This window comes from Paenibacillus sp. 7541 (assembly GCF_002276395.1).
Lineage (GTDB): Bacteria > Bacillota > Bacilli > Paenibacillales > Paenibacillaceae > Paenibacillus_AQ > Paenibacillus_AQ campinasensis.
The window spans coordinates 288357-333980 of the sequence record NZ_NQLZ01000011.1; the positions used below are offsets into that span (position 1 = coordinate 288357).

Sequence of the window (45624 nt, forward strand, 5' to 3'; positions counted from 1 at the left end):
CGCCGGTTGCCGGGGTAGCGATGGGTCTCATCAAAGACGGAGATCATGTATCCATTCTGACAGACATTCAAGGCATGGAAGATCATCTGGGCGACATGGACTTCAAGGTGGCAGGTACGCCGGATGGGGTTACGGCGATTCAGATGGATATCAAAATCGACGGCATCGACCGCGCGATTCTTGAGGAAGCGCTGGAGCAGGCGAAGGAAGGCCGCATGTTCATCCTTGGCAAAATGATGGAAGTGATCCAGAAGCCGAGAGAGACGCTTTCCCAATATGCGCCTAAAATCATCACCATGCAGATTAACCCGGATAAAATCCGTGACGTTATCGGTGCTGGCGGTAAAATCATCAACAAAATTATTGAAGAAACCGGCGTAAAAATCGACATTGAGCAGGATGGCCGCGTATTCATCGCCTCTTCCAACGAAGAGATGAACCGGAAGGCGCTGTCGATTATCGAAGGTATCGTCCGCGAAGTTGCCGTAGGTGAAATCTATACCGGAACGGTAAAACGGATCGAGAAATTCGGCGCGTTCGTAGAAATTCTTCCGAATAAAGATGGGCTGATTCACATTTCCCAGCTGTCCACTGAACGGGTGGCGAAAGTGGAGGATGTGGTGTCTATCGGCGATGTCGTGACGGTAAAAGTAACCGAGATCGATCAGCAAGGCCGCATCAACCTGTCGCGCAAAGCCGTGCTGACAGCCGAAGCGAGCAAAAGCTGAGGCCTGCTGAATTCGGATCAACCGCATCAAGCTTGTACCAGCGTAGAAAAGAGACAGAACTGATTTCTGGCTCTTTTTTTGCGTTTAAGGACGTATTTAATGACCGATTTTTTCATAAAATGGGACAAAGCTTCTCAAAGAGAGGGGATCAAGCCCATGAATCGGAAAAAAATAACGGTGCTCCTGTCTGGTGCCGCAATGGTATCGGCTCTTGCTGTGTTCAGCGGAGCCTGGGATTATGTACAGGGAATAAGCGCCTATCCAGCCAGTGGGATCACCGCCAAACCAGAGCGGAAGAGCGAAGTCCATCTGGAGCTGTTAAATACGATTGAAGCGGAGGCTGCCAAGGTGAGGGTAGAGCCGCAGGATGCTAGAGTGGACAGCGTATGGAAGGCGATCCCCGGCTATAACGGCCTTGAAGTTGATGTGGAGGCGACCTATGAGCAGGCTGTGCAGCAGTATAAGCCCGGAAGTCCGATTACCTACATATATCGCCAGATCCCTGCCAAAGTGAAGCTAGACGATCTGGGCGTCCATCCGATCTACCGCGGCAATCCGAACAAGCCGATGGTTTCCTTGATGATCAATGTGGCCTGGGGCAATGAGTATTTGGTCCCGATGCTCAATACGCTGGATGAGGAGAACGTAAAGACGACCTTTTTCCTGGACGGCAGCTGGCTCAAAAAGAACCCGGAGCTGGCAGCGGAAATCGTCAAACGCGGTCATGAGGTCGAGAATCATGCTTACTCGCATCCGAATATGAGCTCCTTGAGCCGCGCTCGCGCCGAGCTCGAGATCGCCAAAACGCAGCAGCTGCTAAAGGACAGCCTTGGTGTAGAGAACAAGTGGTTCGCTCCGCCTTCCGGCGATTTCAACCAGCAGACGGTCGAAATTGCCCACGCCCGTGGACTGAAAACGGTGCTGTGGACGCTGGATACGGTCGATTGGAAAAAGCCGTCTCCGGAATCGGTCGTTCATAAAATCACAACCAAGGCCGAGCCGGGATTTCTCATTCTGATGCATCCGACAGAGTCGTCCTCTAAAGCACTTAAAGCCATGATTCAAGGCATCCGCGCCAAAGGGCTTCACATCGGCACGGTCAGCCAGACGCTGTCCCCGGAGCGGATCATGCCCTAGCGGTTGAGCGGCAGAGGCAAGTTTGATAAAATGTATGGATGGCATTAGGTAAATCGAGCCATTGGAAGTGAACCTTGGCGGAACAATTAGGGGGGCCTATCATGAAAAAAATACAGCTGTCTAACGGCCTGAGAGTTGTTATGGAGCAAATCCCGACAAGCCGCTCGGTCTCATTCGGCATCTGGGTCAAGACCGGATCGAGGAATGAAACCCCCGAGATCAACGGGATTACGCATTTTATAGAGCATATGATGTTCAAAGGCACCGAACGCTTCGACGCGCGTGCCATTGCGGAGCAGTTTGACGCCATTGGCGGGAATGTGAACGCATTTACGGCCAAGGAATATACTTGCTATTACGCCAAAGTGCTGGATGAGCATCTGCCGATTGCGGTGGATGTATTGTCCGATATGTTCTTTCATTCGAAGCTGGATTCGGAAGAGCTTGCCAAAGAGAAGAACGTCATCCTGGAAGAGATTGCGATGTATGAGGATACACCGGATGATCTGGTACATGATCTGATGTCGCTGTCCGTCTACGGCGGCCATCCGCTGGCCTATCCAATTCTCGGCACGAAGGATCGGCTGGAGGCGATGGACTCCGAGGCGCTTAAAGCCTACATGACAAGCCATTATACAATTGACAACACCGTCATCTCCCTGGCAGGCAATATTGATGAGAGCGTAGTAGAGCTGCTGGAGCGGCATTTTGGCCAGTTCTCCAACCGCGGGACGAGCGGGCCGCTGGAAGTTCCGGTATTTCAGGACGGAATCGAGTTCCGGAAGAAAAAAACCGAGCAAAATCATATTTGCATGTCATTTCCGGGCCTGGCCATCGGAGATGATCTTCAGTATGCCATGGTGCTGCTCAACAATGCCATCGGCGGTGGCATGAGCTCGCGCCTGTTCCAGGAAATTCGGGAGAAGCGCGGACTGGCCTATTCGGTCTACTCTTACCACAGTTCCCATGCGGACAGCGGCATGTTTACCATTTACGCCGGAACGGCGCCGAAGCAGACGAAGGACGTCCTCGAACTGACCAAGGAAATGCTGTTTGATCTGGCAACGAACGGGATGCAGGAGGAGGAGCTGCGCAAAGGCAAGGAACAGCTGAAGGGCAGCCTGATTCTGAGCCTGGAGAGCACCGGGAGCCGCATGAACCGTCTGGGCAAAAATGAGCTGATGCTCGGCCGCCACTACAGCCTTGATCAAGTGATCGAGCGGATCGAAAAGGTTAGCATGGACGACATTGATGCGGTGCTTGACCGGATGTTCGGAACGCCATATGCGCTGGCCATGGTCGGAACGACAGACAAGGCATTAAACACACTTAGGAGGAATGAATTTGTTGCACTACGTTCAAATTAACCGATTGCCCGGAAACGAGGATATCAAGCTGCCTGTCAAAATGTCAGAGCTTGCGGCAGGCTTTGATCTGCACGCCGCCGTCGAGGAACCGGTAGTGCTCGCGCCAGGAGAGCGCAAGCTGATCCCGACCGGGTTCGCCATCGCGATGCCGGGGGAGCTGGAGGCGCAGATCCGTCCGCGAAGCGGGCTTGCATACAAGCATGGCATTACATGCTTGAACGCGCCGGGAACGATTGATGCGGACTATCGCGGGGAAGTCAAGGTGCTGCTCATCAATCTGGGGCAGGAGCCATTCACCATCGAGCGCAACGAACGGATTGCCCAGATGGTGTTCAAGACGGTGCCTGCCGTCGAGTTTGTGGAGGTGGATGAACTGTCCGATACCGTGCGCGGAGCGGGCGGATTTGGCCATACCGGCAAATAAGGCGGATCGTTATAAGGTCATAAAACGTATGCCTGCGTGTCGAATGCACTCATGGGTTAGAGTTTATATAATGAATTTACGGCGCTCACGGTTGTCGCTTCAACCGTGAGCGCCGTTTTTATATTGGCGCAGCTGGTATCCAACACTTCCAAATTCAACCAATATCACACTCATCTTTCCTCACCACCTTTTAGGCTTCGGCATAAGATGGTTTATACGATGGTTGAAGAAAGGAGCGACGCCTTCCATGCTGACTGGAATCCGGACCGTCTTTGTAGGAGGAGACGCCAGGCAGATCGAGGTTATACGTAAATGTGCGGATATGGATGCCTCCGTCAAGATAGCCGGTTTTGAGAAACTGCAGGAGCCATTTCAGGGAGTCACGAGGGAGCCGCTGACGCCGGAGTTGCTGGCAGAAGCGGATGCCCTGGTGCTGCCTGTCGTGGGATGTGATGATGAAGGACGTGTCAGCGCGTTATTTTCGGAAGGTCCTTTAAAACTGCAGGAAGAACATATTGCAGCTATGCCTAAAAACGGTGTGGTATACACGGGCATGGCCAAACATTATTTGCGCACATTGTGCAACAAATACCGAATTAAGCTGGTGGAAATTTTGGAACGTGATGATGTTGCCATCTACAACTCGATTCCGACGGCGGAAGGAGCCCTCATGATGGCCATCCAGAATACGGATTTTACGATTCATGGTTCAACCAGCATGGTTCTCGGTATGGGCCGGACGGGATTTACGATGGCGCGCAGCCTTCAGGGACTGGGTGCCACAGTCAAGATGGGAGTACGGAAATCAGAGCACTTTGCCAGAGCCGAGGAGATGGGCTGGAAGCCTTTTATGATCAAGGATTTGGGGAGCGAAGTGGTCGATGTTGACTTGCTTTTTAACACGATTCCAACTATGATAGTCACAGCACAAATCATCTCGAAAATGCCTCGGGAGGCTGTCATTATTGACCTTGCCTCCGCACCCGGCGGCTGCGATTTTCGCTATGCCGAGAAACGGGGAATCAAAGCAATGCTGGCACCCGGATTACCCGGAATCGTGGCTCCCAAGACGGCTGGAATCATTCTGGCAAACGCGCTGGTGGAGCTGATTTCTGAAGAAATCAAGATTCGGGGGGAAGCGTAATGGATTGGAACGGCAAGACGGTAGGTTATGCGCTGACAGGTTCGCACTGTACGCTGGAAGAGGTTATGCCGCAGATTCAGCGGTTCAAGGACGGCGGGGCGAATGTGGTTCCGATCGTATCCAGCACAATCATGACAACAGACACGAGGTTCGGCACTTCGCTCAGCTGGCAGAAACAGTTGAAAGATATAACCGGGAATGATATTATTTCTACAATTGTCGACGCCGAGCCGCTTGGCCCATCCAAGCTGCTGGATGTGATGGTAATCGCGCCATGCACGGGCAACACGACCAGCAAGCTGGCCAATGCGATGACCGACAGCCCGGTGCTGATGGCGGCCAAGGCCCAGATGCGGAACGGCAGACCGCTGGTGCTGGCCATTTCGACCAACGACGGGCTCGGATTGAATGCGGCGAACATCGCGAAGCTGCTCGTTACGAAGAACATTTATTTTGTTCCGTTCGGCCAGGATGATCCTGTGAAAAAGCCGAATTCGCTCGTAGCGAAAATGGAGCTTGTACCGGAAACATGCTACGCAGCGCTTGAAGGAAAACAGCTTCAGCCGCTTTTGATTGAGAAATTTCAGTCGGCATAATTCCCTATCGTTCGACAATGGGGTAAAATGATAACTGCGTGTTCCGTTCATGAGGGTGAGGTTTCGTCATTGAGCGGCAAACTATAGATTATAGATACATGAAACGGTCAGGCTCAAGCAGCCGGCCGTTTCAATTCGGTCGGCCCGCCTTTTTTCGTCTTTTGGGCACCTATAAACGGAGGAATATTTATGCGTATCTTAGTTCAAAAATTCGGCGGCACTTCCTTGTCCACACCGCAAGCGAGATCACGCGTCATCGGTCATATCCAGCGCGAACTTGCCAATGCGTACAGGCTGGTCGTGGTTGTATCAGCCATGGGACGCCGCGGTGAGCCTTACGCGACAGATACGCTGCTTAACTGGATCGAGCAGAACGGCAACGCGCTTCCTTCGCGTGAGAAGGATATGCTGCTATGCTGCGGGGAGATCATATCGGCATCTACCCTGTGCAGCCTGCTATACAGTGAAGGCATTACGGCGACGGTGCTTACCGGAGCGCAGGCCGGATTTACAACAGACAGTCAGCATGGCAATGCGCGTATTGTGGACGTGCGGCCCGAGAGAGTCATCAAGGAACTGGAGCGGTATCAGGTTGTGATTGTGACCGGGTTTCAGGGGCAGACCGAAACGGGGGATTTCACCACCCTCGGCCGCGGAGGAAGCGATACGTCCGCTACGGCACTCGGAGCCGCCCTGCGGGCCGAGATGGTTGACATTTATACCGATGTCAATGGCATTCTCACAGCGGATCCTCGAATCGTGGAGGATGCCAAACCATTAAGCTATGTCAGTTATACGGAAATATGCAATATGGCCCATCAGGGGGCCAAGGTCATCCATCCCCGGGCAGTGGAAATTGCGATGCAGTCCCAAATTCCGGTCCGGGTTCGCTCAACATTCACAGATAGTGAAGGGACGCTGGTGACCCAGCCCGAAGGCTTCAGGGACGTGCAGACCGGCATCGTGGACCGGTATGTGACTGGGATCGCTTATGTAAGCAATATTACGCAAATTTCGGTGGAAGGTGATCCTTCGGAAGGACTCCAGCTGAAGGTGTTCAAAGCGATGGCTGAACATTCCATCAGCGTTGATTTTATTAATGTTACCCCTACCGGGGTACTTTATACCGTGTTTGACAGCGATTCTGAAAAAGCGATCGAGGTGCTCCAAAAGCAAAATCTGAAGCCAAAAAGTCTGTCCGGATGCGCCAAGGTGTCCGTCATCGGCGGCGGCATCAACGGGGTTCCCGGCATCATGGCCAAAATCGTGGAGTCGCTTAGCGAGCACGACATTCCGATACTCCAATCGGCAGATTCCAATACAACGATTTGGGTACTCGTAAAGAAAGAGGACATGGCTCAGGCCCTCCGTGCACTGCATAGTAAATTTGAACTTCACCGGTAGGGAATCGATTTACCGGCAACAACCGTTTTCAAGGGGGAATCAAGGTGGATTTCGGAAGATTAATTACGGCCATGGTCACGCCTTTTCGCGGGGATGGCTCCATTCATTGGGACGAGACGGCAAGGCTTATCGATCATCTGATTGAGGACCAGAAGTCGGATGCGCTGGTCATTGCAGGTACGACAGGCGAATCGCCGACGCTGACCGAAGAGGAGAAGCTGGAGCTGTTCCGCTTTGCGGTCAAACACGCTGCCGGAAGAAGCAAAATCATCGCCGGCACGGGCAGCAACAACACGGCCCATTCCATTGAACTAACCAAAAAAGCGGAGCAGTGCGGCGTGGATGGCATTCTGCTCGTAACGCCTTATTACAACAAGCCGAATCAGGAAGGGCTGTACAGACATTTTGAAGCGGTCGCCGCTGCGACCACGCTGCCTGTGATGCTGTACAATGTGCCTGGACGCACAGGCATCAGCTTGAGCGCAGCAACGACGCTGCGTCTGGCCCAGATTCCGAATGTGGTAGCCACGAAGGAATGTGCCGCGATCGATCAGGTAACGGCGATTGTTGCCGGGGCTCCGGAAGGCTTTATCGTCTATTCCGGCGATGATTCAGCAGCGCTGCCGGCGCTTGCGGTCGGTGCTTATGGCATCGTCAGTGTCGCCAGCCACGTGGCCGGCGCACAGATGAAAGCGATGATTCAAGCTTATGTCGATGGCCAGGTAAAGGAAGCCGCTCGGCTTCACCAGCAGCTATTCCCGCTCTTTAAAGGGCTGTTCGAATGCCCGGAGCCGCTCCCGAACCCGGCGGCCGTTAAGTACGCGCTTGTGCAAAGAGGGTACCAGGTCGGAGACGTTCGCCTGCCGCTTGTAGCGCCAACTGAACGCGAGGCAGCCTTTATTAACCACTTGTTGTCCAATCTGTAATTGCATATGGAGATAGGAAGCCGCTCGTCTGTTTGGACGGGTGGCTTTTTCGTTTAAAAGAGCTATACAAGGGCATCCTAAAGCACACGGGATCGGCTGACTTGTGTTTTCACTTTTTCTTCATGTATAATGAGTTCAAGTGACTGGGTGCGGTATTTTTTTGAAATTTAATATAACGATTAGAACGACGTCCAAAAACTTTAGGAGGGTTAGAACTTTTGTCAAAGAAAATTAGCAGCGATAAACTATCGATTTTTGCCTTGGGCGGCGTCGGTGAGATCGGGAAGAACATGTATGTTGTCCAATATGCCAACGACATCGTTGTCGTGGACGCGGGATTGAAATTTCCTGAGGAGGATATGCTGGGCATTGATATTGTTATTCCTGATATCAGCTATTTAACGGAGAATCGTGACAAAGTGAGAGGCATTTTGCTTACCCACGGTCATGAAGACCATATCGGCGGACTGCCTTACGTATTGAAACATTTGAATGTACCTGTGTACGGGACGAAGCTGACGCTTGGCTTGGTTGAGAACAAGCTAAGAGAAGCCAATTTGCTGGGAGAGACGAAGCGGATTCTGATTCATGCCGATTCCGAAGTTGAGCTTGGCAGCACGATGAAGGCTACGTTCTTCAGAACGAACCACAGCATCCCGGATTCCGTCGGAATCTGCATCGAAACACCGGAAGGCAATGTCGTTCATACGGGGGACTTCAAGTTTGACCATACCCCGGTGAATGATCAATATGCCGACCTTCAGCGTATGGCTGAAATCGGAAGCAAGGGCGTGCTAGCACTCCTGTCCGACAGCACGAACGCGGAAAAACCCGGGTTCACACCTTCGGAGCGAAGTGTGGGCATCGTTCTGGAAGACATTTTCCGCAAAGCCGAGCAGCGTGTCGTTATCGCGACCTTCGCTTCGAACGTTCATCGGATTCAGCAGGTCATTAATGCAGCGGAGTCGTCGGGCCGCAAAGTAACCGTCATTGGACGAAGCATGGTGAATGTCGTCTCGATCGCAGCAGAGCTGGGGTATCTGCACATCCCTGACGGCATGCTTATCGAGCCGGAAGAAGTGAACAAGATGGCTGCTGACCGGGTGGTCGTGCTTTGCACAGGCAGTCAGGGCGAGCCGATGTCGGCGCTGACCCGCATGGCCCGCTCGACGCATCGCAAGGTGGATATACTGCCAGGCGACACCGTCATCATAGCGGCAACTCCGGTTCCGGGCAATGAGAAATATGTGGGCCGGACGATTGACGAATTGTTCCGTCTTGGTGCTGATGTCATCTACAGCGGCTCCAATTCCGGCGTTCACGTATCCGGACACGGCAGCCAGGAAGAGCTGAAGCTGATGCTCAACCTGATGAAACCGCAGTTCTTTATTCCGATTCACGGTGAATACAGAATGCAGCGGCGTCACGCACTGCTGGCAGAATCCGTTGGAGTGGATCCGGACAATATCTTCATTACCGACATCGGTGAAATTGTCGAGATTCAGAACGGATCAGCCAGAAAAGCAGGCAAGGTTACCGCCGGTAACGTTCTTATTGACGGACTGGGTGTAGGTGACGTGGGCAATATCGTGCTTCGCGATCGCAAGCTGTTGTCCCAGGACGGCATTCTGGTTGTCGTGGTAACGTTAAGTAAGCAGAGCGGAGCGATCGTATCCGGCCCTGACATCATTTCCCGCGGTTTTGTATACGTACGGGAATCCGAAGGGCTTCTGGACGAGGCGAACCGCATCGTATCCAGCACGCTTCAGAAGCTGATGAGCGAGAATGTGAACGAGTGGGCGTCTCTGAAGACAAGCGTGAAAGACGCTTTGGGCCGCTTCCTGTATGAACAAACTCGCCGCAGACCGATGATCCTGCCGATCATCATGGAAGTTTAATTGACATTAAGCTTTATTCGTCTGCAGCTAATGAGCACAATTGTATAACTAGGCACACAGTCGCCTCTTCTCGCAGGTAATATGGACGGTTCCTGCGAGAGGAGGCTTATTTGTTGTGTGATGGAATTTTGCGGAGGAATTCATGTTCCAGTGTTGTCCCAGGCATAAAACGGTATGGCCGTTTGCCATACTAAGACGTAGCCGTGATGAACGGCCCTGACTATATAAAGACAAGGTAGGGATCAGCACATGGACAAAGAGCGGACGCAAACAGATCGCAACATCAGGATGAATGGAGCGCCAAGCAATCCGCCTGTGGGAACAGAGGAAGGGAAGAAGGCAACCGTGGCTGAAGCTATTCAGCAGCTGGGACAGACGGCAGTGCCTGGCAGCGCGGATTCGAACATATTTTGCATGACGATTATCGGTCAAATCGAAGGGCATATTGTGCTTCCCCCTCAGAACAAATCGACCAAGTATGAGCATATGATCCCTCAGCTGGTGGCCGCCGAGCAAAATTCGCGGATTGAAGGATTGCTGATCATTCTTAATACGGTAGGCGGGGATGTAGAGGCTGGCCTGGCCATTGCGGAGATGATCGCTTCTCTTAATAAGCCGACGGTGACGGTAGTCATTGGCGGCGGCCATAGCATCGGCGTGCCGATTGCGGTAGCGGCTGACTATTCGTATATCGCGGAAAGCGCAACGATGACGATTCACCCAATCCGGATGAGCGGCTTAGTGATCGGTGTTCCGCAGACGTTCGAATATATGGAGAAGATGCAGGAGCGCGTCGTCCGTTTTGTCACAAGTCATTCGAAAATAACGGAGGATCAGTTCAAGGATTTGATGTTCAAAACCGGCGAATTAAACCGGGATATCGGGACGGCTGTATCGGGAGCGGATGCGGTCAAGTTTGGATTGATGGATGAAGTAGGCGGCATCGGGCAGGCGCTGAACCGGCTGAACAGCATGATTACGGAACGCAAATCGGCGCAGGCGGGAGGCATTACCCAATGATCTGGTATAGCATTGTACCTGAGGAGATGCTGTGGCAATTTGCGCCTCCAGCCGAGCCGATGCCACTGAAGGAAATCCGGCTGGGAGGCGTGCTGATGGAGGTCGAGCTGCTGGGTGAGGAGCAGGCGCGAATCGTGCGGCTGCTGGATTGCGAGCTTCACCATTACTTGAATCCGGATTATGCGCCGGGGCGCATGATTCGGTATATTCCGACATTGGAAAATGATTCGAAAGGCTGAAAACAGAACATAGGTACGCCACCGAATATATGATATAATATGGATTCGGGGGTGACTCTTTTGGCAAAACGTAGGAGAAAAAAGAAGCCGATATTTGCAGCTGTACTGAAATATGAAATATATGGCATCGTTCTGATGACCTTGGCGGTGATCGCGCTGTCGGGAGAAGCTCCTGTCGGGCGTTCGCTCTCGAAGATGTCGGCTTACTTGCTCGGCAAGTATTATTTCATCATCCCCCTGATTGCCATTTACTACGGATTGATGGTGATGATTCATCGAAAATGGCCGCGCCGCTGGAACAGCAGGAAGACGGGTGTTCTTATTCTTGTTCTGTCGCTGACGTTGATGAGCAGCATATCGGGACTTGAATCCAAGCTGGCTCCGATTGGTCAGCTGACCGGTTCCAATGTGCTGAGCCAGATACATAGTGATTTGCAGGGTGAGCTTATTGGCGGCAAACCGGCAGACGGATCTCATCCTGTTATGGGTAAAGACATCAGCGGCGGATATGTCGGCGCTTTGCAATTTGCGTTACTGCTGACGCTGTTTGGCAGCATAGGGGCAAGACTGATTATGATTGTGATGCTGTTTATCAGCTTTATGCTAATTACAAATCTGTCCTACGTCGATCTGATGCGGATGTTCCGCGTCCGGGTGGCGAAGGCGGGACAGCGAATCCAGAAGCAGCTGAACGCGCATCAAACGCGGAGCAAGGCAGCAGCGAAAACATCTGCGAAACAGAATATCAAGCTGCCGGAGGATTATGACGATGACGAAGCGGATGATCTCGAAGATCTGGAGCAGCTGAAGCTTCCGAAGCGAAAGGGGACATTCCCGATCTTCCACATCTTCAGCAAAGAGAAGCGGCCTGCTTCTGCTTATGCTCCCGAGGAGGACGAGCTGGAGGGCGGGCCGCCGGTTTACACGACCGGAGGCGGGGTCGGCGCGCCTGGAGCCGCGGAAGCGGTTGTGTTCAGCCAGACTGAGCCGGAAACGGCCACTCCTGATATGGGCACGGCTTCGCCTTCTTCACCGATCATTCGCGACTTCTTCGAGCATGTGAAGCAGGAAGGGAAAGGCGAGGAAGAGGAAGTCGATGACATGGAGCTGCCACCCCTCTCCTCCGAGAGCCCGGCTGCGGAAATACCGGGAGACATCGGAGTGGATGAGGTGGCTTATGAAGAGCTGCCAGCAGATGATGAGGCCGGTCATCATGAGGCCGGGCAGCAGGCGGAGGCAGCCGCTGCCGGCGGCAGTGGGGAAGAGAGCGGCCAGGCAGCCGCAGCTGCGCCGGTGCCGCCGCCGAAGCCATACAAGCTGCCGCCGTTCCGCCTGTTATCCAAGCCTAAAAATGGCGGCAAGGCGGGCGACCAGAGCGACTATATGCAGACAGCCCGCAAGCTGGAGGCGACGCTGGAAAGCTTCGGCGTAAGGGCCAAGGTGCTGGAGGTTGTCCGCGGGCCGTCCGTTACCCGTTATGAAATTCAGCCGGATATCGGGGTGAAGGTGAGCCGCATCGTCAATCTGACCGATGATATTGCGCTCGCGCTCGCGGCTAAGGATATCCGGATGGAAGCGCCGATCCCGGGCAAATCGGCGATCGGAATTGAGGTGCCGAACCATGAGGTGTCCATTGTAACCATGCGAGAGGTGATGGAGACGCCGGTGTTCCAGGAAGCGGAATCGAAGCTGTCGATTGCCTTCGGGCGGGACATCTCGGGGCAGACGATTGTCGGCAACCTAGCCCGAATGCCACACTTGCTTGTCGCCGGGGCAACCGGCTCGGGCAAATCGGTGTGCATCAACGGCATTATTACCAGCATTCTGTACAAGGCCAAGCCGGACGAAGTGAAATTTCTGATGGTTGACCCGAAGATGGTCGAGCTCAACGTATATAACGGGATTCCACATCTGATGGCTCCGGTGGTGACCGATCCGAAGCGGGCTTCATTGGCACTAAAGAAGATCGTCGTTGAAATGGAGAAGCGTTATGAACTGTTCTCCAAATCCGGGACGCGTAACATTGAAGGCTATAATGCATTGATGAAGGATAATCCGGCAGCTGTTCTGCCTTACATCGTAGTGATCGTGGACGAGCTTGCTGATTTGATGATGGTGGCGGCCAACGATGTGGAGGACGCGATTACCCGCCTGGCCCAAATGGCCCGGGCAGCGGGCATCCACCTGATCATTGCAACCCAGCGGCCGTCGGTTGACGTCATTACTGGCGTGATCAAAGCCAACATACCTTCCCGGATTGCCTTCGGCGTATCTTCCCAGGTCGATTCCCGGACCATTCTGGATATGGCCGGGGCCGAGAAACTGCTTGGCCGGGGGGACATGCTGTTCATGCCGATGGGCTCATCCAAGCCGATCCGCGTGCAAGGGGCATTCATGAGCGATTATGAGGTGGAGAACATTGTCAACTTCGTCCGTGATCAAGGACAGGCGGAGTACGATGAATCGATCGTGCCGGAGATTGATGACAGCGCATCGGCCGAAGATGAAGAGCTGGATGAGCTGTATGATCAGGCGGTGACGATTGTGCTTGAGGCCAAGCAGGCTTCGGTATCGCTGCTTCAGCGGCGGATGCGGGTGGGTTACACCCGTGCCGCCAGACTGATCGATTCCATGGAGGCGCGAGGAATCATCGGTCCGTATGAAGGCAGCAAGCCGCGCGAGGTGCTGATGTCACTGGAGCAATACCAGCAAAACCGAATCAGTTGATCTGAATCTTGAAAGTAACCGCTCTTTGCGGGAGTGGACACCGACGTGTCCCTCCCCAAGGGGCGGTTTTTTCATATGTATGACCCGATGCATGTTTCCCTTGGCAGAGCTGCCATGGATGGATCGATGGGATGCGGCAGCCGGGGGCTTTTCAGTTTAGCCGGCGCCGCTTCCTTTGCGATACTTGCTGGCGGTCATGCCCATCATTTTCTTGAAGGTGCGGTCAAAGTGCGTGAGGCTTTCAAAACCTACCGCTTCCGCAATATCCACAATTTTCATGTCCGTATCATTCAGCAGCTGCTGGGCTACCCGGATGCGGGTCAGATTGACGTAGTTGATGATCGTGAACCCGGTAATTTCTTTAAAGATGCGGCTTAAATAGTACGGGCTTATATAGAATGTCGATGACAAGGCGTCGAGCGTAATTTTGGACGAATAAAACGTATGGATGTGCTTGACGATGTCGGTTATTTTCTGGTGCAGCGGATTGTTGGAAACCGGTGCCGGGGCTGGCGCCGAATCCAGCATGCGGCCTGCTCGGATCAGCAGTTCTGTCAGCAGAATGCGAAGCATGTGCTCATACGCCGGTGCCTGTTCTGCAATTTCCTGCTCCATCTTGTGAAATAGCGACCGCATCATCTGCTGCTCGTCGGGACTGAGGCGAAGCAGCGGGCGGTCAAGCTTGAACAGGCTGAGCAGGCCCGGCGGCTGAAGCGGCTGGCTGGCGCTGACGAAGTTGTCGGAAAAGTTGATGACGATCCGCTCATGCTCCGGGTCCCCGAGCCCCGATGTTTTATGCACATCAAACTTGTTGATGAATACCAGATCCCCGGCTTGAATGGCATACAATTTCTCCTTGATAAAATAATGCCGCTCTCCCGACACCAAATAAAACACTTCATACGTTCCGTGATAATGGTTGTTTCGTTCGAAAGGTTCGATTCGGTGTACGCGATCGTAATAAAACTCGCCTTCTTCTTCGCCAAATGTCATTGCGTTTGCTTCCATATGAGGCATCTTTCCCATCATTCCTGATTTCATCGGCGCTGCTCCTTTCCTTACGTGAAGACGTGCCTGAACAACTCTAGTGTACCAAATTATAGGAAAGCAGGATATGTTGAATTACAGCTGATATGAGCAAAAAAAGTGAAGTTTTACAACTGATGATGCTATATGATGGAGGTAACTTTATAGGGGTGGTGAACCGATGAAACCATTTATGGATGAGGATTTTATGTTACACAGCAGCACGGCCCAGACGCTATACCATGATTATGCTAAGAAGATGCCGATTATAGACTATCACTGTCATTTAAGCCCGCAGTTGATATACGAGAACCACAGGTTCCGCAGCCTGACCGAAGCGTGGATCGACGGTGATCATTATAAGTGGCGCGCGATGCGGGCCAATGGGGTAAGGGAAGAGCTGATTACGGGCGGCGGTGGAGCAAGCGATTATGACCGCTTTCTCGCCTGGGCCAAGACGGTGCCGATGACGCTGGGCAATCCGCTGTTCCATTGGTCGCATCTGGAGCTTCGCCGCATTTTTGGCATTGACGATATCATCAGTGAAAAGACAGCGCCGCACATCTGGGAGCAGGCCAACGCGCGATTGGCCGAAGACGATATGACGACCCGAGGGCTGATCAAGTCCAGCAATGTGCAGGTGGTGTGTACAACAGACGATCCAACCGACACGTTGGAGTACCATATCAAGTTGTCCAAAGAGGATGCGCCGGGCTTTCGGATGCTGCCGTCATTCCGTCCGGATAAGGGGCTCGAAATCAACCGGGATACGTTTGTGCCTTGGGTGGCTAAATTGGCGGAATCTAGCGGCATCACGATTTCGGACTATGATTCGTTTCTGAAGGCCCTTGAGAGCCGGGCACAATTTTTCCACTCCGTTGGCGGACGGGTATCCGACCATGCGCTGGATTATGTGCCTTATGCCGAGACGACGCAGGAAGAAGCGGGCGCTATTTTTCTGAAAGCGCTTCAAGGTTCCGGGGTTAGCCGGGAGGAAGAAGTGAAGTACAAGACATTCACGCTGCTCCATCTAGGCAAAATCTATGCCCGGCTTGGCTGGGCGATGCAGTACCATATCAATGCACAGCGGAATAACAATACCCGCATGTTCCAGACGCTCGGCCCGGATACAGGATATGATTCCATCGGTGACGCGCCGCTCGCAACGCCGCTTGTTCGGCTGCTGGACCGTCTGGATCAGGAGCAGGCGCTGCCCCGGACGATTCTGTATTCCCTCAATCCAAGAGACAACGACATTCTCGCCGCGCTCATTGGCAGCTTCCAGGGTGACGGCATTCCGGGCAAAATCCAGTTCGGTTCGGCCTGGTGGTTCAATGACACAAAGGACGGCATGATCGACCAGATGAGCAAGCTGGGGAATATGGGGCTGCTCAGCCGTTTTGTCGGCATGCTGACCGATTCCCGCAGCTTCTTGTCCTACACCCGCCATGAATATTTCCGCAGAATCGTGTGCAATCTGCTCGGCGACTGGGTGGAGCGCGGCGAGGCACCGCATGATCCGGCGTGGCTGGGTGAGATGGTCCAGGCGATCTGCTACAACAATGCAGAAGCCTACTTCCGGTTCGGAGCGTCCGATGAGGCTGGTGAGTCCTGATGAAGACAGACGCAGGAAGAAGTCAGCTTGGCCGTCATGCGCTTGAAGGAACGGACGCTGCCCGCCAATATGATGAGCTGAAGACATACCCGGTGAAGGTGCTTCAGATCGGAGAAGGCAATTTTTTGCGGGGATTTGTGGACTGGATGGTGGATGAGTGCAATCGGAAAGGGCTGTTTCGGGGAGGGATTGCCGTTACGCAGCCAAGGCCTTCCGGAAAGGCCAAGCTTGAACAGCTGTCATCCCAGGATGGGATCTATACGCTGCTGACCCGAGGCCTGCTTGGCGGGAAGCGCATCGAGGAAGAGCGTCTAATCACCGTCTTCTCACGGATGATCGATCCTTATTCAGCATGGGCGGAGTTTCTCGGACTTGCCGAAAGTCCCGACCTGGAGATCGTTGTATCCAATACAACGGAGGCGGGGATCCGCTATGAACAGGTTGCCTGGAAGCCGGAGGAACCGATCGCTTCGTTTCCGGGCAAGCTGGCGCTGCTGCTGTACCGGCGATATGAGCATTATAAGGGAGATCCCGCCAAGGGCTTGCTGATCCTGCCGTGCGAACTGCTGGAGCGCAATGGCGATGAGCTGCTGCGCATCGTTCTTCAGCATGCCGAGGATTGGAAGCTCCCCGCGTCGTTTTCGAGCTGGGTGAGGAATCACAACCGGTTCTTGAACAGCTTGGTGGATCGGATCGTGACCGGATTTCCGGAGCAGGCCGAAACTTATTATGACAGGTGGGGATATGAGGACCGGATGCTGAATGCGACGGAGCCTTATCATTTCTGGGCGATTGAAGGGGAGCCGGCGCTGGGGGAAAGACTGCCTTTTCATATGGCTGGCCTGAATGTGCAATGGGTGGAGGATCTGACACCGTTTCAGACGCGTAAAGTCCGTCTGCTCAATGGTACCCACACACTCATGGCCGCGATTGGACGGATTCACGGCGTGGACGAGGTGAAGCAGGTGACGGAGCATCCGGTATGGGGCCCGAAGCTGAAGGCCGCCATGGAGCAGGAGCTAGTCCCTTCCGTGCCGATTTCAAGAGAGGAAGCGCTCGGCTACGCCGAGTCCGTATGGGAACGGTTCCGGAATCCATTCATTCGCCATAAGCTGGCCGACATTTCCATGAACAGCATATCCAAGTTCAAAGTCCGTCTGCTTCCCAGCCTGAAGGGTTATGTTCAGCTGCATGGCGTGATCCCGCCGACCATCGCGGAAGGGCTGGCCGCATTGATCCGCTTGTACGACGTCATCCGGAGGGATGGTGAGTGGTTCGGTCAGCGGCTGGACGGCCAGCGCGTGCCTGTGAAGGATGATGAGGAAGCACTGGCCCTGTTCGAGGGCACCTGGGCGCGTTATCGCAGCGGAGAGCTGGAGCTGTCCGGCCTGGCCAGCGATCTGCTCGGGTCGGAGAAGCTGTGGGATGAGAATCTGAACGCCATAACCGGACTGCATGAAGCGGTGTGCGGCTATCTTCAGGAAATGGAGCTGGTGGAACGATGAACGATATGATCGTGCTTCATCCGAAAGATGATGTTGGTATTGCGCTTAAGCCTCTGGCTGCGGGCGAGCATGCGCGCTGCGTCATCGATGGCAAGGAGCATGCCTTTGAGGCGCGGGAAGACATCCCGAAAGGGCACAAGCTGGCGCTGCGTCCGATCGAGAAGGGCAGCCATGTCATCAAATTCGGCTATTCGATCGGTGTGGCAACGGCGGCGATTGAACCCGGCAGCTGGATTCATACCCACAACTTGAAATCGGGCCTGTCCGGCAAGCTGGACTATGAATACCGTCCCTCTTCTTCGCAGACCGTGCAACCGGCCCCTGGGGAGCGGCGGACCTTTCAAGGCTATATTCGGGAAGATGGCGAGGCGGGCATCCGCAACGAAATCTGGATTATAAATACGGTGGGCTGCATCAACAAAACCTGTGAACTGCTGGCGCGAATGGCCAATCAGCAGTTTAAAGACCGCGGCATTGACGGGGTGTATCACTTCCCGCATCCGTATGGCTGCTCCCAGCTTGGGGATGATCTGCAGCATACGCAGCAGCTGCTGGCTTCCTTGGCGAAGCATGGCAATGCGGCTGGCGTGCTGATCATCGGTCTCGGATGTGAGAACAACCAGATTGACGAGATGAAGGCGCTGATCGGCCCGGTTCCTCCGGGACGGGTGAAGTATCTCAGAACGCAGGAGATCGAGGATGAGCTGGAAGCGGGTCTGGAGCTTATTGAAGAACTGGTCGACTATGCTGAGCAGTTCAAACGGACTGAGGTGCCGCTGTCGAAGCTGAGGGTCGGGCTTAAATGCGGCGGCTCGGATGGGCTGTCAGGCATTACAGCGAACCCGCTCGCGGGGCGAATTGCTGACGCCGTCACCGCGCAAGGCGGGACCGCCCTGTTAACCGAGGTGCCGGAAATGTTCGGCGCGGAGACAATTCTGATGGAGCGGGCGGCTGACCGTCAGGTATTCGAGGATATTACGCAGCTTATTAACGGGTTCAAGGAGTATTTTATCCGTCATGGGCAGGAAGTGTATGAGAATCCGTCACCGGGGAACAAGGATGGCGGCATTACAACATTGGAGGAAAAATCGCTCGGCTGCACACAAAAAGGCGGTCGTGCCATCGTCACCGACGTGCTCAAATATGGGGAAAGATCCGTGAAAACCGGTCTCAATCTGATCGAAGCGCCGGGGAACGACCTCGTATCGGTAACCGCGCTGTCTGCCGCTGGCGCGCATCTGGTGCTGTTTACGACAGGCAGAGGCACCCCATTCGGCGGTCCGGTGCCGACCGTGAAAATCTCCACCAATTCGCAGCTTGCCGCGCGGAAATCGCATTGGATCGACTTTAATGCCGGCGTGCTGCTGGAGGGGAGCTCGATGGACCAGGTGCAGGAGGAACTGCTCGATTATATCATTGACCTGGCCTCGGGAAGCCGCAGAACGAATAACGAGAAGCATGAGTTCCGGGAAATATCGATCTTCAAGGATGGTGTCATTCTGTAGCGTTCATGTAGGAAGGTAAATACTGGTTTGTGGTTATGTGTACCCTCGTTATGTGTACTATCACTGAATCATCAGCAGCGGGCACCATGCATCAATGAAGGTCCTGCATCATACGAAGAAGCGAAGAAGCGAAAATCCTGAACCAATGGAAAAGGGGAGATAAGGGATGTCCAATCAAGCGCAGAAAGAGGTCCAATTATCGCCGTTAACGGCGGCCGCCGAAGCTTGCCGCGCCATTATGGAAACGTACACTCCGGAGGAGCTGCCGCCCGCTGGACGCTGGCATTATCATCAGGGGGTATTTCTCGTCGGCATGTTCCAGCTGTGGAAGGTTGCGGGTGATAACCAATATCTGGATTATATCAAAGGCTATGTGAATCATCTCGTGGACGAGCACGGCAATTTGCTGCTCGATCGGGGCGAGCTGGACTCGGTGCAGGCCGGTCTCCTGCTGCTCGAGCTGGATGAGGCGTTCGGGGACAGCAGATACCGAAAGGCTGCCGATAAGCTGCTGCATCTGTTGTCCACGATGAACCGGACGACCGAGGGAGGCTATTGGCACAAGGACAAATATCCGTACCAAATGTGGCTGGATGGGCTCTACATGGGCGGAGTGTACACGATGCAGTATGGCCTGCGTTATGACCGACCGGAGCTGTTTGAGCAGGTGCTGTATCAGGAGAAGCTGATGCGGACCCATACCCGGGATGAGAAGACGGGGCTGTACCATCATGCCTGGGATGAGAGCAAGAAGATGCCGTGGGCCGATCCGGATACCGGCCGCTCGCCGGAATTCTGGGGCAGGGCGCTTGGATGGTATGCGCTGTCGCTTGTGGAGTTTCTAGATATGCTTCCAGCTGGCCATGAAGGCCGCGGTGTGCTGGAGGAGGCGCTGCGCGATCTTGCCGGTTCGCTGGTGCGTTACCAGGACCCTGAGAGCGGGCTGTGGTATCAGGTGCTGGACAAAGGCGACCGGCCCGACAACTGGCTCGAAACGTCCTGCACCAGCCTGTTTGTGTATGCCCTGGCTAAGGGAGCGCGGCTGTCCTGCCTCGATGCTTCCTTCAAGGAAGCGGCCAATCGAGGCTTTGAAGGTCTGCTTCGGACTGTCTATAACAATGACAAAGGCCTCCTGGTCCTGCCGGAGATTTGTATAGGAACAGGCGTAGGAGATTATAAGCACTATGTAGAACGGCCGCGCAGCGAGAATGATTTGCACGGTGTCGGCGCCTTTGTCATGGCCTGTGTCGAGATCGGACGCAGCGAGAGCTAGGCCAGGTAGTTCGAATAGAAGTGGCCTGGTTATAGGTGTATCTGTTTATACGGTGGATGCGACGTTGCGGTCCATGTGGCTGACAGTCATGGCTGCATGGAGCCTGTGAAGAGGCGGACGGACTTTTTCTCGGCCGCGGGCGAAAGGTTGTTGTAAGCGCTGCCGCTCCCTTGTGGAGCGGCTTTTTTTATTCTATAAAATCGGAGGTCAATTGTTGGCATTCATGAATGCGACGGGGTGAAGGCATGGAGTGCATAGGAAACTGGCAGTGTTGTCATAATAACCTTAGCAATCCTGTTAAACCACAAGAGAAAGGTAGAGCGCAGCATGAAAAACTCGAAAATTTGGCTTCTGATGGCCATCGCGATTTTAGTGTCGGCGACTTTGGTGATTCCGGGCAGGTTCAAGATGGCAGACAGCGAGTATCCCGCCCAGGAAGCGTTGCCGAGCTTCAGCGATGCCATTTTGCAATTCGGTTCTTACGGTGAGGATGTTTACGAGCTGCAGGGGCGTCTGAAATATTTGGGCTTCTATCATGGGAAGATCGACAGCGTGTTCGGCTCCAAAACACAAGGAGCTGTGAAATGGTTTCAGTCCGAGTTCGGAATGAAAGTTGACGGGATTGTCGGTCCGAAGGTGAAGCTGCGGCTGTACAATGCCACGAAGGATTGGAAGCCGACCGAGCCTAAGCAACATGAAGGCGGCGGAGGTGGCGGAGGAGGCGGCGGCGAGCAGGCCGCTGACAACATCAACAGCAATCTGGGCTCCGCCAATACGATGGGGCTATCGGAGAATGACCTGAAGATCATGGCTAACGCCGTATACGGTGAAGCCCGCGGAGAGCCGTTTGAAGGACAGGTTGCCGTCGCTGCGGTCATTCTGAACCGGGTTAGATCCCCGGAATTCCCGAACACGATTCACGGCGTGATCTTCCAGCCGCTAGCGTTTACGGCCGTGGCGGACGGACAGATCTGGCTGGAGCCGAACGAACAGGCGCGCAAAGCGGTTATGCAGGCGATCGACGGCTGGGACCCATCGGGTGGCTGCCTCTATTACTTCAACCCAAGAACAGCCACGTCCAAGTGGATCTGGTCACGGCCTCAGGTTAAAACGATAGGCCAGCACATCTTCTGTATGTAGCCGTATCAGGAGCAACCGAGGCTTGTCTTCGGTTGCTTCTTCACTTTGGCTTAGGTTAGAATGAAAGTTAACGAATGAGGGAATTGATGGCAAAACCAATCCTTGAGCTAAGGGAGTTATGAACCTTGACAAAAGCGGAATTTGAACACGGCGTCGCCGGAGGCATCCGTATTCATGTGCTGCCAACGCGCCGTTTTAAAACATTTGCGATTTCATTGTATGCCGGAACGCCGCTGGCTGAAGATACCGTCACCTCCACGGCGCTCACACCGTTTGTATTGCGGAGAGGGACCGTCTCCTATCCGGAGACGCGGGCTTTCCGTGAACGGCTGGAGCAGCTGTATGGCGCGGGCTTCGGATTTGATGTGTACAAACGCGGTGATTACCAGATCGTCCATTTCCGGATGGATACGATCAATGATTCTTTTGTACAAAGTCCGGAAAGTTTATTGGCTTCGTCCTTTTCCTTCCTGGGAGAAGCGTTCACGCAGCCGGTGCTGGAGAACGGCGCATTTCGGAAATCCTATGTGATGACGGAACGGGATACGGTGCGCAAGAAGCTGGAATCCATCGTCAATGACAAAATCCGGTATGCGGCAGAGCGCTGTATTGAAGTCATGTGCAAAAACGAGCCGTACCGCCTGCACCCGCTCGGGGAGCGCAAAGACCTGGACGGAATTACGCCGGAGGGACTGTATGAGGCGTATCAGGCCTGGCTGCAGCAATCTTCTCTGGATCTGTACGTAGTGGGCGATACATCGCTTGAGGAGGTCAAGGCGCTTGTTGAGCAGCATTTCAAGCTGAATCGGACCGCTGAGGTCGAGTACGCGCCTTCTGTCATTCGGCAGGCAGCCGGCGAGGCCGAGACCGTGATCGAGCAGCTCGACATTAACCAGGGCAAGCTGAACATGGGTCTTCGCGGGTCGATTACGTATGGCGATGATGACTACGTTTCTGCCCTGATGTATAACGGCATCCTTGGCGGTTATCCGCATTCCAAGCTGTTCGTGAACGTGCGCGAGAAGGCGAGCCTCGCTTATTACGCTTCCTCCCGTTACGACGGACACAAGGGGATTGCCACGATCCAATCGGGGATCGAGGTGCAAAACTTTGATCAGGCGGTCGATATTATCCGCAAGCAGCTGGATGATATGGCAGCGGGTGCGATCACCGATCTGGAGCTGTCGCAGACGAAGGCGATGATCCGGAATGTGATCAAGGAGATGCAGGATTCGGCATTTGAGATTATCGCTTACGATTTCAACCGTCAGCTGTCGGGACGCGAGCGCTCGCCGGATGATATGCTGGCCCAGGTCGCGGAGGTATCCGTGGATGATGTGAAGAAGGCGGCCGAAGCGTTTACGCTGGATACGATCTACTTCTTGAAAGGCCAAAAGGAGGAATAGCCGGTGCAAAGCATTCATTATGACAATCTGCAGGAAACGCTGTATTATGAAGCGATGGATAACGGACTGCATGTATATGTGCTGCCGAAGCCTGGCTTCCAGAAAACCTATGCCACCTTTGCCACGAAGTACGGATCGGTTGACAACCATTTCCGCGTAGAAGGCCAGAATGAGGTGCGGGTGCCTGACGGTATTGCCCATTTTCTGGAGCATAAAATGTTTGAGGAGCCGGAGGGCGACATTTTTGCCAAGTTTGCCTCGAGCGGCGCATCGGCCAATGCGTTTACGAGCTTTGACCAGACGGTGTATCTCTTCTCGGCAACGGAGAACATTAAAGACAACCTGGAGACGCTGATTGATTTTGTCCAGAACCCGTATTTTACCGATCAAAATGTGGAGAAGGAAAAGGGCATCATCGGCCAGGAAATCAACATGTATCAGGACAATCCGGACTGGCGGGCCTACTTCGGCCTGATTGAGGCCTTGTATAAGGAACATCCGGTTCGCATCGATATCGCCGGCACCGTGGAGTCGATCGGCACGATCACAAAGGAGGATCTGTACACCTGCTACAACGCTTTCTACCATCCGAGCAACATGCTGCTGTTTGTTGTCGGCGGGGTGGATCCGGAGGAAACGATGGAATGGGTTCGCAGCAACCAGGCACGTAAATCCTATGAGAAGCAGGGAAGCATTGAACGGCTGTTCGAACCGGAGCCGCAGGAGGTTGCCCAGAAACGCAAGGAGAGCCGCCTTGCCGTATCCTTGCCGAAATGCTTGTTCGGCTTCAAGGAGAAGCAGGTCGGGTTGACGGGCGAGGAGCAGTTGAAGCGGGATTTGACGACCAAGATCATGCTTGATCTGCTGTTTGGCTCCAGCACCGAGCTGTATCAGAAGCTCTACGATGAGGATCTGATCTCCGACAGCTTCGGCCATGAATATAACAGCTCGCCGCAGTATGCTTTTTCTGCGGTAGGCGGAGATACGAAGGACCCGGATCTGCTGCTTTCGCGCATTCGTGAGGAAGTGGACAGATTGAAGTCTGCCGGCTTCCAGGCGGCGGATTTCGAGCGGGCCCGCAAGAAAAAGATGGGCGGATATTTGCGCATGCTCAATTCCCCGGAAAATATCGCCCATGAATTTACCCGCTATCAATTCAGAGGCGCTGACTTGTTCAAGGTGCTGCCGGTCTATGAATCCATTACGCTTGAGGATGTCAACCAGCGGCTGGCCGAACATGTGGACTGGGAGCAGATGGCCGTCTCTGTCGTATTGAGCCCCGCATGAGTGAAATGATGGGAGAGGATCTGAAACCGATCGGGGAAATGACCGTCCTGGTGACGGGAGCGAGCAGAGGGATCGGCGCAGCTATTGCCGAGCGCTTTGCCTCGGTTCGCATGAATGTTGTCCTGCATTACCGCAATTCCCATGAGGCGGCCAACGAAGTCGCTCGGCGCTGCATGGCACATGGGGCGAAGGTGATGACGGTCTCCGCGGACCTGAGTGACAAGGAGCAGATTGTGCGCATGAGGGAGAAGCTGGAGGCCCACGGCATGGAACCGGATATTCTGGTGAATAACGCCGGGGTATCGCATTACGGATTGTTATCGGACGTGACGGAGGAAGAATGGGATTCACTGATGTCCATCAACCTGAAAGGGCTGTTTATGTGTACCCAGACTTTTATGGGCCGAATGGTTTCCCAGCGCTTTGGCCGAATTATCAACGTCTCGTCCGTATGGGGCATGTCCGGCGCTTCCTGTGAAGTGCTGTATTCAACGAGCAAGGGCGGGGTGAACGCCTTCACGAAGGCGCTCGCCAAGGAGCTGGCTCCGTCGGGCGTGACCGTCAACGCGGTGGCGCCCGGCGCGGTGGATACATCGATGCTGGACCATCTGGAGCCGGAGGATATCCGGCTGCTGCAGGAGGAGATTCCGGCAGGGAGACTGGCGCAGCCGGATGAAATTTCGTCGCTGGTGTATTTTCTGGCGCTGCCTGAATCCGGATATATTACGGGACAAATCATCAGCCCGAACGGCGGCTGGGTAACCTGAAGGGAATGAGCGGGTGGTGCATTTCACCACTCATAACGGCTCTGGCATGGGGACATATTAGTATTGTGACTTTATCGCCACAATGCAAAAGGAGGATTTAAACCATGTCATCCGTAATCAAGAACTTTGATTCCTGGAAGAAGTTTCTTGGCGAGCGTGTCGTTCAGGCTGAAAAATCAGGGATGAGCGAGGATATGATCGCTCAGCTTGCTTATGAGATCGGCGACTTCCTTGACGAGAAGGTCGACCCGCAAAACGCTTCCAACCGTGCGCTGAAGGAATTGTGGGATGTCGGCAACGATGAAGAGCGTCACGTGATCGCCCGCCTGATGGTGAAACTCGCCAAAAACAATGCGTAACGAGTCATTGAAAAGCCCCCGATTCGGGGGTTTTTTGTCAAGTAACAAGATCGTTAAGTTCATGTTATCCCTTTGTACTTGCCTTTCAATTTTATTTTATATATCATTAACGTGACCCATTTTATATTTCGACTTTCTGAGCGGTTGTTTAGGAGCTGATTATGTCGAAAGATGATGGAATAGAAGTCCGAAGAAGGTGTCTGTCGTTGAAATCGAACCAATGGTACATGGAATATAAAATACATAAGAATCGCCCGGGTCTGCTCGGTGACATCGCTTCGGTGCTGGGGATGCTGGAGGTCAACATATTGACCATTAACGGTGTCGAAGGGCAAACGAGAGGCATGCTGATTGAGACCGATGATGAAGAAAAAATTGTGCTCATGGGCAGAATGTTAAATAAAGTGGAGAATATAACCGTCACGGCTTTGAGACCGCCGAAACTGGTGGACATTCTTGCTGTGCGGCATGGACGATATATCGACCGGGACTCGGATGATCGTAAAACGTTTCGTTTTACGCGTGATGAGCTCGGTTTACTTGTTGACTTTTTGGGTGAATTGTTCAAGAGGGAAGGCAATCAGGTGATCGGACTGCGCGGAATGCCGCGTGTCGGCAAAACGGAGTCGATCATTGCGGGCAGCGTGTGCGCGATGAAGCGCTGGACGTTTGTTTCCTCGACGCTGCTGCGCCAGACGATTCGCAGCCAGCTGTCCGAAGAGGAGATGAGCCCGAACAACATTTTTATCGTGGACGGCATTGTCAGCACGATCCGCTCGAACGAAAAGCATTATCAATTGCTGCAGGATCTGATGCAGATGGAAAGCACAAAAGTTATTGAGCATCCTGATATTTTTGTGCGTGAGTCTGAATATTCTTATGATGACTTTGATATTTTAATTGAATTGCGAAACAATCCGGATGAAGAAATCGTTTATGATACGTTCACCGGTTCTTATAATGATGATTTGTAATTAAGGGATATTCATGATTTTTCATAGGAGGTGATGGCATGTCCGAACTGGGACAGCAACTAAGAGAGGCGCGTCTGCAGAAGGGAATGAGCCTGGATGACGTGCAGGAAATAACAAAGATACGAAAGCGATATTTGGAAGCCATCGAGGCGGGAGATTACAAAGTGCTGCCCGGCAGTTTTTACGTGCGTGCCTTTATTAAAACCTATGCCGAGGCGGTTGGGATAAATCCGGATGAACTGCTGGAGGGGCACAAGCAGGATGTGCCGCGGAATGAACCGGAATCGACGATGGAGCCGGTCATTCAGAAGCGGGCCAGCAGATCCGAATCGTCCCGGAGCATGAGTTGGCTGCCGACGCTGCTCATGTGGACCTTTCCGATTCTGATTATTGCGGTTATTTACTGGTATGCATCAGGGGCGAACAATCCGAAGACGGACCCGCCGCCGGCCACGAATCCGCCGGTGACGCAGGAAGAACCGGCAGACCAAGGCGAGAACAATCCGGATGGCGAAACACCTGGCGATCAGGAAGGCGGCGGCGCAGGCGGGGAAGAACCGGGAACGGATGCGGCTGGCGGCGAGACTGAATCGGTGGATGAGCCGGAGGAGCCTGTCGGTCAAGCTACGGTAACGCAGGATCGGACCGAGGGCAACCGCACCTTCTTCAAGGTAGCGGGAGCCGGCGTGAAGGTCGAGATCTCTGCTTCGAGCGATGGCAAGAGCTGGGTTGAAGTATATCGCGGCACCAACTCCCAAGGGGAGCGGCTTTATTTTGACAATCTCGAAAATGGCGCTTCGGTAAGCTATGATCTGGACGGCCAAGGCATGTACATTAAATCGGGTTATTCTGCAGCCACCACCATCACGGTAGGCGGGCATGAGGTTACGGACGGAAAAACAACCTCACGGATCGTGCTGGAGGCAGCAGATGCTTCGACGGAAACGGACACGAACGGCGAATAATTTGCTTCCGCTTGGGAAATATTAAATAGCATCGTGTGTGCTGTTATCCATTTCCGTAAAGTGGGGCGAATGTAAATGTCAGTGAACTGGATTGTGGTTAGTTTAGGGATTATCGTCAGTCTTCTTGGCTATTATCTGATCCCGAACGCATGGGGATATGGTATTTTTGGTTTCGGGCTGGCTCATGTGGTGCTTGGCATTCTGAGCATGTTCCGCGGCAAAATACTGCGGCAGGAGCCGAAGGAGCAGACGTAATTGTGACAGGACCTCGTTTTCGGCGTGCCAGCTGGAAACGGGGTCTTTTTAGGCTGTGGTCAAGCTTGCGAAGATTATGTGTCAGGTGACAGGTTAATTAGACTTGACCCTTGGTTTTACCTATAATAGAAGAACACAATGATAGGAAAGGAAGGGTTATGGTATGGCTTCGGAACATTCATTTGATATTGTATCCAAGATGGATATGCAGGAATTGAACAACGCGGTTACCCAGACGGAACGGGAGATCAGCAACCGGTTCGATTTTAAAGGCAGCAAGAGCAGCCTGAGCCTGGAGAAAGATGTGCTGGTCATTACGTCGGACGATGAATATAAGCTGAATGCGGTGATCGATATTTTGCAGACGAAGATGGTGAAGCGTGGTCTATCGCTTAAAAACGTAGATTACGGCAAGGTGGAGCCTGCGGCCATGGGGACGGTTCGTCAGCGCCTGTCGCTCAAGCAGGGCGTTGATCAGGAGAATGCCAAGAAAATCAACATTCTGATCCGCGACTCGAAGCTGAAGGTGAAAAGCCAGATTCAAGGCGATCAGATTCGTGTTACAGGCAAAAGCCGGGATGATCTTCAGGCTGTCATGCAGTTGCTGCTCAAAGCGGACCTGCCGCTGGATCTGCAATTCACCAATTTGAAATAAGCAGCGCCCGATAATCCCCCTCCTGCGGGCGCGGTGTCAAGGGTAACGGCGCTTTTTGACATCGCAACAGGCAAAGCATTATACTAAAAAACGATATATCAGTAATTACTTATACATAGCTTATTGGGGGATGAATATGACGGAAAGCGACGAACGCTTATTACAGCCTCTTCGATACATGAACATGATGGTTATGCTTGCCCGAGTGGTCGGCAGATTGGCTGAGTTCTCGAGACAACCCCAGGTGAGGGAGGTTGCTTCATGAATTTACCCAACCGAATAACGATTGCGAGAATATGTCTCATTCCGCTGATGATGGTTTTTTTGCTCGTTGACTTTGGTTTCTACCCGGCTCCGCTGGTGTGGTATAACTACGAGCTGCCTTTCAATCAGCTCATCGCAGCGTTTATCTTCATTGTGGCTGCCAGCACGGATGGCATTGACGGCTATTTGGCACGCAAGAACAACATGGTCACGAACCTCGGCAAACTGCTGGATCCGCTTGCGGATAAGCTGCTGGTGGCGGCCGTTCTGATCTCCCTTGTCGCGATGGGCAAATGCGATGCCTGGATTGCGATCGTTATTATCAGCCGCGAATTTGCGGTGACGGGACTGCGCCAGATTGCACTGCTCGACGGTGCCGTCATGGCGGCCGGACAGTCGGGCAAAATTAAAACGACGATTCAGATTGTAGCCATTGTGGCGCTGCTGATCAATGACTTTCCGTTTGTCTTTTTGCATATTCCGTTCGGGGATATCGCGATCTGGGCCGCGGCCTTGATTACGATCTACTCAGGCGTGGAATACTTTGTCAAAAACCGGCATTTGCTCAAGGAAGCATAATGAAAGGCTGCGCTCATATCGTGCCTAGGATGACGGGGACACATCCGGCTTGCTAAGGAAAGGACCTCATTTCACTGTCCAGTGAAGCTGAGGTCCTTTTCCAACCAGGTGCGATGGTCGAGGTGTATTAGCACCAACGTGCCGGGAGCCATGTTGGTGAAGAGGCAGAGGCTCCCCCCGAGGAAGATGGCAGAAGAGACACCAAGGCTGTTAGGGTTGCCGGTTTTCCTATGGCTGCAGGTTGGCATTTGGCTTTGCATATTGGCCCAGACTAAGGGAATTGAGGGAAGGATAACCGGTTTTCATCCGGGCATCTTTGGGGTGAATAACATGCATATAGGTGATTGCACAGGAGGATGGTCGTTATGAAAGCGGAAATTATTGCGGTGGGAACAGAGCTCCTGCTGGGGCAAATTGTGAATACGAATGCGCAGTATCTCTCCCGAGAGCTGGCCGCTCTGGGGATTGACGTATATTATCAGACGGTGGTTGGGGATAACCTGGAGCGTATTCAGGATGCGCTGCGCCTGTCGAGCAGCCGGGCGGATATCGTTCTGCTGTCCGGGGGGCTTGGCCCGACCCAGGATGATCTGACGAAGGATGCGCTGGCGGCATTCCTCGGACGCACACTGCACATCGACCGGATGGCGATGGACGCCATCGAGCGCTTCTTCAGGGAGCGGGGCACTCCGATGACGGAAAACAACCGGCGGCAGGCGCTCGCTATTGAAGGAGGCACACCGCTGCCCAACGAGACCGGACTTGCCGTTGGCAACGCCGTAAGCTCTGACGATGTGCATTATATAGTGCTCCCGGGCCCGCCGAAAGAGCTGATGCCGATGTTCGAACAGCAGGCGAAGCCGTGGCTGATGCAGCATGTGCTTACCCATGAGCAGCCGATCTACTCGAAAATGCTGAAGTTCGCCGGCATCGGCGAGTCTTCCCTGGACGAGCGTCTTCAGGATCTGATCACGGCCCAGACGGACCCGACCATCGCATTATACGCCAAGGAAGGCGAGGTCACGGTACGGACCTCAACCAAAGCGCCAAGCGAATCAGAGGCGATGGACAAGCTTGACGGGCTGGAAGCGAAGATTCGGGAGCGCGCCTCGGCGTTTATGTATGCGAGCGAAGATGTGCCGATCGAGAAGGTGATCGTGGATCTGATGGCGGATCGGGGCTGGACGCTGAGCGCGGCGGAGAGCTGTACGGGCGGGCTGGTGATGGAAAGCCTCACCTCCGTACCCGGCAGTGCAACGATGTTTCGCGGCGGGGTCGTATGTTATACGAACGAGATGAAAGAGAAGCTCGTCCATGTCCCGCACGGGCTGCTGGAAGGCGAGGGAGCGCCCGGAGCGGTCAGCCGGGAGGTGGCCGAGGTGCTGGCCGAGCATGTGCGCATGATTACGGACAGCGATTTCGGCTTGTCGGTTACCGGAGTGGCCGGTCCCGGTTATGCCGAGCGCAAGCCGGTGGGCCTCGTCTACATCGGGCTGGCCGAGCGTGGCAAAGAGACAGAGGTGCATGAGCTTCATCTGCAGGGCAACCGGGAGACGATTCGAATCCGGGCGACCAAAGCGCTGCTCTACCGGCTGTGGCGGCGACTGATGGCTGCTCGCGGCGAGAGCTGATCCGGCTGCCGCTTTTGCAGATATCCTCAAGCGTTGGATGTAAATGTATGGATCAGGGCCTGGCGCGGCGGCTTGCGGATTCGCAATCCTCGCGCTTCGCGCTGGCAAGGCTGCTTGAATTCCCAAGCGGAACCAAGTATAGTAGAAGTACGGAAGAACCGTGGCATATCAAACGATGTTGCCGCGGTTTTTTGTCATTGCGGACGAGAGCGGCAGCAGCGCATCAGGAGGCGATCGCGCGAAAAAAAGACGAATGTATGTTCGAAAAAAGCTTGGCAAACGTGTCAAAACAAGGTATGATAATAATATCAAGAGTGAAGGGTTGTGGAAGAATTGTCAGATCGTCGTGCTGCGCTGGAGATGGCGCTTCGTCAGATAGAGAAACAGTTCGGAAAAGGTTCGATCATGAAGCTGGGTGAATCCACCCACATGCAAGTGGAGATTGTGCCAAGCGGCTCGCTGGCATTGGATATAGCATTAGGAACCGGCGGTTTGCCTAGAGGCCGGATTATTGAAGTATATGGACCGGAATCTTCCGGTAAAACGACGGTAGCGCTGCATGCGATTGCCGAGGTACAGAAGACCGGTGGACAAGCTGCGTTTATTGACGCCGAGCATGCCCTTGATCCGTCGTATGCCAGCAAGCTGGGCGTCAACATTGACGAGCTCTTGCTGTCCCAGCCTGACACAGGGGAGCAGGCGCTCGAAATCGCTGAGGCGCTCGTGCGCAGCGGCGCGGTGGATATCATCGTGATCGACTCGGTTGCCGCTCTCGTGCCGAAGGCGGAAATTGAAGGGGACATGGGGGATTCTCATGTCGGCTTGCAGGCGCGTCTGATGTCGCAAGCGTTGCGTAAATTGTCCGGTGCGATTAACAAATCGAAAACGATCGCGATCTTCATCAACCAGCTTCGCGAGAAGGTCGGCGTGATGTTCGGCAACCCGGAAACGACTCCTGGCGGCCGTGCGTTGAAGTTCTATTCCACCGTTCGTCTCGACGTGCGCCGTGTGGAAAGCATTAAGATGGGCAACGACGTTGTGGGTAACCGCACGCGCATCAAGGTTGTGAAGAATAAGGTAGCTCCGCCTTTCAAGCAGGCTGAGCTGGACATTATGTACGGTGAAGGAATTTCCAGAGAAGGCAGCCTTATCGATATCGGCACAGAGTTGGATATCGTGGATAAGAGCGGTGCCTGGTACTCCTATGCAGGCGATCGTCTGGGACAAGGCCGCGAAAATGCGAAGCAGTTCCTGAAAGAGAACCCGCAAATTGCCGAAGTGATTGAGCAGAAGATTCGGGAAGCAAGCAATCTGACAACCATTGTTCCAGAGGTTTCCGAGAGCGAGAAGAAGCAAGAGGAGCAAGAGGAGCAAGCGTTATTTGAAGTGGACAATGCCTAAAGTCTAACGTCTTCACCACATAAGCGGGACCGCCCAGTGTGCACGCACCGGGCGGTCTTCTTTATTCAGGACGAGGAAGGAGAGCTTGATGAAGAACGACAGCTATAGAGAGCAGGAGCAGACGGAGGCCGAGGCTGAGGGACTGGCCGCTTTTCCGGAAGATGAAGATCTGGTTATCACTGCGGTCGAGCTGATGAAGAAGCAGCGCTATCGCTACCTCATCTCATTTGGCCCCTATACGTTATCCGTTCATGAGGATGTCATGATTAAATACCGGATGATCAAGGGGGCTGTCTTCCGGAAGGATGCGCTGGAGGAAATTGTGGCCGCGGATGAAAGGCATCGCGCCTATGTAGAGGCGCTGCGGTATCTGGAGCGGAAGCCGAGAACGTCGAAGGAAATTGCGCAGCGGCTGCAGCAGAAAGGCTGGGAGCAGGGAAGCATCGACCACACGCTGGAGCGATTGGAGCGGGAAAAGCTGGTCGATGATGGCCTATACGCCAGGATGTGGGCTCAGCAGCGCATGACCAGCCACAAGAAAGGCCGGCTGTGGGTGAAGCAGGAGCTGAGACAGAAAGGGATTGAGTCCGGCATGATTGCGGAGGCGCTCGGCGAGGTCAGCCCGGAGGAAGAGCTGGAGAGCGCGCTGGTCATAGGCCGCAAGAAGTGGCAGCAGACGAAGGGGGAGTCGCTCGACAGAAAGCGCAAGACAGGGGCGTTCCTCATGCGCAGAGGATTCGGCGGAGAACAGGTGCGCCAGGTGCTGAAACGGCTGATTGACGAAGAGTTTGAGGAAGTGGATGAGGATGCCTTGGAAGACGATTTCGTGTAATTGAACTCGTCTTCCGCTGCCAGAATTGGAAGCGTTGGTGGATGGCTGCTGTTTCCCCCAGCGCTTTCCCTTGACAATATCTTTTCATCAATACTAAAATAAACATGAATCTGTAACATGAAATAGTAGCCTTTTTCCTTCCAAAAAAGCGACTGTTTTGTGAAAGATTCTTGATTCGCCAATTCATCATAACGAAATGTGAGCCGCTGTAGAGGCGGGCTTTACGTGTGGACAAACACGTGTGGGGAGGCAGTTTCATCTGCCGGAATTTTATGTATGAATGAATGAGTAACCTGACAATTGCACATTCCCAAGGAATGCCTTGGAGGAACCAACGAGGAGGTGATCAGATGATTGAGACATGGATCTGGATCATAGTCGTTCTCGTTGTAGCCGCTATATTCTTTGGGTTCGGTTATTTTATTCGCAAATCCCTTGCAGAAGCTAAAATTTCCAGTGCGGAGGAAGCCGCTTTGCAGATCGTTGAGAATGCAAAGAAGGAAGCTGAAGCGCTGAAGAAAGAAACGGTCCTCGAAGCGAAAGACGAAGTCTTTAGAATTCGGGCCGAGGCTGAAAAAGACACTCGCGAGCGCCGGAATGAAATTCAACGGCAGGAACGCAGATTGTTGCAAAAGGAAGAATCGCTGGATAAAAAAATAGAATCTTTGGAACGTAAAGAAGAACAAGTGGCGAACAAAGAGAAACGAATTGAAGAAACCCAGCAGCAGATTGATTTGATCTACAAAAAACAGGTGACCGAGCTGGAGCGTATTTCCAACCTCACCATGGAAGATGCACGCAGCATTATTTTAAGCAATGTTGAGCAGGAAGTTCGCCACGAGACGGCTCAGATGATCAAAGAGATCGAGCAGCAAGCGAAGGAAGAAGCCGACAAGAAATCGCGCGAGATCATTACGCTTGCCATTCAGCGTTGCGCTGCCGATCACGTAGCAGAGACTACGGTGTCGGTAGTTACACTGCCGAATGAAGAAATGAAAGGGCGTATTATCGGTCGTGAAGGCCGCAATATCCGTGCTCTGGAAACCTTGACCGGGATTGATCTTATCATCGATGATACACCGGAAGCGGTGATTCTGTCCGGTTTCGATCCAATCCGCCGCGAAATTGCCCGTACAGCCTTGGAGAAATTGGTGGCTGATGGTCGGATTCACCCGGCGCGTATTGAAGAAATGGTGGAGAAATCCCGCAAGGAAGTGGACGAACGCATTCGCGAGTATGGAGAACAGGCCACCTTCGAGGTTGGCGTGCACGGACTGCATCCGGATCTTATCAAGATCCTGGGCCGTTTGAAATTCCGTACAAGCTATGGTCAAAATGTGCTGAAGCACTCGATGGAAGTCGCTTATCTTGCCGGTCTGATGGCAGGAGAGCTCGGGGAAGACATTGTATTGGCGAAACGTGCCGGGCTGTTGCATGACATCGGTAAAGCGCTGGATCATGAAGTGGAAGGTTCGCACGTTGAAATCGGCGTGGAGCTGGCGAAGAAGTACAAGGAACATCCGGTGGTTATCAACAGTATTGCTTCTCACCACGGTGATTGTGAAGCAACTTCGGTTATTGCCATGCTCGTTGGAGCGGCTGATGCACTGTCGGCAGCAAGACCGGGTGCCAGAAGAGAGACGCTTGAGACGTATATCAAACGTCTGGAGAAACTGGAGGCGATCTCGGAATCGTTCGAAGGCGTGGAGAAATCCTATGCCATTCAAGCCGGACGTGAGGTTCGCGTAATGGTACAGCCTGATAAAATCGATGATGCGGAAGCTTTCCGATTGGCTCGTGATATTACGAAGACCATTGAGAATGAGCTTGACTACCCAGGTCATATCAAAGTCACTGTCATTCGGGAAACCCGGGCAGTCGATTATGCGAAATAAGCTTAAAGTCCGAAAGTGGCCGCAACCCGGCCACTTTTTTCATTAAGACGCAGAAGGAACACACAGCGTATTCTAAGGAGCGTGATTGACATCAACGTTTTATTCATCGGAGATATCGTCGGCAGCACGGGGCGCAAGGCATTGAAGGCCTGTCTGCCGGAACTGAAAAGCAAATATAATCCGCATATCATCATTGCCAACGGGGAGAATGCGGCATCTGGACGGGGCATTACGTCTGCCATTGCCAATGAGTTTTTTAATCTGGGCGTTCACGGAATTACGATGGGCAACCATACATGGGACAACCGGGACATATTCGAATTCATCGACGATGAGCCGAGAATGGTTCGGCCGGCCAATTTCCCGCCGGGAACACCGGGAAGAGGATATACAATCGTTAAGGGCAACGGCAAGCAGCTGGCGATTGTGAATCTGCAAGGAAGAACGTTTCTGCCGGCGATCGATTGTCCATTCCGTGCGGCAGATGACATCGTGGATGAGCTGCGAGCGGAAACGAAGTCCATTCTGGTTGATTTCCATGCTGAGGCGACATCGGAGAAAATCGCCATGGGCTGGCATCTCGACGGACGGGTGTCGATGGTGGTCGGCACGCATACCCATGTTCAGAGCAATGACGACACGATTCTGCCGGGCGGAACGGCCTATCTGACCGACACGGGCATGGTAGGCTCGAAGGAAGGTGTGCTTGGCATGCAGCGCGAAGCGGTGCTGTACAAGTTCAAAACCCAGCTTCCGGCCCGGTTCCAGGTGGATGAGGGGAAATGGCATTTTCATGCCGTCTATGCAGATATTGATGAAGCGACAGGCAAAGCTCGCAAAATTGAAAAAATTCGCCTTTACGAGGACGAATGGAGGATGGATTGAAGGGCGCTATAAACGGTTAATAATGTAGGACACCAACAAAAAGAAGGAATTTTTTCTCCTCTCACGAATAACATCTACTAAGCAGAAGCAAACGATCACTCAACATTCCCAGGGGAGGTACTTACCATGGAAGTATTAAAAGTTTCAGCCAAATCCAATCCGAATTCAGTGGCAGGAGCGCTGGCTGGGGTTCTACGTGAACGCGGCGGAGCGGAGCTGCAAGCGATTGGGGCGGGAGCACTGAACCAGGCTATTAAAGCGGTAGCGATTGCCCGGGGATTTGTAGCACCGAGCGGGGTGGACTTGATCTGTATTCCTGCTTTTACGGATATTGTGATTGATGGCGAGGACCGGACGGCGATTAAATTGATCGTAGAACCTAGATAATGTTGGAAGTGACGTTTGGCCTGTTTACCTGCGGGGGCTGCACCTGGATGTAAACAGGCTTTTTGCTGTGAATCGATATATTCCTTGATGAAGGGGGACCTTTGGGATGCGGGTGGTCGATTTTCATTGTGATGCACTCAGCAAAATGTGGCAAAATCCGCAGGCTTCGTTTGTTGATGCTCCGGATATGGACGTCACGTTAAAGCGAATGGAGGAAGGCTCCCTCGACCTTCAGGTGTTTGCCGTGTTCTTGTCCGAGCAGTACGGAAAGCCTTCGATGGAGCGAATCCTTGCCCAGATTGAGGTGTTCCGCGATCGGATCCATCGTGCCGGACATCTGGAGTGGCTGCAGTGGAAAGAGCAGGTGTATAACATCCGGCAGGGAGGCAAGCAATGGGGGCTGCTGTCTCTGGAGGGGGCCGATGGACTGGAAGGGCAGCTGTTTTATGTCGACGTACTATACAAGCTTGGCGTTCGCTTTCTCGGCGTCACCTGGAATTATGCCAACTGGGCGGCGGACGGGGCGATGGAGAAGCGAAACGGCGGGCTTACCCGGCGCGGTCGTGAACTGGTGAAGCGGTGCAACGAAATCGGCATGCTGCTGGATGTATCCCATCTGTCACGGGCATCGTTCTGGGAGTTGACCGAGCTGACGCAGGCGCCCATCATCGCTTCTCATTCCAATGCCGATTCGGTATGTCCCCATCCCCGGAACCTGGCCGATGATCAGATCCGGGCGGTGATCGCGCTAAACGGGCTTGTTGGTGTTACGTTTGTCCCTTGGTTCATCAAGAACGGTACAGGCCTGGTAAAGATGGAGGATGTGCTGCCTCATATTGAGAAGATTTGCGAGCTGGGCGGCGAAGCGCACCTGATGTTCGGCTCTGATTTTGACGGGATTGACGAGTGGGTCAGGGGGCTGGAGCATCCCGGCGCTTATCCGGATCTGGCAGAGCTGCTGCTGAAGCATTATTCGGCGTCCCAAGTCGAGGGCTGGATGTCCGGCAATGCCCTTCGGTTTCTGGAAGCGAACCTGCCGGCGATGCATAGTGAAAAATCATGACGCGCGCAGCGAGCACCGGAATTCGGTGTTAGCCGCCTCATTTTCAATAAATAGTCACGAAATCGGGCAAAAGGCAGAACGATGTCATCGGTCTGCCTTTTTATTTTTGGGTAATAGAGAGTATAATAGGTGGTGGCATGTACAGCATATAGAGAAAAACAAGGAGTGAGTCAGGTGAGCAAAACTGTACCGGTGGGTGTATCTGCCCGCCATATCCATTTGACACAAGAACATATTGAGACATTGTTCGGACCAGGATATCAATTGACGGAATTCAAGCCATTGTCCCAGCCTGGACAATTCGCTGCTAACGAAACGGTGGCGGTAATCGGCACGAAGGGGCAATTTGATAAAGTGAGAATTTTGGGACCTGCACGTCCTGCAACCCAGCTGGAGATCTCCCTTACGGATTCCTTCGCGCTTGGTGTGAAGGCACCTGTACGCGAATCCGGCAACATTGAGGGAACGCCAGGTATTACGATTAAAGGGCCGGCTGGCGAAGTTACGATTGACCAAGGGGTCATCATCGCTGCCCGTCATATTCATTTCCATACATCCGATGCCGAGAAATGGGGCATTAAAGATAAAGATCTGCTGAAAGTCCGTTTGGGCGGTGAGCGCGGCGTTGTGTTCGAGAACGTCATTGCTCGCGTATCCGACAGCTTCGCCCTCGATATGCATATCGATACCGACGAAGCGAATGCAGCCGGCGCAAGAACCGGGGACACTGCGGAAATCGTGGACTAACACATACTGAGAATCGAATAAGGTGCACCTTGGAGCTGACGAAAACGGCTGTATATGTCGTCCAGGGCCGCCTCGCTTGAAGAGCCGGGATCATGCCATTTGATCCGACGGCTCTTTTTGCTGTATGCCGGGCAAATCATCGCCCCGGTATGGTAGCTTAGCCCTCAAGATCATGATATAATTAAAAACAGTGCCTATCTGGCCGCTTTTCATAACAAAATTATACAATCGGATTACAAGAGATTTAACGGAGCATAAGGAGTGACCTGTTGCATGTCCAAAGAAACGAAGGACTACTCCAAGTATTTTGATTTTTCCAGTGCGAAGATTCTCTCCGAGGACGAGAACGGAAAGCGAATCCGCATTAACGGCAGGGAAATCAATATTCTATCGGAGCCTAACCATAGACAAGAGAAGCAGCGTGGCAAACAGAGCGTCGAGGTGCTGTACGATACCGCGGTTCCTAGTGAGCTGAAGGGCATCGGCGCGGGCAAGCACTATCTGGTGTATACGTACGGGTGCCAGATGAATGAGCATGACTCCGAGACGATCAAGGGGCTGCTCGAGCAGATGGGCTATTCGCCTACGGAGGACCGCAAAGAGGCGGACATCATTCTGCTGAACACCTGTGCCATTCGAGAGAATGCCGAGGACAAGGTGTTTGGCGAGCTGGGGCATCTCAAGCATCTGAAGACCGAGAAGCCGGATCTGCTGCTGGGCGTCTGCGGCTGCATGTCGCAGGAGGAAGCGGTCGTCAAACGCATTTTGCAAAAGCACGGCTTCGTTGATCTGATCTTTGGCACACACAACATTCACCGTCTGCCTCATCTCATCCAGGAGGCGCTGTTCAGCAAGGAGATGGTGGTTGAGGTATGGTCCAAGGAAGGCGACATCGTGGAGAACCTGCCGAAGAAGCGGGAAGGGCTTCGCGGCTGGGTGAACATCATGTATGGCTGCGACAAGTTCTGCACGTACTGCATCGTCCCTTATACGCGGGGCAAGGAGCGGAGCCGCCGACCGGAGGATGTTATCGCCGAAGTGCGTGAACTGGCGCGTCAGGGCTATAAGGAAATTACGCTGCTGGGTCAGAATGTCAATGCTTACGGAAAAGATTTTACCGATATCAACTATACATTTGCCGATCTGATGGATGACATTCACAAGATCGATATTCCGCGCGTGCGGTTTACAACCTCTCATCCGCGGGATTTTGATGACCATCTGATTGAGGTGCTTGCCAAAGGCGGCAATCTGGTGGAGCATATTCACCTGCCGGTGCAGTCCGGCAGCTCGCAAATCTTGAAGAAAATGAGCCGCAAGTACACCCGCGAATCGTATCTGGAGCTGGTCCGCAAGATCAAGGCGGCAATTCCGGACGTGGTGCTTACCACCGACATCATCGTTGGCTTCCCGGGAGAGACGGATGAGCAGTTTGAAGAGACGCTCTCGCTGGTGCGGGAGGTCGGATACGACTCCGCCTTTACGTTCATCTATTCGCCTCGTGAAGGGACACCGGCCGCCGTGATGGAGGACAATGTTCCGATGGAGGTCAAGAGCGAGCGTCTGCAGCGTCTTAACGCAGCGATTAACGAGTTCAGCCGCAAGAGCAATGACCGACTGATGGGCCAGACGGTGGAAGTGCTTGTGGAAGGCGTCAGCAAGAACAACGAATCGATGCTGTCCGGCCGCACCCGCACGAACAAGCTGGTTCATTTTGAAGGGACGGCGGATCTGATCGGAAGCTTTGTCCATGTACAAATTACCGATCCAAAAACATGGTATATTAAAGGGGAAATGGTACCGGAGCCGGTCAGTACGCCGGATGCGGTATAACGAAGCAATCCAACGGATTCAGGAATAACAATAACCGAATTGAGGATAGAATTGGAGCGATGAATGTGGCACAAGAGCATGGTCGTGTGAACGCGTACGGAATGACAAGCTACAATACAAGAGAATTGATTATTCGCGACGATATTATGGCCAAGGCGGAAGAGCTGGCCGAGCTGATTTCATCCAGTGAAGAAGTCAAAATGTTCAAGCAGGCGGAGGAAAAAATCCGCAATCATGAGCGCGTGCAGGATTTGATTAAGCAGATTAAGAAAAAGCAGAAAGAAATCGTCGCTTTCGAAACCTTCAAGAACCAGGAGATGGTGGCGAAGATTGAACGGGAAATCGAAGAGCTGCAGGACGAGATCGACAGCATTCCGCTTGTGGTGGAATTCCAGCAAACCCAAAGCGACATCAACTATTTGCTACAACTTGTCGTTTCGGTCATCCATGACACCGTTTCGGAGAAGGTCAATGTGGAAACCGGGAAAGACATGCCGCCGAGCAGCTGCGGGTAAGGAGAAGGTGCGGACTGGTTCCGCGCCTTTTTTCGCTTTATGTGCCTTCCTACATAAATGATGCGGTAAAACAGAGAGCAGCAGGGCAAGTTAAAGGTGAACTTCTGCATAATCCTGTTAAAATAAAGTCAATATATCTTGACAATGCAAACAAATATGTCATAATGAAATTATCAAAATAATAGTTATGGTGATGGAAATGACGGATCATGAACAGAAGCCGAAGAGCAGCGGCAAGAAATATCGAACACCGGACGGGGTTCCTGCTGATATAGTCATGTTTACGCTCACGAAGCGGGAACGGAAGACGGTGACCAAGACGCTGCCGATTCGGGAGCTGAAGGTCATGCTCATTCGGCGCCGCTCCTGGCCATTTGCAGGCATGTGGGCACTGCCGGGCGGATTTTGCCGCGAGAGTGAGTCCATCTACGATGCGGCCAAGCGTGAGCTGAAGGAGGAGACCGGCGTGGATGGCGGTCATCTCGAATATTTGGGGGTATACAGCGCGCCGGGGCGCGATCCTCGGGGCTGGATCATCAGCCATGCTTTTTTTGCCCTGGTGGAGGAATGGATGCTGGAGCATCGACAGGCGGCGGATGATGCTGAGGAAGTCGGCCTGTTCACGATGGAAGAGGCGCTGGAAGAACTGGAGCTGGCGTTTGACCACCGCAAGATCATTATGGATGCTTATCGGAAAATTCAGCTGCAGATGCTGCAGACGACCATTGCCAGACAATTTCTGCCGGAGCATTTTACATTAAGCGAGCTGTATCAGGTCATTCAAACGGTTGTGCCTGAATTTAATGAGCCGAACTTTATCCGCAAGATCACCTCCACCCGCAGCAGAAAAGGAATTCTGGAGGAGGTTCGGGACGAGGAAGGCAATCCGCTCAGCTCGAATCAGTATTCCCAGCGGCCGGCGCAGCTGTACCGGTTCACGGACCATTCGCCGCTGCTGTCCATTTATACGTAAAGTTTCAGCTGCAGCCGGACTCCAAGTCAGCTTGTCGTTAAGTGTAAGGAACAAGTTGCATTCCAATCGATGGCAAAGGAGTGTTGATGGATGAAAGCTTTAATCGTGATTGATTTCACGAATGATTTCGTGGACGGGAATCTTCCGGTCGGCAAGCCGGCAATCGAGATTGAGCCTACGATCGCCAGGCTGACAGAATCGTTCTGTGATCAAGGGGATTATGTGGTGATGGCGGTGGATCTTCATGAGCGCGATGATTCCTATCATCCGGAGACGAAGCTGTTTCCTCCGCATAATATCCGGGGAACCAGTGGCCGCGACCTGTACGGCGCTTTGAAGGATGTGTACGAGGCGCGCAAAGAGCAGATCTATTGGATGGACAAAACACGCTACAGTGCTTTTTGCGGAACCGATCTGGATCAGAAGCTGCGGGAGCGCGGTATTACCGAGGTTCATCTGATCGGCGTCTGCACCGACATCTGTGTGCTTCACACTGCGGTGGATGCGTACAATCGAGGGTATCATATTACCGTGTATGAGGATGCGGTCGCAAGCTTTAACCCGGAGGGCCACAAGTGGGCTTTGGGTCATTTCAGCGGCAGCCTTGGCGCCAGCGTCGTTCGCAGCGTTTAAATTGACAGCTGTATAAGTTGAACGAAGAACTAGACAAGAGAACGCCAGAGCGGTCGGAAGTCCTTATACCCGGTTGACTTTAAACCGTTCATTGCTGTTCAACTTGTACGAACCTCCCGGAGAGACATATATGGACCGGGCAACTGGAGGATGATCGTGATGATGACAGCGGGATTGGCCCTGCATACGGATAAATATCAGATTAATATGATGTACGCTCATTGGATTAACGGCTCTCATAACACGAAGGCGGTGTTTGAAGCCTATTTCAGAAAGCTTCCGTTTGGCAACGGCTATGCCGTATTCGCCGGACTGGAGAGAATCGTGAATTACATTCAGTCCCTCTCCTTCTCGGATGATGATATCGCCTATTTAGCGAAGCAGGAGGAGCAGTACAAGCCGGAATTTCTGGAGGAGCTGCGACGCTTTCGCTTCAAGGGCAGCATCCACGCCATGAAGGAGGGCGCGCTTGTATTTCCGAACGAGCCGCTCATTCGGGTGGAAGGAACGATCTTCGAAACGCAGCTGGTCGAAACCGCCATTCTGAACTTTATGAACTTCCAGACGCTGATCGCAACGAAGGCGTCCAGAATTCGTCAGGTGGCCGGGGATGACACGCTGCTGGAGTTCGGGACCCGCCGTGCCCAGGAGGCAGACGCGGCCGTATGGGGAGCCAGAGCCGCTTACATCGCCGGTTTTCACGCGACATCCAACATGCTGGCCGGGGAGAAGTTCGGGATTCCGACGAAAGGGACACACGCCCATTCCTGGGTGCAGACGTTCCGAAGCGAGCAGGAAGCATTTGATATCTTTGCCCAGGTGATGCCGGATCAGGTCACGCTGCTGGTGGATACGTTTGATACGCTGAAGAGCGGAATACCGAATGCTATCAACACCGCGAAAAAGCTGGAGGCGCAGGGCAAGCGGATGAATGCGATCCGTCTTGACAGCGGCGATCTGGCTTATCTCTCGATTCAGGCGCGCAGAATGCTTGATGACGCCGGTCTTGATTATGTCCGCATTGTCGCCTCCAACGATCTTGATGAGGGAACGATTCTTGATCTGAAGGCGCAGGGCGCCAAGATCGACACCTGGGGCGTGGGCACCCAGCTGATTACGGCAGCGGACCAGCCGGCGCTGGGCGGGGTTTACAAGCTGGTGGAGCGTGAGGTGGACGGCAAGATGGTACCGACCATCAAAATATCGGCCAATCCGGAGAAAGTATCGACACCGGGAAAAAAAGAGGTGTATCGCATCATCTCCAATGGCAGCGGGAAAGCCATCGCCGATTATATCTGCTTCCCGCATGAAGAGATGCCGCCGGAGAACGGCAAGCTCAAGCTGTTTAACCCGCTGCATCCATACATGCGCAAGAATGTGAAGAACTTTGAAGCTGTTCCGATGCTGACGCCGATCTTTATTCAGGGAGAGCTTGTGTATGAGCTTCCGCAGCTGGAGGAGATTCGGGCCTACCATGACACCCAGCTGGATCAATTCTGGCCGGAATATTTGCGCAAGCTGAACCCGGAGATTTACCGGGTGAACTTGAGCGAAGAGGTATGGGAGGTCAAGCAGCGAATGATGGCTGAACTGATGGAACATAGTGAAGATTAAACATCATCATATCTAAGGCAGCGATACCTAACGCTCCTGTGCAGATGTTCTCATGCTGCGCCGGGGCGTTTGGTTTACATCAACCGGCAGGCGGTTTGGCACAAGCAGCGGGTCTCCTGGAGTGATTGACTGGCATCTTGCAGACGAATGAAGGGCAATGCTGGGCTAGGCAAGGCGTATCATCGGTCACTGACATCCAAGCTGAACAGATGGTACTGTAGTAGGCAGCAGATACGCAAATAACCAATAGGAAATTATTTCTCGGGAAAGCGCAGGAAGCGCCAAATTGTGCGCCCCCTTGCAGCGGCTTCGACAGATAGCAGGGCAGCAGCCCCCGTCTGCTTAAATGTCCGAGATGCAGGTTAAACAATAAGGGAAAGGGTGGTTGTCATGCGCGCGGATACACCATTTCAGGCATTTGTGCTGCGAGAGGAGAAGGACGGCGGTGTCCGGGGCGGGATCGAGCCATGGACGCTGGATCAGCTGCCGGAAGGGGATGTGACAGTCAAGGTCTCCTATAGCGGCGTCAATTATAAAGATGGTCTTGCCAGTATACGGGAAGGAAAAATCGTTCGCAAATACCCGTTTATTCCGGGGATTGATCTGGCCGGGACGGTGATGACTTCATCCCATCCCGACTTTCAGCCGGGAGATAAGGTATTGTGCACCGGATATGAGGTCGGGGTATCCCATGATGGCGGATACAGCGAATATGCCAGAGTCCGGGGCGACTGGTTGGTGCCGCTGCCGAGCGGCTTGCTCGCCCGGGAAGCGATGGCGATCGGAACAGCCGGCTTCACAGCGGCGCTATCCGTGGACGCGCTGCTTCGCAGCGGTCTCCGTCCGGATCAGGGCCCGGTGCTGGTCACGGGCGCTACTGGTGGTGTGGGCTCTTTTGCCGTCTCCATATTAAGTCGCCTCGGCTATCATGTCACAGCTGCGACTGGCAAGCCGGACGTGGCAGATTGGCTGCGATCCGTCGGGGCCAGCGAAGTGGTGAGCAGAGACGAGGCGGCCGGAAGCGGGAAAGGCGCGCTGTCCGATCAGAGATGGGCTGCGGCCGTAGACCCGGTAGGAGGCGCTCGGCTCGGGGAAATCCTTAAACATGTGAAATACGGCGGCGCTGTCGCCGTGTCGGGGATGACGGGAGGGCGCTCGTTCGAGTCCTCGGTCTATCCGTTCATCCTGAGGGGAGTATCGCTGTTTGGCATCGATTCGGTATATTGCCCGATGGAGCGGCGCACAGCGATCTGGTCGCGGCTGGCCAACGAATGGAAGCCGGAGCAGGTGCTTGCTCACGGGATCGCCGAGTACAACCTTGATCAGCTGCCCGAGCTGCTGCATAATATTCTTCAAGGCAAGGCCATCGGCCGCAGTGTCATTGTTGTCGAAAAGTAGAAGGCATTCGCATAATGTTCTTCCTCCGCAGCCATCCTAAGACAAGGAGCACGTGTACAGGAAGGGGGACTTATGATGATCTATCGGCGTATGCTGATCGTTCTGATCAGCGTGGTCATGGCTTCCGCAATGATCGGCTGTACTAAGCAGGTAGCCAAAGAAGAGGCGCGAAAATACAATATGCAGGCGTATGAAGAGGGGACCCGCGAGTCCCAAATGACCGGACGCGGCCTCAATGGCCGTTTTCTGGAAGACTTGCAGATGGCCTTCCGTGAACAGAACATGCGCTTGACCAACGAGAACTATGTGGAAGATGAAGTGGGAAATATGACGTACCAATACCGCATCAATAACGATTCCAGCCAGTTGATCACCGTGCATGTGTACCAGGATGAAGCGTCTCGTGAACGTGGAATCGAGGAGCTGTACGGCGGCGAAGGAGATCATCAAAACGCCGGAATGCACAATCTGGTCATCAGCGACCGGGATGCTGCGATCGTATACACCTCGACCGGAGATAAAACGGATCAGTATACCGAGCAGGTAAAAAGCATCGCCGAAACGATACTGGCAGAGTCACCACGGCGGTCAAGCCCATAATGAACCACAACAGCGGCGCGTTAGCGCCGCTG

The 45624-nt window shown here is 53.5% G+C and carries 42 protein-coding genes (1 of these 42 cut by a window edge); 41 read left to right on the forward strand and 1 reads right to left on the reverse strand.

From position 1 onward, the window contains the following. The 12 genes from pnp to CHH75_RS07430 all read left to right on the forward strand — a co-directional run. Positions 1–728, forward strand: partial view of a polyribonucleotide nucleotidyltransferase gene (pnp, locus tag CHH75_RS07375; protein WP_095265692.1) — the end only. It extends 1372 nt beyond the left edge of the window; 728 of the gene's 2100 nt are visible here — the last part of the coding sequence; its start codon lies beyond the left edge, outside the window; its stop codon occupies positions 726–728. A gap of 156 nt (positions 729–884) precedes the next feature. Then, the gene (locus tag CHH75_RS07380; RefSeq protein WP_095397855.1) at positions 885–1865 is read left to right on the forward strand and encodes a polysaccharide deacetylase family protein; all 981 of its coding nucleotides are present in this window, start codon (positions 885–887) and stop codon (positions 1863–1865) included. 101 nt (positions 1866–1966) lie between these two features. Beyond that, positions 1967–3232 carry a M16 family metallopeptidase gene (locus tag CHH75_RS07385; protein WP_095265690.1) on the forward strand — a complete coding sequence of 422 codons (1266 nt, stop codon included), beginning with the start codon at positions 1967–1969 and terminating at the stop codon, positions 3230–3232. Then, a complete protein-coding gene (gene dut, locus CHH75_RS07390) occupies positions 3210–3656 on the forward strand; it encodes a dUTP diphosphatase (RefSeq protein WP_176475488.1) in 447 nt (148 codons plus the stop codon). The genes CHH75_RS07385 and dut overlap by 23 nt, the downstream gene beginning before the upstream one ends. Positions 3657–3903: 247 nt before the next feature. Beyond that, positions 3904–4800 carry a dipicolinate synthase subunit DpsA gene (gene dpsA, locus CHH75_RS07395; RefSeq protein ID WP_095265689.1) on the forward strand — a complete coding sequence of 299 codons (897 nt, stop codon included), beginning with the start codon at positions 3904–3906 and terminating at the stop codon, positions 4798–4800. After that, positions 4800–5396, forward strand: coding sequence for a dipicolinate synthase subunit B (locus tag CHH75_RS07400; protein WP_095397856.1), 597 nt, complete (start codon positions 4800–4802; stop codon positions 5394–5396). Before dpsA ends, CHH75_RS07400 begins: the two co-directional genes overlap by 1 nt. Positions 5397–5585: 189 nt before the next feature. Next, entirely contained in the window at positions 5586–6800 is a 1215-nt protein-coding gene (gene dapG, locus CHH75_RS07405) for an aspartate kinase (RefSeq protein WP_095265687.1), read from the forward strand. Between the two features lie 44 nt (positions 6801–6844). Then, a complete protein-coding gene (dapA, locus tag CHH75_RS07410) occupies positions 6845–7726 on the forward strand; it encodes a 4-hydroxy-tetrahydrodipicolinate synthase (protein ID WP_095397857.1) in 882 nt (293 codons plus the stop codon). 218 nt (positions 7727–7944) lie between these two features. Next, the gene (locus tag CHH75_RS07415; RefSeq protein WP_095265685.1) at positions 7945–9624 is read left to right on the forward strand and encodes a ribonuclease J; all 1680 of its coding nucleotides are present in this window, start codon (positions 7945–7947) and stop codon (positions 9622–9624) included. Between the two features lie 288 nt (positions 9625–9912). Continuing rightward, a complete protein-coding gene (locus CHH75_RS07420; protein WP_176475493.1) occupies positions 9913–10644 on the forward strand; it encodes an ATP-dependent Clp protease proteolytic subunit in 732 nt (243 codons plus the stop codon). Next, the gene (locus CHH75_RS07425; RefSeq protein WP_095397859.1) at positions 10641–10883 is read left to right on the forward strand and encodes a YlzJ-like family protein; all 243 of its coding nucleotides are present in this window, start codon (positions 10641–10643) and stop codon (positions 10881–10883) included. Before CHH75_RS07420 ends, CHH75_RS07425 begins: the two co-directional genes overlap by 4 nt. Positions 10884–10943: 60 nt before the next feature. Next, positions 10944–13610, forward strand: coding sequence for an FtsK/SpoIIIE family DNA translocase (locus CHH75_RS07430; protein ID WP_095397860.1), 2667 nt, complete (start codon positions 10944–10946; stop codon positions 13608–13610). Between the two features lie 156 nt (positions 13611–13766). Here CHH75_RS07430 and CHH75_RS07435 read toward each other — a convergent pair whose 3' ends face one another. Further along, complete coding sequence (locus CHH75_RS07435; protein ID WP_230875699.1) at positions 13767–14651, reverse strand: helix-turn-helix transcriptional regulator; 885 nt, start codon at positions 14649–14651, stop codon at positions 13767–13769. Between the two features lie 166 nt (positions 14652–14817). Between CHH75_RS07435 and uxaC the strand changes: the two genes are divergently transcribed. From uxaC to CHH75_RS07585, 29 genes are all read left to right on the forward strand, one after another. After that, complete coding sequence (gene uxaC, locus CHH75_RS07440) at positions 14818–16251, forward strand: glucuronate isomerase (protein ID WP_095397861.1); 1434 nt, start codon at positions 14818–14820, stop codon at positions 16249–16251. Next, complete coding sequence (locus CHH75_RS07445; RefSeq protein WP_095397862.1) at positions 16251–17756, forward strand: tagaturonate reductase; 1506 nt, start codon at positions 16251–16253, stop codon at positions 17754–17756. The genes uxaC and CHH75_RS07445 overlap by 1 nt, the downstream gene beginning before the upstream one ends. Continuing rightward, positions 17753–19261 carry a UxaA family hydrolase gene (locus CHH75_RS07450; RefSeq protein ID WP_095397863.1) on the forward strand — a complete coding sequence of 503 codons (1509 nt, stop codon included), beginning with the start codon at positions 17753–17755 and terminating at the stop codon, positions 19259–19261. Before CHH75_RS07445 ends, CHH75_RS07450 begins: the two co-directional genes overlap by 4 nt. A gap of 166 nt (positions 19262–19427) precedes the next feature. Next, complete coding sequence (locus CHH75_RS07455) at positions 19428–20534, forward strand: glycoside hydrolase family 88/105 protein (RefSeq protein WP_095397864.1); 1107 nt, start codon at positions 19428–19430, stop codon at positions 20532–20534. A gap of 327 nt (positions 20535–20861) precedes the next feature. Beyond that, the gene (gene sleB / locus CHH75_RS07460; protein ID WP_095397865.1) at positions 20862–21674 is read left to right on the forward strand and encodes a spore cortex-lytic enzyme; all 813 of its coding nucleotides are present in this window, start codon (positions 20862–20864) and stop codon (positions 21672–21674) included. Positions 21675–21799: 125 nt separating this feature from the next. Then, positions 21800–23080, forward strand: coding sequence for an EF-P 5-aminopentanol modification-associated protein YfmF (gene yfmF, locus CHH75_RS07465; protein WP_095265676.1), 1281 nt, complete (start codon positions 21800–21802; stop codon positions 23078–23080). Positions 23081–23083: 3 nt separating this feature from the next. Then, positions 23084–24367, forward strand: coding sequence for an EF-P 5-aminopentanol modification-associated protein YfmH (yfmH, locus tag CHH75_RS07470; RefSeq protein ID WP_095265675.1), 1284 nt, complete (start codon positions 23084–23086; stop codon positions 24365–24367). After that, positions 24364–25134, forward strand: a complete 771-nt coding sequence (gene ymfI / locus CHH75_RS07475; protein ID WP_095265674.1) for an elongation factor P 5-aminopentanone reductase — start codon at positions 24364–24366, stop codon at positions 25132–25134. Before yfmH ends, ymfI begins: the two co-directional genes overlap by 4 nt. A 104-nt stretch (positions 25135–25238) precedes the next feature. Continuing rightward, the gene (locus CHH75_RS07480) at positions 25239–25493 is read left to right on the forward strand and encodes a DUF3243 domain-containing protein (RefSeq protein ID WP_095265673.1); all 255 of its coding nucleotides are present in this window, start codon (positions 25239–25241) and stop codon (positions 25491–25493) included. 206 nt (positions 25494–25699) lie between these two features. Then, positions 25700–26467 carry a DUF3388 domain-containing protein gene (locus tag CHH75_RS07485; RefSeq protein WP_095265672.1) on the forward strand — a complete coding sequence of 256 codons (768 nt, stop codon included), beginning with the start codon at positions 25700–25702 and terminating at the stop codon, positions 26465–26467. A 38-nt stretch (positions 26468–26505) separates the two neighbouring features. Continuing rightward, entirely contained in the window at positions 26506–27432 is a 927-nt protein-coding gene (locus tag CHH75_RS07490; protein WP_095265671.1) for a helix-turn-helix domain-containing protein, read from the forward strand. 75 nt (positions 27433–27507) lie between these two features. Next, a complete protein-coding gene (locus CHH75_RS07495; protein ID WP_095265670.1) occupies positions 27508–27687 on the forward strand; it encodes a hypothetical protein in 180 nt (59 codons plus the stop codon). Between the two features lie 163 nt (positions 27688–27850). Further along, a complete protein-coding gene (locus CHH75_RS07500) occupies positions 27851–28342 on the forward strand; it encodes a YajQ family cyclic di-GMP-binding protein (protein WP_095265669.1) in 492 nt (163 codons plus the stop codon). Between the two features lie 261 nt (positions 28343–28603). Further along, on the forward strand, positions 28604–29185 hold the full coding sequence (gene pgsA / locus CHH75_RS07505) for a CDP-diacylglycerol--glycerol-3-phosphate 3-phosphatidyltransferase (protein ID WP_095265668.1): 582 nt from the start codon (positions 28604–28606) through the stop codon (positions 29183–29185). 365 nt (positions 29186–29550) lie between these two features. Continuing rightward, the gene (locus CHH75_RS07515; protein WP_095397867.1) at positions 29551–30816 is read left to right on the forward strand and encodes a competence/damage-inducible protein A; all 1266 of its coding nucleotides are present in this window, start codon (positions 29551–29553) and stop codon (positions 30814–30816) included. A 333-nt stretch (positions 30817–31149) separates the two neighbouring features. After that, positions 31150–32217, forward strand: a complete 1068-nt coding sequence (recA, locus tag CHH75_RS07520) for a recombinase RecA (RefSeq protein WP_095265753.1) — start codon at positions 31150–31152, stop codon at positions 32215–32217. A gap of 88 nt (positions 32218–32305) precedes the next feature. Continuing rightward, positions 32306–33049 carry a regulatory protein RecX gene (locus CHH75_RS07525; RefSeq protein WP_095397868.1) on the forward strand — a complete coding sequence of 248 codons (744 nt, stop codon included), beginning with the start codon at positions 32306–32308 and terminating at the stop codon, positions 33047–33049. Between the two features lie 353 nt (positions 33050–33402). After that, on the forward strand, positions 33403–34944 hold the full coding sequence (gene rny / locus CHH75_RS07530) for a ribonuclease Y (protein WP_176475494.1): 1542 nt from the start codon (positions 33403–33405) through the stop codon (positions 34942–34944). A gap of 90 nt (positions 34945–35034) precedes the next feature. Beyond that, positions 35035–35829 (forward strand): TIGR00282 family metallophosphoesterase, encoded by a 795-nt coding sequence (locus CHH75_RS07535; protein ID WP_176475495.1) that lies wholly within the window; start codon positions 35035–35037, stop codon positions 35827–35829. Between the two features lie 126 nt (positions 35830–35955). Next, positions 35956–36216: a stage V sporulation protein S gene (locus CHH75_RS07540; RefSeq protein ID WP_006211249.1), complete on the forward strand. Its 261-nt coding sequence runs from the start codon at positions 35956–35958 to the stop codon at positions 36214–36216. 106 nt (positions 36217–36322) lie between these two features. After that, a complete protein-coding gene (locus CHH75_RS07545; protein ID WP_095397871.1) occupies positions 36323–37279 on the forward strand; it encodes a dipeptidase in 957 nt (318 codons plus the stop codon). Positions 37280–37453: 174 nt separating this feature from the next. Further along, positions 37454–38026 carry a phosphate propanoyltransferase gene (gene pduL, locus CHH75_RS07550; protein WP_095265662.1) on the forward strand — a complete coding sequence of 191 codons (573 nt, stop codon included), beginning with the start codon at positions 37454–37456 and terminating at the stop codon, positions 38024–38026. Positions 38027–38299: 273 nt separating this feature from the next. Beyond that, positions 38300–39859 (forward strand): tRNA (N6-isopentenyl adenosine(37)-C2)-methylthiotransferase MiaB, encoded by a 1560-nt coding sequence (gene miaB / locus CHH75_RS07555; RefSeq protein ID WP_095265661.1) that lies wholly within the window; start codon positions 38300–38302, stop codon positions 39857–39859. Between the two features lie 65 nt (positions 39860–39924). Beyond that, entirely contained in the window at positions 39925–40374 is a 450-nt protein-coding gene (locus tag CHH75_RS07560) for a YlbF/YmcA family competence regulator (protein ID WP_095265752.1), read from the forward strand. A gap of 187 nt (positions 40375–40561) precedes the next feature. Next, positions 40562–41347, forward strand: coding sequence for an NUDIX domain-containing protein (locus CHH75_RS07565; RefSeq protein ID WP_095265660.1), 786 nt, complete (start codon positions 40562–40564; stop codon positions 41345–41347). 90 nt (positions 41348–41437) lie between these two features. Beyond that, complete coding sequence (locus CHH75_RS07570; protein ID WP_095397872.1) at positions 41438–41980, forward strand: cysteine hydrolase family protein; 543 nt, start codon at positions 41438–41440, stop codon at positions 41978–41980. A gap of 159 nt (positions 41981–42139) precedes the next feature. After that, complete coding sequence (locus CHH75_RS07575) at positions 42140–43594, forward strand: nicotinate phosphoribosyltransferase (RefSeq protein WP_095265658.1); 1455 nt, start codon at positions 42140–42142, stop codon at positions 43592–43594. 390 nt (positions 43595–43984) lie between these two features. Then, positions 43985–44992: an acrylyl-CoA reductase family protein gene (locus CHH75_RS07580; RefSeq protein ID WP_095265657.1), complete on the forward strand. Its 1008-nt coding sequence runs from the start codon at positions 43985–43987 to the stop codon at positions 44990–44992. A gap of 72 nt (positions 44993–45064) precedes the next feature. Further along, positions 45065–45592, forward strand: coding sequence for a hypothetical protein (locus CHH75_RS07585; RefSeq protein ID WP_230875698.1), 528 nt, complete (start codon positions 45065–45067; stop codon positions 45590–45592). Positions 45593–45624 lie beyond the last annotated feature (32 nt).

Excerpts from the sequence above, each read along its gene's own strand:
- CHH75_RS07380 (WP_095397855.1), top strand. The coding sequence starts at position 885 with ATGAATCGGAAAAAAATAACGGTGCTCCTGTCTGGTGCCGCAATGGTA.
- CHH75_RS07385 (WP_095265690.1), top strand. The coding sequence starts at position 1,967 with ATGAAAAAAATACAGCTGTCTAACGGCCTGAGAGTTGTTATGGAGCAA.
- dpsA (WP_095265689.1), top strand. The coding sequence starts at position 3,904 with ATGCTGACTGGAATCCGGACCGTCTTTGTAGGAGGAGACGCCAGGCAG.
- CHH75_RS07400 (WP_095397856.1), top strand. The coding sequence starts at position 4,800 with ATGGATTGGAACGGCAAGACGGTAGGTTATGCGCTGACAGGTTCGCAC.
- dapG (WP_095265687.1), top strand. The coding sequence starts at position 5,586 with ATGCGTATCTTAGTTCAAAAATTCGGCGGCACTTCCTTGTCCACACCG.
- CHH75_RS07420 (WP_176475493.1), top strand. The coding sequence starts at position 9,913 with ATGAATGGAGCGCCAAGCAATCCGCCTGTGGGAACAGAGGAAGGGAAG.
- CHH75_RS07425 (WP_095397859.1), top strand. The coding sequence starts at position 10,641 with ATGATCTGGTATAGCATTGTACCTGAGGAGATGCTGTGGCAATTTGCG.
- CHH75_RS07435 (WP_230875699.1), bottom strand. The coding sequence starts at position 14,651 with ATGAAATCAGGAATGATGGGAAAGATGCCTCATATGGAAGCAAACGCA.
- uxaC (WP_095397861.1), top strand. The coding sequence starts at position 14,818 with ATGAAACCATTTATGGATGAGGATTTTATGTTACACAGCAGCACGGCC.
- CHH75_RS07445 (WP_095397862.1), top strand. The coding sequence starts at position 16,251 with ATGAAGACAGACGCAGGAAGAAGTCAGCTTGGCCGTCATGCGCTTGAA.
- CHH75_RS07450 (WP_095397863.1), top strand. The coding sequence starts at position 17,753 with ATGAACGATATGATCGTGCTTCATCCGAAAGATGATGTTGGTATTGCG.
- CHH75_RS07455 (WP_095397864.1), top strand. The coding sequence starts at position 19,428 with ATGTCCAATCAAGCGCAGAAAGAGGTCCAATTATCGCCGTTAACGGCG.
- sleB (WP_095397865.1), top strand. The coding sequence starts at position 20,862 with ATGAAAAACTCGAAAATTTGGCTTCTGATGGCCATCGCGATTTTAGTG.
- ymfI (WP_095265674.1), top strand. The coding sequence starts at position 24,364 with ATGAGTGAAATGATGGGAGAGGATCTGAAACCGATCGGGGAAATGACC.
- CHH75_RS07480 (WP_095265673.1), top strand. The coding sequence starts at position 25,239 with ATGTCATCCGTAATCAAGAACTTTGATTCCTGGAAGAAGTTTCTTGGC.
- CHH75_RS07490 (WP_095265671.1), top strand. The coding sequence starts at position 26,506 with ATGTCCGAACTGGGACAGCAACTAAGAGAGGCGCGTCTGCAGAAGGGA.
- CHH75_RS07495 (WP_095265670.1), top strand. The coding sequence starts at position 27,508 with ATGTCAGTGAACTGGATTGTGGTTAGTTTAGGGATTATCGTCAGTCTT.
- CHH75_RS07500 (WP_095265669.1), top strand. The coding sequence starts at position 27,851 with ATGGCTTCGGAACATTCATTTGATATTGTATCCAAGATGGATATGCAG.
- pgsA (WP_095265668.1), top strand. The coding sequence starts at position 28,604 with ATGAATTTACCCAACCGAATAACGATTGCGAGAATATGTCTCATTCCG.
- CHH75_RS07515 (WP_095397867.1), top strand. The coding sequence starts at position 29,551 with ATGAAAGCGGAAATTATTGCGGTGGGAACAGAGCTCCTGCTGGGGCAA.
- CHH75_RS07525 (WP_095397868.1), top strand. The coding sequence starts at position 32,306 with ATGAAGAACGACAGCTATAGAGAGCAGGAGCAGACGGAGGCCGAGGCT.
- CHH75_RS07540 (WP_006211249.1), top strand. The coding sequence starts at position 35,956 with ATGGAAGTATTAAAAGTTTCAGCCAAATCCAATCCGAATTCAGTGGCA.
- CHH75_RS07545 (WP_095397871.1), top strand. The coding sequence starts at position 36,323 with ATGCGGGTGGTCGATTTTCATTGTGATGCACTCAGCAAAATGTGGCAA.
- miaB (WP_095265661.1), top strand. The coding sequence starts at position 38,300 with ATGTCCAAAGAAACGAAGGACTACTCCAAGTATTTTGATTTTTCCAGT.
- CHH75_RS07565 (WP_095265660.1), top strand. The coding sequence starts at position 40,562 with ATGGTGATGGAAATGACGGATCATGAACAGAAGCCGAAGAGCAGCGGC.
- CHH75_RS07570 (WP_095397872.1), top strand. The coding sequence starts at position 41,438 with ATGAAAGCTTTAATCGTGATTGATTTCACGAATGATTTCGTGGACGGG.
- CHH75_RS07575 (WP_095265658.1), top strand. The coding sequence starts at position 42,140 with ATGATGACAGCGGGATTGGCCCTGCATACGGATAAATATCAGATTAAT.
- CHH75_RS07580 (WP_095265657.1), top strand. The coding sequence starts at position 43,985 with ATGCGCGCGGATACACCATTTCAGGCATTTGTGCTGCGAGAGGAGAAG.
- CHH75_RS07585 (WP_230875698.1), top strand. The coding sequence starts at position 45,065 with ATGATGATCTATCGGCGTATGCTGATCGTTCTGATCAGCGTGGTCATG.